Genomic DNA, 57,671 nt, shown 5'->3' on the forward strand with positions numbered 1-57,671 from the left:
CTAGGTGACTATGTGAACTGGCCCGATATCGACATTAAAAATTGGCAAACTAGTTATTATGGCTCTAACTTTCACAGATTACGTAAAGTAAAAACCATGTATGATCCTTATGATGTTTTTCATTTCCAACAAAGTATTCCTCCTTTTCATACGTGAAAAAAGGGGATAACATAAAAAAATCATCCAATATACCGTTACCTCGCAGTATGTTGGATGATTCAAGTTGATTTTCTATATCGTTTCAAATTCTTGCTCCTACTCATAAACTTTTACTTACAGATTAATTGTATTTCGTATCATTTTCATGCAATGAATGTAATTTAATATTTGGTACTTTATCTTTTTCAATACCTCTATTATAAGAAACAGGAACTTGAAATTCAAATTGCTTTGTCTCATGTTTTTGTAAATAGACTGGTTTCGGTACTGGATAGCTTTTTGAATTCTCGTTTGCATTATCATATAAAACAACTTTTAATGCTTGTGCATGATTACGATAATTTTTTAAAGTAACAATGCACTTCGGTTGGATATTCCCTCCATTTTTCTCCATTCTACACTGGCTATCTTCTTTTTTATATTCTATTGCTTCTACCCCTGTTTTTCCTGCATAATACCATGTTTTATTCAATGTCTGGAGGATTGTATTTAAAATAAAAGGCATCATTACAATCAAAATACTAGTACCTACTACTTTTATCTTATTCATTTTTCTAAATGTACTAGACTCCTTTTTTCCTAGCCATTTTAAAAATAATATAAATGCAATTACATGTAGTATGAAAGAAACAATCAATATATTTGAGACTTTATAATCCATATAAACATACGTATGTATCGGAATCTTATAGACATTGAATAGTTTTTCCCCAATTAATTCATTATCATTTGGAATTTTTAATAATAACAAAACCCCTATACTGTAACAAATAGCTACTAATCGATCATACTCAATACGAATCATTCTTTCTCCCCTTCACTTTGTATTTTATTATCGATTTTAGCTATTATTACCATACTATACAATCTTTTTATAGAGGATAACGTAAAAAAGTTCCTTATAAATATATAAAGAACCTTATTAATATACACTATGAATAAAAAAATCAATATACAATTTTCACATAGAGATTTCTTCAAAATATGTTGGATCATGTATTGTAATTTTTTTATCTAAAATTGTAACAATGCTATCATTTTTTAATTGTTTTAATACGCTGCTAACTGTCTCTCGAGATGTTCCAGATATTTTGGATATTTCAATTGTTGTAAGTGGGCATGAAATTACAATCTTTTCTCCACTCTGTTCTCCTAAATCCTGCATTAAATAATTTAACGTTTGGATAACACGATCTTGTGCATTAGGAATTGTAATATTTTGCACTCGATTTTCGTTCAATTTTAATATAGATGATAATTGCTGAACAACGTACATCAATTGCGTTCTGCTGGACTTTACCATATCTTCAAAGATTACCGTTGGAATATAATATACCTCCACATCCGTCATTGCTTCTGCTGTATAGTTATATCCTCTGTCTGTAAACATACCACCATAAGGAAAAATAGAATACCGCTTTACATAGTCATCGTATAATAAGTTCCCATTTTGATTAACCCGCTCTAACTTTACAAAACCATCTAACATGAAGTAAATTCTTTCCCTTGAATCCCCTTCTAAAAATAAAAATTGACCTTTTTTATAAGTTCGCCAATAAACAAACTCTGTTAAGCCTTTCAATTTTTTTTCTGTTAAATGAGCAAATAATTCGAACTGCTTTAAGTCTTTCACTACGTTCCGTCTATTCATAAAATTCCCTCTCTCTTGCTGTATGTTGGAGCGAAAAATCAAGAAAGCGTATTCAATTTGAATTTTATCATAATTAACTTGTATATTCAGATTTCATCATGAAAACTTTATGAACAATGAATACAAAAAATATTAATAAATAAAAAGAATGAAGTTACTAACTCCATTCTTTTTTACTACTAAGTAGCGTACACAATAATTTTAAACACACATGCATACATTCTGTTTTGAAATAATAGTACCGGCTTTTTCTTCTAGTGCTTCATATACTTTTTCTAAAGACGTAATAATTGTTTTTCTTTTTGGATTTGTATTAACAAAATTAATAGCAGCTTCGATTTTTGGAAGCATGCTTCCCGCAGCAAATTGTTGTTCTTCAATATATTCTTCTAATTGATTCACTGTGACATGCTCTAATTTTTTTTGATTCGGTTGATTATAATTTACATACACATAATCAACTGCAGTTAAAATAACGAGCGTATCGGCATCTACTAATTCTGCTAATTTCTGCGCAGCGAAATCTTTATCGATAACCGCTTCAGTTCCTTTTAACCCTTCTTCAGAATCAATTACTGGAATTCCACCTCCGCCCACAGCTATCACTATGTTTCCATCTTCGACCAAAGAATTAATCACTTTATGTTCATGAATACTTACAGGCTTCGGTGATGGAACAACACGTCTCCATCCTCTACCAGCATCTTCTTTAAACACTGCTTTTGTTTCATCCATTAATTTTCTGGCCTCTTCTTCTGTATAAAAAGGACCAATTGGTTTAGTTGGATTTTTAAATGCCTCATCTTTTTTATCCACAACAACACGTGTTATAACCGTTGCTACATCTTTGTTTATATTCCGTTTTTTCAATGCCTTTCCAATTGCATTTTCCATCCAATATCCAATCATCCCTTGGCTCATTGCCCCACAAGTATCTAATGGCATTGCAGGTGTCTTTTCCGTTTCTGCAGCTTTTTGCTGTAATAAAATATTCCCCACTTGTGGGCCATTTCCATGCGCAATTACTATATCCACATCATTTTCCATTATTTTCACAAGTTGTTCTGCCGTTTTTTCCAACGCTTCTTGCTGCGCTCCCGCAGTAGCTTCTCCAGACTGTATCGCATTTCCCCCTAGTGCAACTACAATTTTTCTTCGTGCCATATTCCAGCCCTCCAGTTGATTTCGCTTTCACAGCGCTTTATAAAGTAATACTGCCTGTAATTAATCCATAAATCGCAAAGAATGCTAAAGCACCAATTGCTACGGATGATGCTAATTCCACTCGAGTAAATATTTGCTTCGAACTCTTTTGCTTTTGAACATTGTAAAAAATAAAAATACCTGGCGCATATAAAGTCATTGTTAATAATAAATACTCTAAACCGGCTGCATAAACTAACCACACGCCATAAATACTTGCGATCAAGCCAATTATTATATTTTTATTTCGATCTGCTTCTTCAGACTTTAAGCTATGCTTCAGTTGATAAAATGCTGAAAAAGCATATGGGATTAAAATAGCTGAAGATGCTAAAGAGAATGCAAAGTTATACGCCTGATCAGAAACGACGAATGTTAACAAGAATATTTGTATTAAACCATTTGTTATCCATAATGAATTTACTGGAGCCTTATTTTTATTTTCTTTTGCGAACCATTTTGGAAATACTCCATCTTTAGCCGCTAAATATGGAATTTCAGAAGCGAGCAAAGTCCAACCTAACCAAGCACCTAATACAGAGATGACTAAACCTAAATTAATAAAGATAGCACCCCATTTTCCAACAACACTTTCAAACAAATAAGCCATAGCCGGATTTTTCAAACCTGCAATGTCTGCTTGCTGCATAAGTCCAAGAGACAATAATGTGATTAAAATGTAAATGATGAGTGTACCAATTAAGCCAATAACGGTTGCTTTCCCTACATCACTTCTATTTTTTGCTCGACTGGATAAAACAACAGCCCCTTCTACCCCAATAAATACCCATAAAGTTACAAGCATTGTACTTTTAACTTGGCTGCCAACTGCTCCCCATGAAAAAGAACCAGTTTGCCCCCAAAATCCATCTAAGAACGTATCAATATGAAACGCAAAGATTCCTATGACAATAAATACAAATACAGGTACTAATTTCGCGATTGTAGTTACTAAATTCACAAGGGCTGCTGATTGAACTCCACGTAAAATTAACATGTGAACACACCATAATAATACGCTTGCACCAATAATGGATTCTACATTTTGACCGCCTTCAAAGATCGGGAAGAAATATCCTAATGAAGAAAACAATAATGTACCGTAAGCTACATTCCCAAGCCAAGCAGATAGCCAGTATCCCCACGCACTATTAAACCCCATAAAATTACCAAACCCTGCTTTTGCATAGCTAAAAATACCACCATCTAAATCTGGCCGTTTTACAGTTAGATTTTGAAAAGATAATCCGAGTGCAATCATCCCAATTCCTGTTATAACCCAGCCAATAATAATGGCTCCAGCACCAGCACCTTTTGCCATATCACTCGCTAAATTAAAGGCTCCACCGCCAATCATAGACCCAACTACAAGAGCCGTTAGTGTAAACAACCCTAATTTCTTATCTTCACCCATTCCACTCACCTCTCTTTAATTGCAATAACAATACAAAAGCAATAGTGAATGATCGTGTCTAAAGGAGGAGAAAGAAGAAAGGAAGACTCCCTTTCTTCTTTACTCCATGTTTCCTAAAGTAGCTGCCATAACCGCTTTAATTGTATGCATTCTATTTTCAGCTTGATCAAATACTTTTGAATGTTTACTGCGGAATACTTCGTCAGTTACCTCCATTTCTTTCAACCCATATTTCTCATAAACTTCTTCGCCATACATCGTTTCAACATCATGAAATGCAGGTAAACAATGTAAGAAAATTACGTTTTCATTCCCTGTTGCTTTAATCATTTTCATATTTACTTGATAAGGTTTCAATAACTCGACACGTTCAGCAAATTTTTCTTCTTCCCCCATAGACACCCATACATCTGTATAAATTACATCTGCACTTGCAACAGCTTCTTCCACATTACTTGTTATCATTACTTGTTCATTATATTTTTTTGCTAAATCAATTACTTCTTGTGCAGGCCATAAAGATTCCGGTGTACAAATACGTACATCCATTCCAACGATTGCTCCACCAACTAGTAAGCTATTAGCAACATTATTTCGCCCATCGCCAACGTAAACGAGCTTCACATTTTTCAATTTCCCTATATGTTCTCTAATTGTTAATAAATCTGCTAGTGTTTGTGTTGGATGCCACATATCCGTTAATCCATTCCAAACTGGCACACCAGAATTTTGTGCTAAAGATTCTACAGTTTCATGATTAAATCCACGAAACTCAATTCCGTCAAACATACGCCCTAACACTTTTGCTGTATCCTCTACAGATTCTTTTTTCCCAAGTTGAATATCACCTTTCCCTAAATATTCAGGATTTGCCCCTAAATCTGTACATGCTACTGTAAATGCACAACGCGTACGAGTAGAAGTTTTTTCAAATAAGAGCGCTACATTTTTACCTTCTAAATAATGATGCGGGATACCATTTTTCTTTTTCTCTTTTAATTCTGCTGCCAAATCTAGAAAATATAACAATTCTTCTTGTGTAAAATCTTTTTCTGCTAGAAAGCTTCTTCCTTTTAAATTTGGTCTAGTCATTAACATAATTCATCCCTACTTTCTCCGTTATTTATACTAAATATCTTTACGAACAATTGGCATACTCATGCAACGTGGACCCCCACGACCACGAGATAATTCCGAACTTAGCACCTCAATCACTTCTATACCGTGTTCACGTAATAACGTATTAGATACATAGTTGCGATCATATGTAACAACTACACCTGGCGCAATTGCTAATGTGTTCGAGCCATCATTCCATTGTTCACGAGCAGAAGCAATTACATCTCCTCCTCCACATGGAATAAGAACTAATTCACTTAAGCCTAATACCTCTTTTAATGCTTCCATTAAAGAAGTACGATGTGTAATTTTAAGAGTTTCCTCATCTGATCCTTTTTCTAAAATATAAATATTCATATTCCCTTTTGGCCCTTGAATGGCTGGGTGAATTGTAAACTTGTCATAATCAACCATTGTAAATACTGTATCTAAATGCATAAATGCTCGACATTTTGGAATTTCTATTGCTAACACTTTCTTAATTTTATTTTGTCGGCTAAAGAGATTTTTAGCTAAACGTTCAATTGCTTTAGCTGAAGTACGAGCAGATACTCCAATCGCAATTGTTTCTTCATTTAAAATTAGCTCGTCGCCACCTTCAATTGGAAATTTATAATCACGATCTAACCAGATTGGTACATTATGTTTTGCAAATCTTGGATGATATTTAATGATGTACTCCATGAATAATGATTCACGTCTACGCGCTGGTTCTCTCATCTTATTTATCGTTAAGCCATCGCCCACGCTAGCTGCTGGATCACGAGTAAAATATAAATTAGGCATTGGATCTAAGTAAAACGGATAGTGATCTTCCATTAATTCATATAAATGTGTCTTCTTACTTGTTTCAATTTCGTTTTTCCGTACACCGCCCATAATTTTTTGAATTAATTCTTCATTTGAAAAGGAAAGTAAATATTCTTTTAAAGTTTGATGTGCAACATTTACGTCGGCCTGTCCTTCTTTTAAAATACGATCAACAAATTCTTCTCGAAGTTTTTTATCTACTAACGCCTCAGCGGCTAGTTTTTCTAAATAAAGAACTTCAACACCCCGATTGCGTAACGTTTGTGCAAAATAATCATGCTCTTTTTGAATAATTGGTAAGTATGGAATATCGTCAAATAATAATTGCTGCAAATAATCTGGCGTCAAGTTTTCCACTTCTTTACCCGGCCGTTTTAATAAAACCGTTTGTAATTCCCCAATTTCTGAAGTAACATGTATCGGATGTTTCATTTGTTGTACCTCCTTTTAAATATGTTTGATGTCTTACAAGTACATAATAAATGCTCTGCACTTTCATCTTTGTGAAAGTATCCACATTATCATTGTGAAATATTAAACAAGTTATTTTTTTAAAATCATACGAATATGTATTTTTATAACAAACTATCTCGCTTTCTCAATAAAAAATACATATATTACGCATATATGTTGAATATTTAACTTCCGTATTTAAACAAAAATCCTGTTTTTAATTTTATTAAAAACAGGATTTTTGCATCTAAATAATTAAATTTAATCTTTCTTCTATAATCTCCCTATCTGATTTCGACTGTGAAATTATAAGGCATGTATCATTTCCACATATACATCCTATTTTTTCTTTCCAATCTAACTCATCAAATAAAACACCAATAACATGTGCATTACCAGGTAATGTTTTAATAACCATTAATTGATCTACACAATCAATTTTTACAACCACTTCTCGTAATTTTTTCTTTAACTTTATATCAGTTTGTACATGCTCTTCTGAGAAAACTTTATATATCATTAATCCTTCTTGAGAAGGTACCTTCGTTAAGTTTAACTCACGAATATCGCGAGAAACCGTAGCTTGTGTTACTAATACATCTTTTTTTGCTAACAATTCTACTAATCTTTCTTGCTTATCTATTTCATACTCCTTTACAAATTGTTTAATTAACCGTTGTCTTTTTTCTTTTTTCATAAAAGACACCCCTTTTAATATTATAGCTCGCTATAATTTTCATCCGAAAGGGACAGAAAACAATGTTGCGGAAACGTTCATAGTTTAACTGTAAATATTAAATCAAGCTAAATAAAAAAGAGAAGAACAGCACTCTGTTCTTCCTTTTACATTGAAAATCGTTCAATTGTTTGTTTCAAATCAGTTGCTTGCTTCTCTAAATCCTTTAATAATTGATCGATTACTATCATATTTTTAGACTGTTGTAGCGTCACACGCGCCACTTCTTGCGAACCAGCTGACGTTTCTTCAGCAATTGCTGCTACAGCTTTTGTTTGTGCTCCTGTTTGATGAATGTGGCTCACTTGTTCATTCATATAACTACTAATTTGCTGAGTTGCATCGGCTACTTCCATAACACTTGATGACATTTCTTTTAAAATTAATTCCGTAGCTTCCCCACGTTTCGCCTCTTCTTTAGCTATTTTCACTTGTTCTGTCATTTTCATTGCAACTTGTTGTACTTCATCTTGCATATTCCGTAATAACTGCGATATGTTTCTTGCAGAATGATCACTTTCATCAGCAAGTTTACGTACTTCTTCCGCAACAACCGCAAAGCCTCTTCCATGCTCTCCTGCGCGAGCTGCCTCAATAGAAGCATTTAGTGCTAATAAATTCGTTTGGCTAGCAATCGCACTCACAACAGACACAATATGTTCTACTTGTTTCATTCGTTCTTCTAACTTCTGTACATTTTGCATTGAATCTTCATTTTCTTTTGCCAATGTTTGAATACCTTGAATTAAAGACGTAAAGACACGAGTACTATGCCCTAAAGCTTCAACCATTTCTGAAGACAATGTATCAGACTGCTTCGCTTTTTCTTCTACTTCACTTGCAATAGAAGTCGTTGTATCAACAGCAGAAACAATTGCTTGAATTGATGCCGCTGATTGCTCAGCGCCTGAAGAAATTTCTGCAAGTGTCTCAGATACACCTTGCGCTTGTCTCGTTGCTTCGCCTGTTTGTTTTCTAATCTGCTGTACTTGATTATTTGTATACGAAAATGTTGTATCAATATTTTTTACCATGCCCCTTAAGTTTCCTAACATCATATTAAATGCAACACTTAAAGATTTAATTTCATCATCTGTCTTCGGTAATGGAACATCTTCACGAATATCACCCTCAGCTGCTTTTCTTGCCGCCTCCTCTAACTTGCGAAGCGGTTTAATTAAAAATACGGCTGCTCCATATGCTAAAATTCCAGACCATACTACCCCTAATAACATAACGATAATATTATATACAGTTTGACTTACATAACTTTGAAAATAATCGTATATCACGTAAATAAAAAAGATACTTGTTGAATATGTAATGAAAGCTAAAACTGTAGTGAATAGCATAAGTTGTGTACGTAATCCAAAAGAAAATGTTTTCCTTTCTTTTTCCATCTTCCCTTTCCCCCTTTTTATAAGCAATATAAATACTACCTATATATTATTATCCATATTTTCATTATAGAAGGATATAGAGATTTTAAAAAATATTATTTCTTTGAATATCAAATTGCACGAAAAAAATAAAGGATTCTGACAATTTATGACTAATAACAGAAATAAGGGGCAACATTTGTAAAATATATTTTTAACTGGGGGTTTTGTATGATTCAAGTTCGAAATCTAGTAAAATCATTCGGTACACTTGATGTGTTAAAAGGAATTGATTTAGAAGTAAAAGAAAAAGAAGTTGTTGTTTTAATTGGTGCCAGTGGTTCTGGTAAAAGTACATTACTTCGCTGTCTTAACTTTTTAGAAATGTACGATGAAGGCGAAATTCACTTACAAGGTGAGCGAATTGATCCAAAGCATTCAAATTTAAATAAAGTCCGTGAAAATGTCGGTATGGTTTTTCAGCACTTTAACCTCTTTCCTCATATGACCTCACTAGAAAACATCATAGAAGCACCTATTCACGTAAAAAAATTAGAGAAAGCAAATGCAAAGGATATTGGAACTCAACTTCTCCAAAAAGTCGGCCTTCAAGATAAAGCAGATGTAACTCCTCATCTTCTTTCAGGTGGTCAAAAACAGCGCATTGCCATTGCACGAGCTCTTGCAATGAGCCCTAAGATTATGCTATTTGATGAGCCTACCTCAGCTTTAGACCCTGAACTTGTTGGAGAAGTATTGCAAGTTATGAAAGAACTTGCTGAAGAAGGGATGACAATGGTTATTGTTACTCATGAAATGAATTTCGCAAGAGATGTAGCTGATCGCGTCATCTTTATGGATGATGGAAAGATTGTAGAAGATGCTCCGCCAGCACAATTCTTTTCAGCTCCATCACATGAACGGGCAAAACAATTTTTACGCAACGTTTTATAATGTAACTTTTGTTTCGAACAAAAAAGAATACATTCATACGGTGCACAACTAATCATCCAAATAAAATATTTCAATAACATACTAAAAAACCATCCGTATGATCAATATATAGGAGGGGTTTTATGAAAAGAAAACTATTAACCATTGTTGCTAGCATTACACTATGTACATCTTTCATACTAGGAGCTTGTAGCAAAGAAAGCTCTACTACTTCAACAAATGGTGAAAAAGAATTTCGCTATGCGATGAGTGGATTATACAAACCTTTTAACTATAAAGAAAATGACGGCAAACTTGTCGGTTTTGATGTAGAAATCGGTGAAGCTCTTGCTAAAAAGATGAACATGAAGGCTACGCCAGTTACAAACCCATGGGAAACGCTGATTCAAGGTCTTCAAGCGAAGAAATATGATGTAATACTGGGTAGTATGGCAATTACAGAGGAGCGCTTAAAAGCTGTTAGTTTCTCAAATCCGTACTATCGCTCCGGCGCCCAAATTTTTGTAGCTAAAAAGAATAACGCTATCTCTTCTCCAGAAGATTTAAAAGGTAAGAAAATTGGTGTTGTAAAAGCTAGTACCTTTAAAAATCTTGTTGCAAAATATACGGATCAAATCACAGAATATGACAGCGATATTACTGCTCTTATGGATTTAGAGCCTGGGCGTGTTGACGCAGTAATTACGGATCAAATGGTTGGTCTACGTATGATAAAAGAAGGAAAATCAAATATAAAAGAAGCCGGAAAACCATTAAATCTTGATGAAATGGGAATTGCTATTCGCAAAGATGATAAAGAAATGGTTGAGAAAGTAAATAAAGCGTTAGATGAAATCATTAAAGATGGTACGTATGAAAAGATCAGTAAAAAATGGTTCGGGCGTAATATTCTCGGTGAAGAGGAAAAAACGAAGTAAGTTAGCCATTCAAAAGATTCATAAACAGTGCCCCACTGATTAAATGTTCATTTTATGTGGGGCATTTCATTCTCTACTAAAATCTATACAATATGAGGTGAAACGCATGTTTGAAATTTTTATCTCTTCCTATCCCACACTCTTAAAGGCTACTATTGTCACATTACAATTAACATTAACTTCCCTAGTACTCGGTTCATTAATTGGATTATTATTCGCTTTCTTTCGAATCTCTAACAATAAAGTTTTAAATAGTATCGCTCATGTCTACATTGCTATTATTCGTGGTACACCTTTAATTGTTCAAATTGCCATTCTATATTTTGGAATTACATCCGTTGTTGTTTTCACCCCTTTTTGGGCAGGTGCAATCGCTTTAGCAATTCATAACGGTGCATATATTACGGAAATTTTCCGTGGATCTATTCAATCCGTTGACCGGGGACAATTAGAAGCAGCTCGCTCTTTAGGCATGCCTTATCCTTTAGCTATGCGACGAATTATATTACCACAAGCATTTCGTCTGTCTCTTCCTCCTCTAGGAAACCAATTTATTATCGGATTAAAAGATTCTTCACTTGTTGCTTATGTAGGAATGTCCGAATTATGGGGTTCAGGTTTATCAATTGCAGCAGGTAACTTCCAACAATTAGATACTTACATAATCGTTGGTGCATACTATCTCGTACTTGTTCTTCTATTTACTTATTTTGTTAATCTTTTAGAAAAACGATTACAACGAAAAGAAACTAACTCCGTCCAAGTCCATAAAAGGAACAAAAAGGAAGTTTCTTTATAAGAAAAAGCAAGCCTGAGATGGCTTGCTTTTTCATTGCAAAAATATATTAATTTTTACTGATTTACTTTTTTAATACTCTTTTCTTCTTCTATATGTTCCTCACGATATGAAATATTATGAGGATCTAGTCCATTTCCTAAAGAACCATAGAAATGCTCTCTATGCGGATCCACTAATTCACTTCCTTGATAATACACACGTGGTGTATTCCATAGCGCTGCCAAAGCTTTTGTCATCGGCATCTCATGATAGCGTTCCGGCCACATTTCTTTAATCTTCTCTTTTACTAACGGATAGTATTTAGAACTCATAGCAGGAAACAGATGATGTTCTGTATGATATGAGAAATTGAAATGTAAAACGTCTACCCAACGCGGCACTGTTACTGACAAACAGTTTGCTAACGGATCATTTACTGGAACAATTGGATTTAAGCGGTGATTTGTTGCGATATATGCCATTACAATAAAGTTAGCAATTAACAACGGAATGACATATGCAAATAACCATTTTCCAGGTCCCATAATAAACAATAAACTAATCCAAACTGTCCAAGGCAAAAGAAGTTGAAGCCATACAGATTTTTGATTGGATGACTTGAACTCTTTTATAAAATGAAAGAACATTCGAGTCGAATGCAATGTAAATTGAATTGTTAGTGACAGAAAACTAAAGAATGAACGTACATGTAAAGGCATACGATATACCCAACTCAAAAACTTACTCTTCTTAAGTTTCTCAAGTGTCGGCCATGCATCTGGATCATTCTCTTCATGCTGTGTATGAACATGATGCGTTGCATTATGCCACTTTCTCCAAAGCTTTGGCCCTGTTGATAATGGCATAAATGCAATCGCGCCTAAGAAGTCACGAAGCCATGCCTTTCTTACAACAGTTCCATGTAAAATTTCATGCCCTAAAAATCCTAGTGAAGCAAAACATAATCCAAGAACAATCGCAATTCCTAGATTCGCCCACACATTCAATTCAAATACACCAATCGATATTAACCCCGCCAATGCCACAAGCAAATAAGCCAGTCCACCAAATAAACGAGTAGGCACTGGTTTAAATGCTTTTTTCGGCAAATGTGGTGATACACGTGCTGCATACCACCCAAACGTATGAAGCTCCTTCATCCTTTTGCTCCTTTCTTATGCCGCGCCTTGCGCAACTTACATATATCAATTCTTGCTTCCAGATTGATTTTACTAGATGATCCAAAAAGCATCTATTATAAGGAAAATATACTCACTCTATCGTCACTTATTTTTCGCTTTTATTATCAATGAAAAACATTTCTCTTTTTACTCTCTATCAACCTTTCCACATGATGAATCATAACAATAGAATTTCTATATTGTCAACACCTTTTATGACCTAGTAATAAAAGGTGGTTATATTTTTATAATCATACTTTATTTCACTAAAGAAAATGTATAGATTCCATAAGGATTTACCCACTATATATAGACATTTTCTTAAACGCCATAGACTCTATCTCATTCAATAACTCCCTATGTAATCAACAAACAGAATCCCTTGAATTTAGTTTTATATAAATCCTACCACTTCATAATGCCCCATCTAATTAATTATATTAAAATAATTTATAACCTCTTTTAATAAAAATAGACTACTTCTAAAACAACACACATGAATTTCATATAATATGGAAATATTAAAAGGAAAATTGTTCTAAAATCAGGAGGTTTCCGCAATGACAAGTGATACATTTCCACAACTGCCGCTATCTTATTGGATTGAATCTACTCAGTTTCCTACTTTCCCTCGTTTATCCGAAAATATAAAGACGAAAGTTGCTATTATCGGTGCTGGTATTACAGGTATTACTACCGCCTATTTACTTGCAAAAGAAGGCATCGATGTTGTTTTAATTGATTCTGGTCGTATTTTAAATGGAACAACTGGGCATACAACAGCGAAAGTAACAGCACAACATGATCTTATTTATGATGAATTAATAAATCATTTCGGTGTAGAAAAGGCCGGGCTTTACTATGAATCAAATAATCAGGCTCTACAATTCATAAATGAAACTGTTCAAACATATAAAATCGACTGTAATTTCTCAAATGAAGATTCATATTTATATACAACTACCGATAACGGATTAAGAAATTTAACGAAAGAATATGAAGCTTATCAAAAATTAAATATACCTTGTGACTATGTTCAATCTCTATCGATTCCTATTCCAGTACAATCTGCACTTGTAATGAAAAATCAAGCACAATTCCATCCCCTTCTTTATTTAAAAACACTTTTAGAAAAGTTTGTGGAGATGGGCGGAAAGCTCTACGAACAAACAACAGCTATGGATGTGGAAAAGGGAGATTATCCACAAATAATTACAAAAGAGGGCCATCATATCACTTGTGAATATGTCGTCTCTTGTTCACATTTTCCTTTTTATGATGCGAATAGCTTTTTCTTTACGCGAATGTACGCAGAACGCTCCTACGCTCTTGCAATAAAAGCAAAAACAGATTATCCAGGTGGCATGTATTTAAGTATTGATGATCCAAAGCGCTCCTTACGCTATATAACAAACAATGGAGAAAAATTAATTTTGATTGGCGGAGAGAGTCATAAAACAGGACAAGGAATAAATACGATGCTTCATTATGAAGCACTCTATTCTTTTGCTGAAGCAACTTTTGGAATAGACGAAGTTCCTTATAGATGGTCAGCACAAGATTTAATCACTCTAGATAAGCTTCCTTATATCGGACATATTAACGAAAGAAATCCAAATATATTTGTTGCAACTGGATATCGCAAATGGGGAATGACAACTGGAACTGCTGCCGCTCACCTACTGAAGGACTCCATCCTAAAAGTTCACAGTCCCTATAAAGAACTGTATGCACCATCACGCTTCCATGCAAATCCAGATATAAAAACGTTCCTCTCCCAAAACATTGATGTTGCGAAACATTTAATTGCAGGAAAGATTGAAACCGCATTACGTAAGCCAGAAGATCTCGAAGTTGGTGAAGGATCTGTCGTACATGTTAACGGTAAACGAGCAGGTGCTTATAAGGACAAAGAAGGAAAATTACATATCGTCGATACAACTTGTACACATCTCGGCTGTGAAGTTGAATGGAATAATGGTGATTGTACTTGGGATTGCCCTTGCCATGGTTCTCGTTTTTCAATTGAGGGAGACGTTCTTGAAGGCCCAGCAGATCAACCGTTAAAACGAGTTGATAATGAGTAAACAAATAAAGAAGTTCAACAAAATTACTGTTGAACTTCTTTATTTGTTATAAACCCTTTTCAGATAAAATTCGACACAAGGAGGAAAATATTAACATTAAATAAAATAATATATTCATCTACAAATTAAAAGGGGTGAATATTATGCAACCTTCAGCTCCACCTCATCTAGAATCTACAGAAACTATCTTTCCAAGCTCTATTACAAAACTTGTTGTTTTTATTTGTTGGCTAGCCATTTTAGCTGATGGATATGATTTAGGTATTTACGGTGCCGTTCTACCAAAGCTCCTAGAAGACAAAAGCTGGGCGCTATCACCAGCGCATGCTGGTACAATTGCAAGCTATGCTTTATTTGGGATGTTTATTGGAGCTATTCTAGTTGGAACGATTACAGATCTAATTGGGCGTAAATGGACGCTTATATGCTGTTTAGCACTTTTTTCTATCACAATGGGTTTAGCGGCTATCGCTCCTTCTCCTGAGTTATTTGGATTATCTCGATTTATAGGAGGAATCGGATTAGGCGGTGTTATCCCTACGGCTTCAGCACTCACTGTTGAATATTCACCCAAAAAAAGGCAATCTTTTATTTATGCTCTTATGTTTACTGGCTATCCTTTAGGTATCGTGTTAGGTGCTATTTTGTCCATGCTTATGTTAGAAGATTTCGGATGGAGAATTATGTTTGGTATCGGAATGATTCCACTACTCCTCATTCCTTTCATTATTCGCTATTTACCCGAGTCCATTCAATTTTTATTATCACGTAATCGCCAAGAAGAAGTGAACCAAATTCTTAATCGTTTTCAAATTGAATTTCATATAAAAAATAAAACTCATCAAGCTCCATCTACTATACGAAAGAAAAATGGATTTTTCACTTTATTCTCAAAAGAATATATAAAAGCAACACTACTTTTTTGGATCACTTATATAATGGGAATGTTTTTAATATATGGTTTAAACACTTGGTTACCACAGATGATGCGCCAGGCGGGATATCCTCTTGGATCTAGTCTGTCTTTTCTACTTATGCTAAATATTACCGCAGCTATCGGCGCATTATTTGCTGGAGCAATTGCTGATCGTATAGGCGCAAAAATTGTTATTAGCATCTCTTATCTTATGGCAGCCATATGTATCGGACTATTAACAATCAAACCATCTGTTACAATCATTTATCTTTTAATTGGCCTTGCTGGTATTGGATCAGTCGGTATTACTCAAATATTAAATGCATATGTAACACAATACTTCCCATCACATATCCGAGCTACCTCCTTAGGCTGGGGACTGGGGCTTGGCCGAGTTGGTGCAATTGCTGGCCCAATTCTCGTCGGTATTATTATGACAATGCAATATGACTTAGCATGGAATTTTTACTTATTCTCCTTTGCAGGTCTTATCGCAGCTATATCTGTTTTCTTCATTCCTACAAAATAAAAAGAGCACAAACTTACTTGTGCTCTTTTTCATATGCTTCAAACAACATATCTCGAAACAATGTATTTAAACTCTCAATATCGATTCCTGATCCCTTTTCAATTCCTTTTACATATTGCTGATAGTAATGAATTTGTTCTTCTAAAAATTGATTTAGCACCTTAATTTTCAATCCAACATCTAATTCAGTACCTGCTTTTTTCTTTATTAACAACTTTTCAATTTCATCTAATACGCTACGTTCTAATGATAATTCTGTAATTAATCGGTCAAACTCTACAGGAGGTAAAGTCGTTTTCTCTTCTAGCCACTTACAAGCTAAAATGGGACGTAATACATAAAAGTACTTTTTCAGCTTTACATTCTCACCTTGCAAAAATTCACGATAATTTTTCGACGCCATATGTAAATAATGATATATCGTTGCTTTTGGATCAAAATTCTTCTCACTCATCTGTTGAAGTAGTTCTGGAAAATTAGAGTTTTTCGAATAAAAAATTGGTGATCGAATCCACTCAAGTAAAGCTGGGTTCGACTTCGCGAATAGTTGCAACGCCTTTTTAATATCCCAACCACTTATATCTAAATCATCACTAATTGGATATTCAATTACATCTCGTTTGTCATGAATTGATAAATACCATTCTACCGGATGTATATAAACAAACCTAACATCATAATCGCTATCTTTCGATGGAAACCCCCAAGCACGACTCCCTGATTCCACCGCAAATAAAATTTTTACATCATTCTCTTTTTCAATTCTTTCTAACTCCAACTCGATTTTCTCTCTCATTTCATAACATCTCCATTTTTTGATTATTTCCTTGGAAATTCGACAATACACTATTAATTTTACTACATACTAAAAAAACTGTCAGAAATTACTGACAGCCTAATGAAACGTCTATTGTTGCTTTTCAATTACAGTAGCAGCAATTCGTTCAAACTCTTTTTGAATCTCCTCTTTATATGCATCTACTATTGAAAAATCCATAGCAGCAATATAAATTCGTTCTAATTTATCACGAATCGATTTTGCTTTCGCTAAGAAAGACATCGCCTCATTCATTTTTGCTTTATATTGAATGGAAACATCACGAATTTCCTTCGCATATTTCTCATCCGTCCCTGGCGTAACAATAAGGGCATACATATCAATAATTTCATCACCCTCGCGACTTGGAAAATATTCATGTGGTGCGGTGCTATCAAAAATTGCAAAACCTAATTCTCTTACGATAACCATATCAAGACTATTCGGGTCAAATCCGCAATGATATACTTCAACTTCAAACCCTTTTTCTTCAGCTGCCTTAGCTAACTTTTTGAGCATCGTTGATTTTCCAGAGCCTGGGCGCCCTTTTATAAAATAACGATGTGGTAACCCTTCTGTTAAATTAGGAACAAAATCAACTGCTCCTTTCGGTGTAGCAGCTCCTAAAAAACGATGTTTGACAAGCGATTGTCTCCCGCTTTTATCTGCAAATAATTTCTGGATTAGCTGATCGGTTAGTTCATTTGCTTTATTAAAATCTATATTATCAATATATATCTTCTCCCACTCATCATGTATAACCAATGCCTCTTTAAAACGTGCGTAAGCAGACTGAAAAGCTTTGCTTGCTTCTGAAACAAATCTTTCAATTTCTAACTTCTGCTTTCTTAGTTTATCTGAGTCCCAAGCAATTCCTAAATTTATATACTCTTCAACAACTCCTGGCATTTTTGGCTCAATAACATGCGGTGATGTCCCATCAACAATTCCTGCTTTTAATTGTGGGATAATTACACCATCAACCGATTTATTGTCAGAAGAACAATGTAAAAATTCAATATCATATCCTTTTCCAACCCATTCACGACCTATTGCCTTTATTAAAGAAGATTTTCCCGTTCCTGGGCCACCCTTTAAGATAAATAATCTGTCTAATCCTTTTAAATTCTCTTCGTATAAATTGTGAAATCCCCTAGCTGTATTACCACCAGCATAATAATTCAATACATTTCCTGTCACTGCACTCACTCCTTCGCAGCATTGTATTTACATAAGCTACAATATGCGAGCAGCTTTATTTGGGTGAATACCTATTTTGTATTGCACGCAAAAAGGAAATGAATTACAATTTAACTATCGGAAAATTCCGATTTTAAAACTGAATACTTCTTTATCAAGAGAGGCAGAGGGACCGGCCCTTTGAAGCCCAGCAACCTCAGTTTATACAAACTGAATAGGTGCTAATTCCTGCAAAATGCATTGCATTTTGGAAGATAAAACTCAACTAGCATGTAAAGCTCATCTTTCTTGATACTAAAGGATGAGCTTTTTATTATTTGAAAAACATATATTGGAGGTATGTAAAATGAAAGTAATTGATTTATCACAAACATTTGAAAATAATATGTCTCAATTTCCTGGAACACCTAAAATACAACTAGAAGCTGTTACAAGTGTTGAAGAATCAGGATATCAAGTTACAGATTTTCATTCTGTCGTTCATGTTGGCACGCATTGTGATGCTCCTGCGCATTTTATTTCAGGCGCAACGACCATCGATCAATTACCGCTGGATCAATTTGTAGGTGAAGCTGTTCTTATTGATGTAACTCATGTACAAGAACGAAAACTACCTAAAGAAGTACTGCACGATGCTGATATAAAAGAAGGAGATATTGTTATTTTCCATTCCAATCTATCTACTAAATGGAACACGGAGGCGTATGAGAAAGAAGCTTTTTATCTTTCTGAAGAATTAGCCGAGGAACTAGTACAATTAAAAGTAAAATCTGTCGGTTTAGATTTTATTTCTCCTGATGAGGTAACGACAGAAACATCACCAATTCATCACATACTACTTGGGAATAATATTTATTTAATCGAAAACTTAACAAACTTAGATGCCATTCACACGAAACGTTTCTTCTTCTCAGCAGCACCTTTAAAAATTAAAGATAGCGACGGTGCTTTTGCAAGAGCATTTGCTGTAATTTTTTAAACAAACTATACAAAAAAGCAAAGATCATCATTGACCTTTGCTTCTATTTTTTTTATTTAAATTAAGAAAGAATTGCTCAACATGAGGACGTAACCAAGCTAAATAATCCTTCTCTTTCTTCTTTGTACAAGCTATTTCTTCCCCATCTACCATTTCAACAAGTTCTAGTTCTAACAGTTGCTTCGTGAATGCTAACATATTCACTTCTTCGGATGGATACTCTTCTTTTAATTTCTCCTCAATTTCCCCCAATAAAAAACCGTCACGCATCATTGCCAATGCATCAATCCAAAGTGGCGGCATTTCATATTTTTCTCCTGTAATTGTGTCTTTTACAGTATAATTCTTTTGCTCTTTTCGAAATTGAATCGTGTGTAAACATACAGTCGAATTTAATGTTAATTCCATCATACCACCTCTTTCATAATATCTGCATAGAAAAAAGGATGCGTGTGCACCCCTTCTTATCTTTTCATAACACTACTGAACCGCTACATGAGCAATCAATCTCATGTCGATATTTTCCTCCATTATAAACGAAGTATTTTATAAAAAAAACCCTTCTTGAAACATTTTATAAAATGTTTATATTTACACAACAAGAACACTTTTCTGAAAAATCTTTTCTCCCAATACATTAAAAGGTAGGCAAAAAAATTTCTACTTTCGTTCCTACTCCTACACTACTTTGGATCGTGATACTCCCTTGATGTTCCTTAATAATTTTATATGTAATCATTAATCCAAGTCCTGTACCAGTCTCCTTTGTTGTGTAAAACGCCTTGCCGATTTTTTCTAACTTCTCATTCTCTATACCAAATCCTTGGTCTTCAACAGAAATACACAAATGTCCTTGCGTTTTTTGATATGCACGGATATGAATTTCTCCACCCTCTGGCATTGATTCTATTCCATTTTTAATGATATTTAATAACACTTGTTTTAATTGCTTATCATCACCGTTTATAGCCGGTAAATTCCCATCTACTTGTAAATGACATTTAACTCTATATTGCGTTGCATAACTTTCCATTAGATGCACAACATATAGAAGGATGTCTCGTATATTACACCTTTCATAATTTGTTGGCTTTGGTTTTCCTAACAACATCAATTCACTAACAAATCCATTGACTCTTTCAATTTCTTGTAGCATAATGTCGTAGCTCATCGTATCAGTTGGGTTTCTTTCTTTTTGCATTTGCGTAAACCCTTTTAACGCTGTTAACGGATTTCGAATTTCATGGGCAATTGTTGTAGACATAGTCCCAATCACAGCTAAATTTTCCGTCTCTTTCATATTGTTCATCATTTCAACCACTGTTCTTACATAAGATTGAAATCGTTTTAATAAAGAATGTGAAATAATGAAATAAAATACACATAAAACAAGTGGAATTATCACTTTTAAATCTTGTAATAGCAATGTGAAAAATACGTACTTTCCAATTACACTAAAGGACACTAAATAAAAGTATTTTTTATTCACGAAAACTGGGGCAAATAAAATTAATAACATTTCTACCATACTGCCATGTTCAAAAGGTCTATCCGTTCGCAAATAAATCATTAAATTATTCACAAGATTGATAAACATGTACCCAAATAAAAATAAATATTTTACAGAATATACATACCCTCTTTTTTGAAGATATATAGAAATAGGAAATAATGCTATTACAAATATAGGCACACCTACCCCAAGACCACCTTCTGGCCACCCTACCGCTGTTCCACTAATATTCATAGCAGGATATAAAAAATAATATATAGCGTCATATAAAAAGAATATAATATAAAATAATAATATAAATACCTTTAAGGCTCTTCTTTCTTCATAAATCAAGCTCTTGTATTTATTCATATAAAAACTCCCCTTGATCGATACAAAAAACTTTCATTGTTATCTCCTTAAAGTATAAGTATGAAATTGCTTTCAGGGCAATATTTAACCTTATAATACTGAAAGGAAGGAGATCTCTCCTTCCTTTTGGTAACAACTTACATCCATCTTACCCTGTCATGTAACAATCCATCCGTAAAATTATTATGCCCCATTACAAAATCCTTCATATATAAATTTAAATACTCACCGTACTTACTTTCTGTATTTAATAACAACTCCTCGACGTAATAAGCACCTTGTTCGAATTGATCTAAAAGTAAACTGGACAAGCCCGCATAAATCCCGCACCCTACCTGAAAATACGTTGCATTCGTTTTATATTTACGAAAAACTTGGCTACTATTCATCACATTATACATATATGTCTCACTATTTTCATAAACGAGTAACACACCGACCAAGTCCTCTCCAGCAACCTCTTCTTCCGCTGGATTAAACACTTTACGATTCCAGTTCCATAAATCTTCTACTTGATCTAAGTTCTGTCTAATTATATTTGTTGTATACTCATTAATTCGATAAAGAAAACCAACTTCCATATTGAAGTTTTTCCCTAAAATTAATACTTCCTCATGTGGCATTAAACAACCATAGAATTCTTTTTCTCCTAACTTCACTTTATACTCTGAAGAATATACATCTTCATAAAAGTAAAGAGGACGATGATGACTCATATACATCGGATAGCTCCAGATCGCTTCATCTAAAAATCGCTCTACTGCCCATGAAGCATAAAGTGTATGTGGCTTTATAAGTGCTGTATCATTCAAAAATGATGTGTCATGTTCTACAATATAACATGCTCTTGGCCTTTCATTTGGTCGTTCCTTCATAAGCTCAACAACCATCCATTGAACAACACCTGGATTCATACCTGAACCTATAATCGCTTTTGTATTTGTAAATTTCTCTTTCTCCTTCTCAAACCTTGTATATCTTTCCGTAAGCTGAAAACCGATTAAGCTATCGTCCTGATCTACTGCCTCATTTTCCAAGGCTGAATTAATATAACAAATTCCTAGTTCATTACAGCAGCTTAATACTCTAATTGTATCTGCCCCTGAAACATCAATCACAACACTCGTTCTTTTTTCTTTTAAATGTTTTTTAAATTCCACTACATTTTGAAGGTTTATTTCATATAAATATAATTGATCTTTCAAATTCGAAAACAACTCATCGTAATAATTCCTATCTTTTTGTTTTATATCCACCAAATGAAATTTAGCATTCTTTAATACTTCATAAATTGGATCTTTTTCATTTGCTATCGCTTGATTTAAAATTGCTAAAACTGCTTTTGCTGCTCCACCAGCACTACCAAGCAATGTAATTGATAACGAATTCGGAAACTGCTCCACAAACAAAACCCCTTTAATAAATTAGTTGAGCAGCTCCTCCTCAAAAAATAAATTGAATATATAATAAGATAGCTCGTACATATTTCTTTATAAATTAGTGCAAAATTTCCTCAAAAAAATCACACCATAATATATTTATATTCAATTCATTTTCCCCTCATATTCAAATCGAGCTAAACAAATAGGCTCGACCTTTTCTTCTGCATATAAAAGAAAAAGCCAGCCCTTTCAACTAGCTTACGGACAATGGACAGATTTTACATGTTGAATATTTACATACATTTTCGCATCACGTGCTTTTGATATTTCAATATGACCTTCATCAATTTTCGCCATTTTTCCAATTTTATTGGACTCCTCACCTAAATCGAACACCATAATTTTCCCAGCCATTTTAATAAGCTGTTCTTCAAACGTTCGAGCTAACGTAATATTTAACGGATTCACGGGGAGTTCATTTTTATTGAGGGCATAAGGCACTTGATTTTCTTTATACGGAATTAACCATTTCAAGTGTTTTAAAGATATATATACAGTTTTATAAACTGGACTATAAAAAACAATATAATCGTTCATCACACTTGTAACATAACCATGTATTGGAGCATTTCCGGCTACATAAATTTCCGTAAAAATCCCTTTAGATGTACTTAATACTTTCCTCAAAGAAATTGAAGGAGACTCTCTCTTAATTACAGAATCCACATCTGGTTTTGAGATTTCTTCATCATTTGATCTTAAAAACTTATAATATTGTACATGATATAAAGATATATATACGTAGTCTTGTCCATTGTAAAGAACAACGATATCATTTCCTACATCAATTAATACACCTTTAAATCTTTTTTCACCGATTAATTTAACATATATATTTTCTCCAATACTTTTGTTTAACTCATTCATCTATATCCTCCTTCCTATGAATTTCTTCTTATCTGTCTTCCATTTCTAAAAAAATAATCAGGGCAAAGTTCTGTTTTAATAGTAAGTAATTCCTTTTCATACTATCGAAATAAGAAATTGTTCTTCTCTTTCCCTCATAATGCCCCTCTTATTTATTAAACATTATTCATCTTCATTCTTTTTACATTTAACTACTTGACTCACACTCTTAATATGAGACTTAATTACATAAATAACTTCATCGCCGTTTACTAGTGTAATACAGCCATGGTGTACCTCACTTAATAAACCTTCCACACACTCTGGACCGCCACGATTAATTTTTACCCACTTATACTTCAAGTCTTTTAATATATCTAAAAAAGTATCCTCATCGGAGCAGAAACATGAACTATAGCAATCGCCACATTTACTTTCTTTCACTTTCTTCACTAGACTCTTCACATGTTTCAACTGATAATATACTAATTCACCATGAGGTAACTGTAACGTTAGATAATCTTTTCCTAACGATACGAGCTCACCAACTCGACTTTCTGGTCCACGAAGGTTTACTTTTACAGTCTCACCAACTAAACATTTAATTTGGTCACAGCATAATACATTCTCCAATTTCGTATCCCCCTTTCTTATTATCTTCCTCTACTTGATTGTCTTTGTGCACGAGCACGACCTGAATTATCGCTACTTTCCTTACTATCGTCGCTCTCATCACTCTCTCCGCATGCTAAAGCATTATAGTTAACACTTTTAATATGCTTTATTGCAATTAATATAATTTCTTCTTTTACGATTAATGTTACGAAGTCACAAGAAACATCTTGCAAAATGCCTTCCACTTTCTCTGGACCGCCGCGATTAATTTTCACCCAGCAATATTTGAAACTTTCAAGTAGTGCTTCAAAATCTTCTGCACAGGCGCAATCTTCCCACTCACAATCACTTGATCCACATTCTTTCGCATTTTTTGTAATACTTTTTAGATGTTTAAGTTGATAGTAATAAAGCTCACCTTTTTCATTCTTCAATACGAAGTAGTCCTGACATACTGATATTATTGTTCCTTTTTGAGATTCTGGACCACCCCTGTTTACTCTCACAAAAGATCCAATTAAGTCTTTCAGAAAATCACAATGAAATAAACTCACGAGAAAACCCCTTCCATTAATTTATAAGCTTTTGCACTGATAGTATATGTATCTGTACAGGTTACGTTCTCTATGTTTGTCCTAGCTAGAAAAAAATATGCTTTTAACATGGTAGACTACTACCTATCAAAATTTGAAGAAAGGCTAAGAACTCCTTATGTTTTTGATATCTTCAAACAAAAAATCCCTTATGAAGATACATTTCTGCATATCTTCATAAGGGATTTCCCATAGTTTAATCTTCGTCTTTAACATCCATATCTTCTGGAATTGGTTCGTTCAATATTTCTTCCACTAATTGCTTATATTTCTCCATTTGTTCTAAATGCGTATTGAATTGTTCTTTATTTACTAAATATTGCTCTCCATCGAATAGCGCACGAATTTTCTTTTGCTGAATTAACTCTTCAATATACGATTTTGGTAAATTCAAATACTCCGCAGTCTCTTCTATTGTTATATACAATGCGTTCATTCCTTTATTATTTTTTCATCTATACTGTATCTTACTTTACTTTATTTTTGTAAACAAATAAAAAAGATTTTGTAAATGCAGTTCAAAAAGCAGGTAGATGCATTCCATATATTGTATAGTATTATATAGTAAGAATTTTTTAAATATAGAATGGTATTACCCATTTACACAAAGGAGAGTTAACATATGGCTACTCGTCACATCATTACAATGTTAGAAAAAACACTACAAGTTGAAACAGAAAACACAATTTCTCATTTGAATGTATCTTTATCTGATCGTTTTCTTTCTCAAAGCACAGCAATACATGAAAACAATTGTTATCATATAATTGGTGAATGGTACAAAAATCATTTCTTATTCCAACAAGATGATTTCCTTTGGGCTAAATATGCCTTCTATGACGCATATTGTGAAGCCATCCAAAAACAAGGTCATCTTACAAAACGCGTCCGTCAAATATTAGAATCATTGGCTCGAAAACATGGAAAACAATATATTGCTTCTATACTAAATATGCCATTTCCTAATGAACGCGCTAAAGGGACAGCTTAATTTAGCCATGTTCTGCGTAAGCAAAACATAGCTAAATTGTTTTCTAAGATGCTTTACCAATAAAAATGTTCATATCATATGAACTGATGAAACCGGTGTCATTATAATGATTGAAAATATAGTAAACAGGAAAACCCCCACGTACATCTCTCATCCATTTGAATAGAGAAGTATGTGGGGGTATACTTGTTCCTTATTATTTTATCATCTGCTTAATCAGTTCGCGATTTCTCTTCTTAAATACTTCATTATGAGAAGAAACCATTCCGTACTCACTTGCATCTGGTTGGATAAATTGCTTTGCTTTATTCACAGCATTTCCAGCATCTTGGAATGCACCTGCAATTAAGTGTAGTTTCCCTTCGTGCTTTAAAATATCTCCAGCAGCATATAATCCATCTACTGAAGACTCACTATTTGCATTACCTGCAATATAATAATTATCTATAATTGCAACGTCTAACTCACTATTTTCTAATAATGTAATGTCGCGTTCATATCCATGATTAATAATAACTTCATCAATAGGTAAGTGAGAAACCTCACCTGTTTCATGATTTGTTAATTCTACATATTCGATCGCTTCATGATTATCACCAGCAATTAATTTTGTAATCGATGTATTAAAGAAACACTCCGCTGAGCTGTTCATAAGTTGTTTTACTTGTGCTTCATGACCAGATAATTCTTCTTTTCTATAAGTTACATACACTTTTTTCGCAATTGGTTCCAATTCATTTGCCCAATCAACAGCAGAATTGCCTCCACCGGAAATAATAACTGTTTTACCTTTGAAACGCTTTAAAGATTTAACTGTATAATTTAAATTCGATACTTCAAATCGCTCAGCACCTTCAATAGATAACTTTTGCGGTTTCAATATACCACTTCCTGTTGCGACGATAACTGTTTTTGAAAAGTGTTCTTCGCCAGTACTTGTTTTTAATGTAAAAGTACCATCTTGATTACGAATAATCGATTCTACTTTTGTATCTAATACAACTTCTGGCTTAAATGTTAACCCTTGCTGTACAAGTTGTTCAATTAACTTATCACCTGTAACTGGCAATAGTCCTCCTACATCCCAAATCATCTTTTCCGGATACACATGTATTTTTCCACCTAAATGTGGTTGAAATTCTATTATTTTCGTTTTCATTTCTCTGAGTCCACTATAAAAAGCTGAATAAAGCCCTGCAGGTCCTCCGCCTATCACGGTTACATCAAACAATTCTTCTCGATTCATTCGTGCTCACTCCTCAGCTATTAATCATTGATTATCATTCTCAATAAAATATAACCTGTTTCCGCAAAATTTACAATCAAAATTACTATTGACAATACACCTATATAAAATTATATTATTTAAAGAATCAATAGTGATAATCATTATCATTTTGTTAATAATTAGCAAATTTGAGATTACATCTTCTTTTATTAATATGGTTAATACTATATTATAAAATCTCATATTCAAGATTTTTAATAAATTATTTTGCTTTACCACTACTCTTTCAAAAAGATTGCAGTTAAACAAATTATTGTATACACATATCATCTATGTTAAAGGAGAAAGACGATGAAAAAGTTATTTATTTCACTAACAGTCCTTTTCGTTCTTGTTATGAGCGCTTGTAGCAATGGCTCTACAGACAAAAAGAACGATGCAAAAGGTAGTAAATCAGAAACAATTACATACCAATCTGAAAATGGTAAAGTAGAAGTTCCTGCAAATCCAAAACGCGTTGTTGTATTATCATCATTCGCTGGTAACGTAATGTCATTAGGTGTAAATCTTGTTGGGGTAGATTCATGGTCTAAACAAAACCCACGTTTTGATAGCAAACTTAAAGATGTTGCTGAAGTATCTGATGAAAATGTTGAAAAAATCGCTGAACTAAATCCAGATTTAATCATCGGTTTATCAAATGTTAAAAATGTCGATAAGTTAAAGAAAATCGCGCCTACTGTAACATACACTTACGGAAAAGTTGATTACTTAACACAGCATTTAGAAATCGGTAAGTTATTAAATAAAGAAAAAGAAGCAAAAACTTGGGTTGATGACTTCAAGAAACGTGCACAAGAAGCTGGTAAAGAAATTAAAGCAAAAATCGGTGAAGATGCAACAGTTTCTGTTGTAGAAAACTTCAACAAACAGCTTTATGTATACGGCGAGAACTGGGGCCGTGGAACAGAAATCCTGTACCAAGAAATGAAATTAAAAATGCCTGAAAAAGTAAAAGAAAAAGCATTAAAAGAAGGTTACTACGCATTATCTACTGAGGTATTACCTGAATTTGCTGGTGATTACTTAATCGTAAGTAAAAACAAAGATACTGATAACTCATTCCAAGAGACAGAATCATATAAAAACATCCCAGCAGTAAAAAATAATCGTGTATATGAAGCAAACATGATGGAATTCTATTTCAATGATCCACTTACATTAGATTTCCAACTAGACTTCTTCAAGAAGAGCTTTCTTGGTAAATAATACAAACAAGAGGAATTCTTAATTTAAGAATTCCTCTTCCTTTATTCTATGAACAGAAAAGATGTGAAACGAATGACAAAAGATCATGACAATCCACGTTCTATAGCTTTTACATACAAACTAATTTTAAGCTTAATTGCATTCTTTCTTATTTTTATCGTTGCAATGGTATTAGGTGCTGCAGATACTTCGATAAAAGATGTATGGTTAGCACTCACTTCCTCCGCTAAAGGAGACAAAATATCTATTATTCGAGAAATACGTTTACCACGTGAAGTTGCTGCTATTTTTGTAGGAGCTGGATTAGCCGTTTCTGGGGCAATTATGCAAGGGTTAACACGAAATCCACTTGCGGATCCTGGATTATTAGGGCTATCTGGTGGAGCAAATGCTGCGCTTGCACTGACACTTGCTTTCAACCCTTCCATCAGCTATCTTTACTTAACATTAGCTTGCTTTATCGGTGCGGCAATTGGCGCAATTATGGTATTTGGGATTGGTATGGTGAAAAAAGGCGGCCTTTCTCCTCTTCGAATTGTATTAGCAGGCGCTGCAGTTTCAGCATTTCTACTCGCAATTTCAGAAGGAATCGGCATTTACTTTAAAATTTCACAAGATGTATCACTTTGGACTGCTGGGGGCGTAATTGGAACAACTTGGAGCCAATTAAAAATTATTATTCCAGTCATTTCAATTAGTATCTTTATCGCTATCTTACTAGCAAAAAAATTGACAGTTCTTAGTTTCAGTGAAGAAGTGGCTATTGGACTAGGTCAAAAAATTATTGTTATTAAAACTATTTTATTTATCATTATTATCTTACTTGCAGGTGCATCTGTAGCGCTTGTTGGAAATATGGCATTTATCGGCTTGATGGTACCTCACATGGTACGCCCAATTGTCGGTCCAGATTACCGATTTGTTATACCGATGTCAGCAATTGCTGGAGCTTCCTTTATGCTACTTGCAGATACAATCGGACGTACTATTAACGCTCCATACGAAACACCAGTTGCGGCAATTGTTGCGATTGTAGGGTTACCATTCTTCCTATTCATTGTACGTAAAGGAGGAAAAACATTCTCATGATGCAATCTATTTTAAGAAAACAGCGTCTCATTATACTCGCTTTACTTATAGTAATCATCACAACCATTGTAGTTGGAATGGGACTTGGTTCAGCATCTTTATCTTATGATCGACTACTCCCAACATTAATGGGGCAAGGGACTTTTAAAGAGGAGTTCGTTTTATACTCTTTAAGACTACCTAGAATTGTCATTACATTATTAGCTGGTATGGCTCTCGCTTTATCAGGGGCTATTCTGCAAGGAATTACCCGAAATGATTTAGCTGAACCTGGTATTCTTGGTATTAACTCTGGGGCTGGTGTTGCTGTTGCTATTTTCTTTTTATACTTTCCAATAGACGTAGGTTCATTTCTTTACTTACTACCTGTCGTTGGATTTATTGGGGCATTTCTGACAGCTGTTCTAATTTACGTATTTTCATATAGTAAATCAACTGGACTTCAGCCGGTGCGATTAACATTAACTGGTATCGGTTTTGCATTTGCACTATCTGGAACGATGATTGTCCTTATTTCATCCGCTGATCGTATGAAAGTGGACTTTATCTCAAAATGGATTGCCGGAAACATTTGGGGAGATGATTGGACATTTGTTTTAGCAATGCTTCCATGGCTAATTGTATTAATCCCATTTGTCTTCTATAAAGCAAATCGATTAAACATTCTAGCATTAAACGAACCGGTCGCAATCGGTGTTGGAATTGAAATTGAAAAAGAACGAAGATACTTATTAATCGCAGCCGTGGCACTTGCTGCCGCTGCTGTTTCCGTAACAGGAGGAATTAGCTTTATTGGACTAATGGCTCCTCACATCGCAAAATCTTTAGTAGGTCCAAGGCATCAAATATTCATGCCTATCGCCGTTTTAATTGGCGGATGGTTATTACTACTAGCAGACACAATCGGGCGAAATATCGTTGATCCTAATGGCATTCCAGCAGGTATTGTCGTTGCTTTAATTGGGGCTCCTTACTTTATGTATTTGTTGCTTAAGAAAGCGTAAAAGACACCCTCAAGATCTTTTCTTGAGGGTGTCTTTGTTTCATTCTACTGCTGCCCATACCCTTCAAACTTCTTCGCCAAATTCTCCATCTCATCTTCTGGCAATAGCTTTGGTTCCCCAATGCTTTTCGTTTGATAATAAATTTGAGCACAAAACTCAATCTCTTCTGCAACAGTAAACGCCATTTTTATATTATTTGCACCAGCAATTAAACCGTGATTTGCAAGTAGCACAGCTCGGCGATCAATCATGCCTTCAAAAGCAGCATCCGCTAATTGCTTCGTACCAAATGTTTCATACGGCGCACAGCGGACATTCGGGCCTGCAAAAGCAATTAAATATGACACAGCCGGAAGCTCCCATCCTAATGACGCAATCGTCTTCGCGTAAGGAGAATGTGTATGCACAAGCGCATTTATATCTTCACGCTTCCTATAGTAAATAAGGTGCATATCTAATTCACTTGATGGTTTTCTCTCTCCTTCTACTACTTCACCATCTAGGTTTAATATAACTACATCTTCAGGCTTTGTTTCATAATACTCTAAACCACTTGGGCTAATCGCAACAAGACCTTGTTCACGATTAAAGATACTAATATTACCGCCCGTTCCCTTTGTTAAACCACTAGAAATCATTTTCTTTCCATACGCTACAATTTCTTCTCTTTCTTTTTGTAATAACATATACATCCCCCTAAGTATGAAGCTTATGATGACTGACTTTTACATTTATCTACTTATTGAAATAGCTTTTTTAAATTCTCCGTAAACGGTGCCTTTACAATCCCTTTTTCTGTAATAATCGCTGTTACATTTTCATGTGGAGTAACATCAAATGCTGGATTATATACTTTACTTTCTGTCGGAGCTGAATATTGTCCGAAACGATTAATCACTTCAGAAGCATCTCTTTCTTCAATCGGAATTTCTTTTCCTGTCGATGTCTTTAAATCAATTGTCGGCGTTGGTGCCGCTACATAAAACGGAATGTTGTAGTATTTCGCTAAAATAGATACGCCTAATGTTCCAATTTTATTTGCTATATCACCGTTCGCTGCCACACGGTCGCATCCAACAATTACAGCGTCAATCTTCCCTTGTGACATGACCATAGCCGCCATATTATCCGTAATGACAGTAACATCAATTCCCGCTCGCTGTAGTTCTAATGCCGTTAACGTTGACCCTTGTAATCTTGGACGTGTTTCATCCGAAAAGATTTTTAAGTCCCATCCTTTTTCTTTCGCTAAGTACATTGGAGCCGTCGCAGTACCATACTTAGTCGTCGCTAACGCACCAGCATTACAATGTGTTAATACTCCCATTCCATCATGGAATAATGTTAATGCATGTTCTCCAATTTGACGGTTAATTTCTTCATCTTCTCTATGAATCTCTTTTGCCTCTTCTAGTAATCTATTTTTCAGCTGTGAGATTGATAAATGAATATTATCTGTCGCTACACTTTCCATTCTTTCAAGTGCCCAAAATAAATTTACGGCAGTCGGTCTTGATGTCGCCAAGTATGTACATACCTTTCTTACTTCATCCATAAATCCTTCTTCCGTACTTTCAGCAAATTCCTTTATCCCTAAATACACTCCATAAGCTGCTGAAACACCAATCGCTGGTGCACCTCGTACTTTCATTACTTGAATGGCATCCCACACACTTTCAGCTGTTTTAAAAGATTCATAAACAATTTCATTCGGTAATAACGTTTGATCTAATAAAACTAAAGAATCATCTTTCCACTGAATTGGTATTAATTGCTCTTCCATCATATTCTCCCCTTACTCCGCGTAGTGCATTGACTGTTCTTTTAACGTTTCTACAAAACTTGTACCCGTTCTATATTGATTCGCTCGTAAAATAAAACTCTTCGCTACTTTAAGACAAATTCGCTCCGCTCTAGCACGTGCTTCCTCATTCTCAATACAAGTAATATCTTTTACTTTCGCTAATCCAACAATACGGCGGATTAATTCAAGACCTGTCACTGCAGCTGTATCCTCTAATACAGATTGTAAATAGGCTTCGTTAAAGCCTTCTTCCTTCGCCATAATCTCGGTCACATGAATATCCCAAGCATCTAAAAACTTCTTCTTAAATAAATCAATTATCTCTACCATCGTAGTTTGTAACCAATCCATATACGTATCTTTCTCAGCTCCAGGTAGCATCGTTGCATCTGCATTCACCCAAGCAAACATTAAATTCGCCATTACATTCCCGACGTCATATCCCATAGGTCCATAAAAAGCAAACTCAGGATCAATAACCTTTGTAGAATCATCTCTTACAAAAACAGAACCAGTATGTAAATCACCATGAATAAGCGCCTGTGCATTCGTCATAAAAGAAAATTTACGTTTCGCTACTTCCATACGAAGCTCTTTATCACTATAAATATGCTCCCTAATCCATCCCTCATTTAAAGGAAATAACTCATTACGCTTATTATGATTTGTAAATGGTTCTGAATATACGAGGTCCTCTGTAATCTCACATAATTCAGGATTTATATAATTCTTCACAAGTTCCTTCTTCTCTTTATGATTCATTACAACATCCGATGTTAATAAAAGTGTATTTACCATAAAAGTAGTTAAGTCGTCAGCAAGCCGCGGAAATATTTGATGATTTATAAGTGCTGTACGTAATATTGTGTGATTCGATAAATCTTCCATTACGCAACAGTTCATCACACTATCAAATAAATACACCTTAGGAACAAGTCCAGGTGCTAACTCATCCTCTAACTGCAAAACATCTGATTCTATGCGAATACGATTCGTCGACAACTTAAACTCATCTGAAATGCGAGCTGTATCCCCAGCTTGCTTTACGATGACAGACATGTTCTCTTTTTCATCCCAAATGCGGAACACATAATTTAAATTGCCATCACCTATTTCTTTACACTTTAGCCCCTTTGCATGTTCAAACTTAGATAATTTCTCTTTCACATATGCAATCACATCTTTAGCTTCCATTAAAAAATACTTTGTGAACTTAGACATGGTTTCCCCTCCACACCAATTGTAAGCGTTTTCTAAAAGCTATAAAAAATAATAGGTTGAATTTTTTCATCCTATAAATATGTATTCTTCTTTTTGAAAGGTATATCTAGGTTTTATTATATCTCGTTAGCACTTTGAGTCAATATTTCTAACTATCATCGTAATATACTTCCTAATTATATATTCGAGATGACAAAAATTGTTCAAAAAGATTTCGATTCATTTTATTTTATTTATCGCACAATTCTTTGTAAAATAGAAATAAGCAGTTCCTTTTCAAATACATAACTTCTAAGAAATATTTCCTTCCTAAGAATTTACACTTACACCATATCTCTAACATACACACTACTCTTTCAAACAATCATTGAAAATTTATAAACTTAAAGTTACCTTTCCATTCTCTGTTAGCCTTAATTGAGAATAAATATTAATTAAATCGATATAAAGTTGGTTTATTCTCTTGACAAAATAACCACTTCTATATGATAATTAATATCGAATTAGAATTATTATAGTTAATTAAAAAATATATTTTATGAGCACACTATTTTTTGATGCTCAAAACCAACATTTAGGAGGAATTTTAATATGTTATTAATCGGCACAGAAGTAAAACCGTTTAAAGCTAATGCTTACCATAATGGAGAATTTATCCAAGTTACTGACGAAAGTTTAAAAGGAAAATGGAGTGTAGTTTGTTTCTACCCAGCTGACTTCACATTCGTTTGCCCAACTGAACTTGAAGACTTACAAAACCAATACGCAACTCTAAAAGACTTAGGCGTTGAAGTATACTCTGTATCTACAGACACTCACTTCACTCACAAAGCATGGCATGATAGCTCAGAAACTATCGGCAAAATCGAGTACATCATGATTGGTGACCCAACTCGCACAATCACTACAAACTTCAACGTTTTAATGGAAGAAGAAGGTCTTGCTGCTCGTGGTACATTCATCATCGATCCAGACGGCGTTATCCAATCTATGGAAATCAATGCTGACGGTATCGGCCGTGACGCAAGCATTCTTGTTAACAAAATTAAAGCTGCTCAATACGTACGTAACAACCCAGGTGAAGTTTGCCCAGCTAAATGGCAAGAGGGTTCTGCAACACTTAAACCAAGCCTTGACCTTGTAGGCAAAATCTAAGGAGTTCGATCAAAATGATACTAGATGCAGATATAAAAACACAACTATCCCAATACCTTCAATTAATGGAGAACGATATTTTACTTAAGGTAAGCGCAGGAGACGATAACGTATCTAAAGATATGTTAGCTCTAGTAGACGAATTAGCTACTATGTCATCTAAGATTACAGTAGAAAAAGTTGAATTAGAGAGAACACCAAGCTTTAGCGTAAACCGCCCTGGTGAAGACACTGGTGTCGTATTCGCTGGTATTCCATTAGGACACGAATTTACATCATTAGTGTTAGCTTTACTACAAGTAAGTGGACGCGCTCCAAAAGTTGAACAAAAATTAATCGATCAAATTAAAAACATTCAAGGCGAATATCATTTTGAATCTTATATCAGCCTAAGTTGTCATAACTGTCCTGATGTTGTACAAGCTCTTAACGTAATGAGCGTTCTTAACCCTGGTATTACACATACTATGATTGATGGCGCTGCATTCAAAGAGGAAGTAGAAAGCAAAGACATCATGGCAGTACCAACTGTTTACCTAAACGGCGAATCTTTCGGAAGCGGTCGTATGACACTTGAAGAAATTTTAGCTAAAATGGGTAACGGTCCAGATGCATCAGAGCTTTCTGATAAAGATCCATACGATGTTCTTGTTGTTGGTGGCGGCCCTGCTGGTGCAAGTGCAGCAATTTACGCAGCACGTAAAGGCATCCGCACTGGTATCGTTGCTGAGCGCTTCGGTGGTCAAGTAATGGATACTATGGGCATTGAGAACTTCATCAGCGTGAAAAAGACTGAAGGTCCTAAGCTAGTAGCAAGCCTTGAAGAGCACGTAAAAGAATACGACATCGATGTAATGAATCTACAACGTGCGAAACGTTTAGAGAAAAAAGAACTTATTGAAGTGGAACTTGAAAACGGCGCTATTCTGAAAAGTAAGAGCGTAATCGTTTCTACAGGTGCTCGCTGGCGTAATGTTGGCGTACCAGGTGAAGCTGAGTTCAAAAATAAAGGTGTAGCATATTGCCCACACTGTGACGGTCCATTATTCACTGGAAAAGACGTAGCAGTTATCGGCGGAGGTAACTCTGGTATTGAAGCAGCTATCGACTTAGCAGGTATCGTTAAGCACGTAACTGTTCTTGAATTCATGCCAGAATTAAAAGCTGATGCTGTATTACAAGAGCGTCTTAACAGCTTACCAAACGTAACTGTTCTGAAAAACGTTCAAACGAAAGAAATCACTGGTACTGATAAAGTAAACGGTATTTCTTACATCGATCGTGAAACTGAAGAAGTTCATCACGTTGAATTACAAGGTGTATTCGTACAAATCGGTCTTGTGCCAAACACAGACTGGTTAGGCGAAACAGTTGAACGCGTTCGCGGTGAAATCGTAACAGACAAGCACGGCGCTACAAACGTACCAGGAGTGTTTGCTGCAGGTGACTGTACAAATAATCCGTACAAACAAATCATCATCTCTATGGGTTCAGGTGCAAACGCAGCTTTAGGTGCATTTGATTACTTAATCCGTAACTAATAAAAAAACAGGTGCCTTGGCACCTGTTTTTTTATTACCCTAATGTATAAACTAAAAACCTCTCATTCCCATTCTTCTCATAAGCACCTGACAATCTAACTTCTTTCTTCAGCTCAAACGCAGTCTGATTTTCTAAGAAGAAAATATAGTCCTCAGAAGGATAATATAAAATAATATCTACTTCTCTCCCCGTTTCTTCTACTGAAAGCAAAATGTTATTTACTACATTCATAAACACTTGCACAGAAAACGGATTAAAGAAATAAAACCTATTATCATGTGGATCAATCTCATATTCCTGCGCTAAACAACATTGGAATTGAATTTTCCCCTTACTGTTTCGTGCCTTTCGTGCATAACGATCTCGATTATCCATCGCTTCTTTATAAAACTCTTCATTCATTTCAATTCCAACTGCTGAAGCACCACATTTATGATGCATATAAAAGTTTAATCGCCCTTTTCCGCACCCAAAGTCTACAATTCGGTCGCTACTTCGTATTTCATATTGATTCAATAACTCATCTAACCCGCTATACGGTGTCGGTTCATAGCGATGATAATGCATAGACTTGTTAAACCCTTTTTGCTCACCGACTGTTTTTATATGTAAAACTGCATCGTAATATTGTTCGTTCATTCGTTTTCTCCTATTAAAAAATGATACTTATTATTATACACCATGTACTGGAGGCTCATTTTTCATCAAATTAATAGGTACGTGAAATTATATTAACGATTTTCTCAATATATCTATCGTAACTTCAAATATATCAACGATTTTCTCAATATATCTATCATAACTCAAAATATATCAACGGTTTTTCAAATATATCGATTTGCCGACAATTCACGACAAAAAAACAGGAGCTCTCTAGCCCCTGTCTTCTAACACTTTCAATACAGTTTGTTTCAATATTTCTACCCCATCCATAATACAACTATGATCAAACCTCATATACGGATGGTGTAATCCAGGTTGTAGGTCTGCTCCTAGTCCAAGCATGACAGCTTTTAAATGTGGTCTTTTCACTGTATAGTAATGGAAATCATCGCTTCCTGTCGTATAGAGAGGCCCTGTGCATCTCTCTTCCCCATACACTTCGAGAATACCTTTACGCATAAAGCGCTCTGCTTCTTCGGAAACCTCTGCTCCTGGTGCAAGATCCATCCATTCGTATGAAGTTTTTGATCCCATCGATGCAGCTGATTCTATTACATGCTCAATCTTTTTCTTTAATTCTTCTAATAGTATATTACTCTCTGCTCTTACATCTAAACTGAAATGACCATTTCCCGGAATAATATTTAAATTATCACCACCAGCTTGGCATCTCGTCATTTTTACTGAATAAGAACTTTGCGGTGGCAGCCAGATATTTTTCAAACCGATATTAATCATGGAAATGACATCAATTGCATTCACACCTTGATGTGGTCTTGCCCCGTGTGCATCCTCCCCATGAATCATACCCTCTAAAAATCCTGCTGCTCCATGACGAATAGATGGGGCTGCTTGTTTCAAAGATAGTTCTTCAATTGGTCTCAGATGGACGCCAAATAAGAAATCAGCATCATCTACAGCACCTTTCTCCACCATCTTCAAAGCACCATTACCCTTCTCTTCTGCTGGCTGAAAAATAAATCTAACCGTACCACTTTTCCATCTCATATTTTTCAATTGTAAAATAAGTCCCATTACAATGGTCATATGAGCATCATGGCCACATGAATGGTTCGCTTTAAATTCTCCATTTACTTCTTGCCAAAGTGCATCCATATCAGCACGAATCGCAATAACTGGATTCCCGCCTCCAATCTCAGCAATTACACCTGGACAATCATCAAATGTTCTATATGAAATTCCTTCTTCTTTTAAAAAGTCAGTAATATACGCTGTCGTTTCATATTCTTTCCAACTTACTTCAGGGTTTTCGTGTAAATGCTGAAAAATCTCCGTTAAGCGCTCTTGTAGTTCTAATGTTTTCAACGTTCCAGTCTCCTTCCCACATTACAAACGATTCGGGTTAATTATACTTATGAAAAACAGATGTTTTTATGAACATATTGAATTTTAAGAAAAAAGTCAATTATTTATTTTTAAATACTTAAAAAGCTTACTCTGCACTTATATTACAAACTAAACAAACAACTAGAACATTCCTTATTTTCTGTTTTTTATGTTGACGCTTACATAAACTTTTAGTTATCATAACCTAATAAACGTCTATTTTACGACAATTCTAAAAATACAAACAAACATACGTAACAAGGAGGAACTTTATGAAAAAAGAAATACCTTTTGGAATAGCGATTATCCCTATTATCATTACCGTTGCAGTTATGATGGTTACAATTGTTGTATTAAAACAACCCCCTCACGTTCCACTTATTATTGGTACAACCGTTGCTTCTATTGTCGCTTGGCGTTACGGTTACAAATGGAATGATCTTGAAGAAGCAATGTATAAAGGGATTCGTCTTGCATTACCCGCTATCGTCATTATTATTCTTGTTGGCTTAACAATTGGTGCTTGGATTGGCGGTGGAATCGTCGCAACGATGATTTATTACGGTTTAAAACTTTTAACTCCATCACTATTTTTAGTTTCCATTACCGTCATTTGTTCTATCGTAGCATTAGCAATTGGTAGCTCTTGGTCTACAATGGGCACAATTGGTGTTGCTGGAATGGGAATTGGCCTAAGTATGGGAATCCCAGCTCCAATGGTTGCTGGTGCCATTATTTCAGGCTCTTATTTTGGCGATAAAATGTCACCGCTTTCAGATACAACTAACTTAGCCGCAGGATTAACAAATACAGATTTATTCGCACACATTCGTCACATGTTATTTACTACAGTTCCAGGTTTAATTATTACTCTTATCGTCTACGCGGTCTTAGGAAGAAGCTTCGGCGCTAACAATATTGATGCGAAGAGCATCGATCAAACGTTACAAGTATTGCAACAAAACTTTGTTATCTCACCTTTCCTACTCATTATACCCGTAGTCGTTATGGTATTGGTCGCTAAAAAAGTCCCTGCCATACCAGCGATTCTCGTCGGTATTATTTTAGGATTTTTATCACAAGTCTTTATTCAAGGTGGTTCTGTATCAGCATCTGTCGGTGCACTCCAAGCTGGATTTGTTATAGACACTGGAAACAAACTAGTAGACGAACTATTTAACCGCGGTGGCTTAGATTCGATGATGAATACAGTCTCTATGACAATTGTCGCTATGACTTTCGGAGGAGTATTAGAACATACAGGTATTCTTCGCTCAATTGTAAATCAAATTTTAAAGTTAGCGAAATCAGCAAAAGGGCTTATCGCTTCTACTATCGCATCTTGTTTTGCAACAAACCTTACTTGCTCTGAACAATATATTTCAATTGTTGTCCCTTCAAGAATGTACGCAAATGCATACACAGAAAAAGGACTACATTCAAAAAACTTATCCAGAGCATTAGAAGATGGCGGAACATTAACTTCTGTCTTCGTTCCTTGGAATACGTGCGGTGTATTTATTCTCGCTACACTTGGCGTAGGTGCATTTGAATATGCCCCTTATGCTATTTTGAATTTCATCGTACCTATTATCTCAATCATTTATGGTATAACAGGCTTCACAATTGTAAAACTATCAGACATTGAAAAAGCAGAACTACTAAAGAAACAAAAAGCTCAACTAGAAGCTTAAAAATAGCGGTAAATTCAGTTCATATAGTGCGCGAGGTCGCCCTTGTTGATAGGGCATTTCCTCGCCGCAAATATGAGCATACCCGTAATCAACTAATTTCTTTAACAACCTTTCTGTCGATCTTCGAGTCACTTGTAAGTACTCAGAAAGATCAGCTGCTGTAAACTTCAATGACGGGTGCGATTGACTAAATTGAATGATTTTTGACAAGTTGGCCGGACTAAGCTTTGTTTCCTTCGCTATTTTCATTAGTTCCGGATTATCATTTTTCAAACTTTGTACTCTCTGTTCTTTCGGGAACGGACCAAACAAATCTTTATCACTTGTTAGTATATAAAAACAACGATCTATTGGATTGTTCTTTGCAAAACTTTGAGCAATTTTTGCATTTTGCTCCGCTTCTTTCACGGTTTTCCCATAACCAAATCCAATAGCTATCGTGCCTTCTACGCTCGCAAACAAGTTATCTATCGCATTTGTTTTAATAATTGATTCGATATCACCACGAGTTGTATACAAAATGCATGTCATTTCATCCACTTGTTTAAATGAACCACGTAGTTCTTTTGAAATGACATCTAGTTTTTCAAGCAAACTCGTTCGTAATTCTAAGGAAGAAATAATACAAGCACCAACAGTAGCTGAATAGCTTTTTGCTAACTCAGCTTTTATTTTTGCATCTTTTAGCCCATGTATAATGGATTGTGTTGGATCAATCATACGCTCTGAAGGAACACCTATTTTTTGAAGCTCGTCGTAAACAGCGTGAATACTAGTTAAAGCTAAATGAGCCTCTCCAGATTGATATTTAGCTACATGAAAATCGATAACTCTATTTATCTCATCTTTACTCCACAGCATATTTTCATAATCCAACACTTGCGGGCTTTCTTTTATACCGATATCATGGAACACATTTGTAATAAACGAGCGGTCTACTAAATCGATGGAAATGTTATGTGGTTGAATACTTTGATGATACATGATAGAAAGAATTGAAGATGCGACAGTTGTCTCGTCTTGCTGTAAGTATGTACTTGGAATTCGTAATTGTTCTCTTATTTCTTTTGCCATATAATAAGGTAAAGCACCTGAGAAAAAGATGACATCACAAGGCTTTAAACACTTTAATAGTTCAGAAGATTCCGCCGGATGAAGGTAAATATATGGATCAATTTCTATTCCTTCTAATTTTTGAGCAATAGGAAAAAGGTTCTCCATAAACTCCTTTGAACCGACAACTGCAATTTTTATCATCATTTTCTCTAACTCCTTATCATTAATTAACGACTATTTAACGTCAACTATATCAAATGTATAAAACTATTGTAAACAGGAAGGGGTTTCTATTCAATGAAAATTACAGCTATTCATCTTTACGCAATTCGTTTACCGCTTCGCAATCCGTTTGTTATTAGTTATGGCTCTTATTCTGATATGCCCTCTATTATCGTCAAAATGGAAACGGATGAAGGTATTATCGGTTACGGTGAAGGCGTTGCTGATGATCACGTCACAGGTGAATCATGGGAAAGTACTTTCCATACTTTAAAACATACGCTAACCCCTGCTCTAATCGGGCAAAATCCAATGAATATCGAAAAAATACACGACATGATGGACAATACAATTTACGGTGTTCCAACAGCGAAAGCCGCAATTGATATTGCTTGTTTTGATATAATGGGCAAAAAACTAAATCAACCTGTATATCAATTAATTGGCGGGCGCTACCATGAAGAATTCCCTGTCACTCACGTTTTAAGTATTGCCGATCCAGAAAACATGGCTGAAGAAGCTGCTTCTATGATTCAAAAAGGTTACCAATCTTTCAAAATGAAAGTTGGTACAAATGTAAAAGAAGATGTAAAACGTATTGAAGCTGTACGAGAACGTGTAGGAAATGACATCGCTATTCGCGTTGATGTAAACCAAGGCTGGAAAAATAGCGCAAACACATTAACAGCACTACGTTCATTAGGACATTTAAACATTGACTGGATTGAACAACCTGTTATCGCGGACGATATTGATGCCATGGCTCATATTCGTTCTAAAACAGACCTCCCGCTTATGATTGATGAAGGATTAAAAAGTTCTCGTGAAATGCGCCAAATTATTAAATTAGAAGCTGCTGATAAAGTAAATATAAAACTAATGAAATGCGGCGGCATATATCCAGCTGTAAAGCTCGCTCATCAAGCAGAAATGGCAGGCATTGAATGCCAAGTGGGATCAATGGTCGAATCATCTGTTGCCTCTTCCGCAGGATTCCATGTCGCTTTCTCAAAGAAAATCATTACGAGCGTAGAGCTAACAGGACCATTAAAATTCACAAAAGACATTGGAAACTTACATTACGATGTACCATTCATTCGCTTAAACGAAAAGCCGGGACTCGGCATTGAAATAAACGAAGATACACTACAAGAACTAACCGTCTTTCAAGACGTTGTACGCTAAAGGAGGACTATCATATGACGGTTCTATACGAAGGAACATTAAAACAAAATAACGAATCATTTCACGTTACATTACTATCACTAGAGCACATCGAACAAATTTTATCACTACAAAACATCGTAGTTGAAGCACTAGAAGATAAAAGTCGTTTACAACCACTCTCACAAGAAGAATTTCAATACATTCTAGAAGGAAACGGCATGATGATCGGTGCTTTTATCGAAAACGAACTCATCGCATTTCGCGCTCTACTCGTCCCTCCTATCGACGATGAACATTTAGGGCTTGATATTGGTCTATCAGAAAGTGAACTGCACCGCGTCATCTATCAAGAAATCTCAAACGTTCATCCGAACTGCCGAGGAAATGGTATGCAAAAAATATTAGCAAACGTCATCATGGACGAATTGCAAAAAGAAGACAGCAAATATGATTATGTATGCTGCACCGTTGCTCCTTTTAACATCCCGAGTTTGAAGGATAAGTTTGCGCAAGGGATGGCGATTGCTGCGCTGAAGGAGAAGTATGGTGGTAATCTGCGGTATGTTTTTGTGAAGGAATTGCGCGGAGATAAAGAAAGCGATTGGACGGATATTCAAAGTATTCTAATGAGTGATGCTAGTGGACAGCAGGCTTTGCTTTCGGAGGGGTATCGTGGGTATGAGATGGAGAAAACAGCAGATACTTTCATTGTGAAGTTTGGGCGATAATCTATATACTCGAAAAGAGGAGATGTCTGCTGTGACCTCTTCTCTTTTCGATTTGTTGAACAATCCTGTGGTAAATGAAATTATATCAACGATTTTTCGAATATATCTATCATAACTTACAATATATCAACGATTTTTAAAATATATCTATCAAAACTCACAATATATCAACGATTCGACAAGAAATATCGATTTACAGACAAAAATCGATATCCCTTCCTAAACCGTCATCTTCCAACTAGATAACGCTAACCAATTCTCCATTTCTTTATAATCAGGCATTATCTTCCCGACAAGACGCCAAAAAGATCGATCATGATTTAAATGAACCATATGACACATTTCATGAACAACTACATAGTCAATTACTCGCTGTGGTGCCATTGCTAGCTTCCAATTGAATGTTAGTTGTAAATTCGAATCGCAAGTACCCCAAGTACGACTACTATCTGTAATACGAATAGAACGTGGTTTTGTTTTGAAATTACTTTGATGCGCTTTAATACTCTTCTCTACTAAAGATTTACACTGCTTATAGTAAAATCGTTTTAAAGCTTGTTGTATTTTCTCATCCTTAAGCTCTTTCACATAAATATGTAACTTATCCCCTTCAAAAATCGCATTGTCTTGCTCAATGCTTGCATCTTGGGAAATCTGTATCGGATACGTACTTCCTAAATATAGAAAGCCCTCTCCTTGATCATAGTCCTTTTCCTGTGGTCCAAGCGCTCTCTCCTGCATTTCCTTACGTGTTGCCTGAATCCAATCCCACTTCTCCTCTAGCAACTGGACTAAGTATTCAACAGGTGTTCCTTTCGGAGCTTGCACTTCCACATTTCCATACGAATCCACAAAAAGACGCACGGACTTTTTCTTCTTATAAGTTATATGAAAATTAATTGTCTCACCTAAATATGTATGTACCATTTCATCACCTAGCATAGTATTTTTACAAATAAAAAAGAGTAGGATACGAACGTCCTACTCTACCTATTATATCATTTACTGCTTTAGCAAGCTTATTATCCTCTATACTTTACACCTAATCCCTTAATGAAATTCCTTGCGTATCTATCGCCGCACTCTTTGTAATTTTTATGGCCTTTCTTTCTTAATAGAGCGCCTAACTCTCCTTTTGTTACCGTAACGCCTACGCTATCTAATATATCAAGTACATCCTCACTCGTTAAAGATAGTGCGATTTTCATTTTCTTTAGAAGAAGGTTATTGGCACTCTCCTTGCTCTGTACAGGTGCAGGCTGCCCTGGTTTCGGATCTTGCTTTCCTCTTTTTAAAGTAATAAATCCATTTAAAAATGCCTCTAACATCATCATATCGCATGTTTTTACGTACTCATCTTCAGCTACCTCATCATTTTCAGCTTCATGCTGAGGAGCTCTCTTTATTTTTGTAAGCATATCAACTACGTCTTCTTTCGTTACTTCCATCCCGCCAAGTTTAAAGATTTCTACCATATCTATGTCTTTTATATCTAAAGCGTATCGTACTCTTTTTAATATATCGTTGTTGCTCATTGCCATTGGGTTTCCCTCCTGAAATGTTGATTATTTATTCAGCGGTTAAAGTTTATGCTATAACCTACTTTAAATTATCATGTTTAATCTAACCTTTTAATTATTGTCCGCTAAATTAATACTTTAACATTTTAAAGATATGTTTTATAGTCTTACCCGAACTTTTCTCTATCATTGTATCTACAGCGCTCTTACATGTTTTTTATATGCCTATAAAAGGATTTCTCTCTTAACATTAACTAAAAGAAAAAAAACAGTGTTTTGATTTCTCAAATACACTGTTCTTTTCCAGCTCTGCACTTATTTTCAACTCACTCATGTCATGCACTACATATGAAATGATTTAACTGCTTAAAAGTTAAACCGTCTCACCATTCTGTGCCTCACCAACACTAGCCTCAAACTTATCAAGCAATCCACGCACCTCATCAGTCGATTTCGTACTCATCAATTGATTTCTCAATTCAGCAGCTCCAGGGAAGCCTTTTACATAAATTTTGAAGAAGCGGTGAAGCCCTGTGATTGAGCGTGGCAGTACTTCTGCATATTGATCTTGAAGATCAAGTTGTAGTCTTAAAAGATCTAGGTGCTCTTTACTGCTATGCTCTCTTGGCTCTTTTTCAAAAGCAAATGGATTTTTGAAGATGCCTCGTCCGATCATTACGCCATCAATGCCGTATTTTTCAGCAAGTTCCAGCCCCATTTTACGATCAAGGATGTCTCCATTGATTGTTATTAACGTATTTGGTGCGATACGGTCACGTAATTTTTTAATTTCCGGAATTAGTTCCCAATGCGCATCTACTTGGCTCATTTCTTCTCTTGTACGTAAGTGAATAGAAAGGTTTGCAATATCTTGTTTGAAAATGTGCGTTAACCAATCTTCCCACTCGCTTAACTCTTTAAAGCCAAGTCGTGTTTTTACGCTGACAGGTAGTCCGCCCGCTTTTGCTGCTTGGATAAGTTCTGCCGCAACGTCTGGACGTAGAATAAGGCCACTACCTTTTCCTCTTGATGCAACGTTCGGTACTGGGCAACCCATGTTAATATCGATGCCTTTAAATCCTAGTTCTGCCATACCAATACTCATTTGACGGAAGTATTCGGGATTGTCTCCCCAAATATGTGCCACCATCGGCTGTTCGTCTTCTGTAAAAATTAAACGGCCACGTACACTTTTCATACCTTCTGGATGACAATAGCTATCCGAGTTTGTAAACTCTGTGAAGAATACGTCCGGACGACCTGCTTCACTTACTACGTGACGGAAAACAACGTCTGTCACATCTTCCATTGGTGCAAGTACGAAAAATGGTCGTGGTAATTCACGCCAAAAATTATCTATCATTTCAAATTCAAATCCTCTCACTATGAATACAATTTCAAAATCTCAATTTATAATTTGTGAAAATCAGCAATATTTATTTTAACTAAAATCGCTTATGAATGGTATTTTTGTAAACCAAAAAGCAGGTGGTATAGATTTCCCCTATATCAACTGCTTTCCTATTATACCAACTTAAGCCAAGCCACACACTCCACATGCGTCGTATGCGGGAACATATCAACAGGTTGTACTTCCTGTGTTTTATATCCGCCTTCTTCTAGTACTTTTAAATCACGTGCTAATGTTGCTGGGTTACACGATACGTATACGACGCGGTTTGGCTTCATGTCGATGATTGTATTTAGTAATGCTTCGTCACAGCCTTTACGCGGTGGGTCTACGACCATTGTGTCGGCGATTACGCCTTCTTTGTACCATTTTGGAATGACTACTTCTGCTTCTCCTACGCCAAATTCAGCGTTTGTCATGTTGTTTAGTGCTGCGTTTCGGTTTGCGTCTTCAATTGCTTCTGGGACGATTTCAACGCCGTACACTTTTTTCGCTTTTTGCGCTAGGAATAACGAGATTGATCCGATTCCGCAATAGGCATCGATTACTGTTTCGTTACCATTTAATTTTGCGTATTCTAACGTTTTATCGTATAGCACTTTCGTTTGTTCTGGATTTACTTGATAGAATGAACGTGCTGAAATCGCAAATTTAATGTCACCGATAAAGTCATAAATATATTCTGATCCGTATAATACTGTCGTTTTGTCTCCGAAAATTACGTTTGTACGCTTCGTATTTACGTTTTGAACGATTGATCTTACTTCTGGGAATTTCGCTGCAATTTCTTCAATGATTGCCTTTTTGTTCGGCAATTCTGCTGTACGTGTAATGAAGACAAGCATAATTTCCCCTGTTACTTGTCCGTAACGAGCCATTACGTGACGAAGTGTTCCTTTGTTACGCTCTTCGTTGTACGCAGTGATACCGTGCTTTTCACAAATACGTTTTACTTCTTGGATTAATGTATCGTTTTCTTCTGCCTGAATTAAGCATGATTCCATATTAATGATGTCATGCGTTCCTTGGCGATAAAAACCAGCTACAAGTCCGCCTTCACGTTCTCCGATTGGTACTTGTGCTTTATTACGGTATACCCACGGATTCTTCATGCCAAGTACAGGATGAACAGGAACATCAGCTAGTCCTCCGATACGCTGCATAACGTCACGTACTTGTTTTTCTTTCGCTTGTAATTGTCCTTCATAAGTTAAGTGCTGAAGCTGACAACCGCCGCACTGATTATATACTGGGCATTCAGCATCTTTACGATATGGACTTTCTGTATGAAGCTTCATTAAACGGCCAAATGCGAAGTTTTTCTTCACTTTAATAATTTTAATTTGCGCTTCTTCACCTGGTAATCCGTTTTTAACGAAAATAGGATAGCCCTTTACTTTCGCAACACCGGCACCATCATGTGTTAAATCTTCAAATACTACATCTATAAACTCGTTTTTCTCAACTGGTGGCGTCATTTTAGTACTCATTTTCCGACCTCTCTTTTTCATAACACTGCGTTACATTTTATCATACTTATATGGTCTTTTTCTATTGGAAGAAAAAAAGCTATTGACGATACTTCTCTGTTAATGTTACGCTACTACTAATTTAATACGGACGATGTTACCTCATATATACTTGATAATATGGATCGAGAGTTTCTACCCGGCAACCTTAAATTGCTGGACTATGGGGAAAACTAATGAATATTAGCCTATGCGCAAAAAAGGACTCATATTGATTAGCTTTCTCTCATAGATGAAAGTGAATCCATATGAGTCTTTTTTTATTTTTATTTTTCTAAAAGGTCAGACATCTTACGTATGACATAAAACCTCGTTCTTTTATTTTTAGTAATATAACGAGCGTTTTATGTACAAACTTTATACGAACTTCTGAAAGGGGCAACTACATGCAATATGTAATGAGCATTATCGGTATTCTTGCCGTGTTAGGTTTATGTTTTGCTTTGTCAAACAACAAAAGTAAAATCAACTTCCGTGCAATTGCAATTATGATTGGTTTCCAAATTTTAATCGGTTGGTTTATGTTTGCTACAAAGATTGGTCAACAAATCATTATTTTCATTAGTAAAGTTTTCAACAAACTAATTAAACTTGGTACGACAGGTGTCGATTTTCTCTTTAATGGAATTCACAGAGATTTTGTCTTTTTCTTAAACGTATTATTAATTATCGTATTTTTCTCAGCACTACTTTCAATCTTTAGTTATTTAGGTGTTTTACCATTCATCGTTCGCGTTGTCGGCGGTGCTATTTCAAAAATCACTGGTTTACCACGTGTTGAGTCATTCCACGCAGTAAACTCTGTATTCTTCGGTTCAAGTGAAGCGTTAATCGTTATTAAAAACGATTTACAGCATTTCAATAAAAATCGTATGTTTATCATTTGTTGTTCTGCGATGAGCTCCGTTTCTGCTTCTGTTACAGCATCATACGTAATGATGTTAGATGCAAAATACGTACTGGCAGCTCTTCCGCTAAACTTATTCTCAAGCTTAATCGTTTGTTCGTTATTAACACCAGTTGATACGAAGAAAGAAGATGAAGTGATTCAAAAATTTGATAGAACTCTATTCGGAGACAGCTTTATCGGCGCAATGATTAACGGTGCGCTTGATGGTTTAAAAGTAGCTGGTATCGTTGCCGCATTAATGATCGCCTTTATCGGTGTGATGGAAGTTGTAAACTACGTAATTAGTGCAGCTTCAGGCGCAATGGGACATGCTGTTACTTTACAACAAATCTTCGGTTATATACTTTCTCCATTCGCATTCTTAATGGGTATTCCAACTCAAGATATTATCCCAGCCGGTGGTATTATGGGTACAAAGATTGTTTTAAATGAGTTTGTAGCAATCCTTGATTTAAAAGACACAGCTACAACATTAGCTCCACGTACAGTTGGAATCGTTACAGTATTCTTAATTAGCTTCGCAAGTATTAGCCAAATTGGTGCAATCGTTGGTACAATCCGTGCCCTTTCTGAAAAACAAGGAAGCGTTGTTTCTAAATTTGGTTGGAAAATGCTATTTGCATCAACACTTGCTTCTATTTTATCTGCGACAATCGCTGGATTGTTTATTTAATAAAAAATCACCTTACTTTAACGAGTAAGGTGATTTTTTTGATTCTTTATGAAATCGAGTGAAATTCAACTGCTTCTTCTGTATTGATAATCCTATCTTTATATATACCTTTTATTGAAATGTAAATGATAGATTTGTTTATGTTTTTTAACTTTCCTAATGAAAAATGATAAAGTAATCCATCGCTTTTTAAAGTCCACATCTTCCCACTCCATGGACCAGTAGCTTTTTGTTCATCCGACGCCTTTATTTCACCTTCATATTCGCATTCTCCTAAAGGAGTTTTAATTATATTCTTCTCTGTATCAATTCGAATATTTTTAATTAGCTTCAAATTTTCATCAGAGAGAATTTGAATTTCATGATCTTTCTGTTTAAAAAAGAGTTTTCCGTCTTTGGTATTTACATATTCTGTATTATTCATTTTATCTATCATAAAATCATATTCTTCTTTTGTAATACCTAAGTTTTGATGATAAGGAAACGTTTTTTTCGGTATAATTTCTTCTTCGGCATACTTCAAATACCAATCTAAATTATTTGTAATACTATTGCTCATTTTATTTCCGATTTTCTCTAATTTCTCTTTTATCTCATAAGGAAATTCTAGTGTCATAATATCCGCCGTCACTTCCGCATTCATAAGATGCGATGGAATATACTCTTCCACGCTATTCGCTTTACTCACTTCACTTTGACAACCAACTATAAATAGCGATATGAAAAAGATATATATTATTTTTTTATATTTCATTTCTATTCTCCACTCCATACATTATTCTTACTTAGTTTTATAGCGGTTTTCATTATAGTATAAAATCTTTATATTTTAATTAAATACATATCCTTATGCAAAATTGCATATTAATATGTCTTCTTCTTACTTTAAAATTAGCTTAAATAACTTTCCAAATTATACAAATAATAAGCGTTAAATGTTATAATTTGTAAAAAACATTGGAGGACCTTATGAAAATTCACGCCCTTTTCGATTTCTTACATTTACTAGTCTTAACGCTGAAAAGCTATTATGTATGGGGAATGCCTATCTATGTCTTCATTATTCCTCTTATCTTTGTAGTCGGTTATATTATTATTAATTCTAATAAGAAACAAAAAAATACATCTATTCAAAGTCACTAATCTATTACCTTAATAGCCTCCTAAAAATCATATTTCCCTCATTTTCTTCAAATGATATGATGAACAAGGGTATATCCCCACCACTCTTATAGCGGTGGGGATTTTAATGTCAATATGCAACATACTACACAATAGAAGGTGATTTTTATGAGAAAATACGCAGCAATTGCTTTATGTACGTCTGCCATTCTAGCAGGCTGCAATACTAGCAATGTAAGCCAAGAACCTAAAAAAGAGAAAAAGGTTCAAGAAGTAGCTATACAAAAAGAGACTCTACAAGAACAAGGTAAAATTTCTTATACTCCCATCACACACGAATCTACAAACACAAGTATTCATATTACAGACTTAAAAGATTCTTTAAATGAAGTGCAATATAAAATTTGGCGCACAGCTGATGGAAAGGAACGTGCTAAATCTTTTTCTTCTAAAGAAAAGGAGAAACAATTTACAATTCCTTTTGACATAAAAGAATTTGAAGGAAAACGCGGTGAGTTCCAAATTGAAGCAACAGGAATGAAAGAATATGGGAAAACAATCCCGCTTACGAAATCTACTATTACTTTCGAACAAAAGGTTCCTGTTCTTATGTATCACGCAATCGATGATTATCATGGTCAAGGTATTAAAGACTTATTCGTATCACCAGCTAACTTTGAAGCACAAATGAAACATTTAAAAGACAATGGTTATACGCTTTTAACGTTTGAACGCTGGGGCGATATAAATAAAGTAAATAAGCCGATTTTCGTTACATTTGATGACGGTATGAAAAATAATATGAATGCATTTCGCGTTTTACAAAAGCTAAAAGATGATACTTTTAAACCGGCAGCAACAGAATATATGATTGTTGATAACGTTGATGTAGAAGGAGCATTGTCTACTTCTGAAATAAAAGAAATGGTTGATTCCGGCATTTTCTCGGTGCAATCTCATACTGCAACACATGCAGACTTACCAAAAATTACAAACTATGAGGAAGAGTTAAAAGGTTCAAAAGAAAAACTAGAAAAAATAACAGGTAAGCCTGTTATCGCGATTGCTTATCCATTCGGTCATGTAGATGATAAGGTTGTTACAGAAACGAAGAAGTATTATCAATTTGCGACGACGACAAAGCCTGGGCAATTCATTACGAAGGGTGAACCTGATGAATTGTTAAAGATGAAGCGCGTTCGTATACACCATACAACGACTGTAGAGCAGTTTGCTTCTTCAATTAAGTAAATATAAGGGCTCAATACATTTTGAGCTCTCTTTTTACTTTATATTTATATATATTTTTAGAATTTTCTTGTATTATATATAGTAAGAAATCTTTCAAATTAAAGGAGATTATACATATGTCATTTGAACAAACGTTAGAGAAATATGCTGCTCTTGCAGTTAATGTTGGTGTTAATATTCAACCTGGACAAACTTTATCAATTAGTGCACCTCTTGAAGCTGTACAATTTGTACGCCTCGTTACAGAAAAAGCATATAAATCTGGTGCAAAACACGTATATGTAGATTGGAATGATGAGACGTTAACACGCTTAAAGTTCGATCTAGCTCCTGAAGAAGCTTTCGCTGAATTTCCATCTTGGAAAGCACATGCTCGTGAAGAATTAGCAAAAGAAGGCGCTGCATTTATGTCTATCTATGCAGAAAACCCTGATTTATTAAAAGGTGTAGAAGCATCGCGTATTGCAACAGCTCATAAAGTAGCTGGAGAAGCGATGAAAGTATACCGTGATTACGTACAAGCCGATAAAGTAAGTTGGTGTGTCATTTCTGTTCCTACGAAAGAATGGGCTGCGAAAGTATTCCCTGACGTAGCGCCAGAAGAACAAGAAGCAAAGTTATGGGATGCTATTTTCAAAGCTACTCGTGCTGATTTAGAAAATCCTGTAGAAGCATGGAAAGAACATGATGAAACATTACATACAAAAGTAGATTACTTAAACGAAAAGCATTATAAAGCTCTTCACTATACAGGTCCTGGAACAGATTTAACAATCGAACTTCCAGAAAAACATGTATGGGCTGGTGCTGGTAGCTTAAATGAAAAGAACGTACCATTTATGGCTAATATTCCAACTGAAGAAGTATTTACAATGCCACTTAAAACAGGTGTAAACGGCCAAGTTTCTAGTACAAAACCGTTAGTATTTGCAGGTAATATTATCGATAATTTCACGTTAACATTTGAAAACGGGCGTATCGTAGACTATAAAGCTGAAGCTGGTGAAGAAGCTTTAAAACATTTAGTAGAAACAGATGAAGGTTCTCACTTCTTAGGAGAAGTAGCTTTAGTGCCTCATGACTCACCAATTTCAAACACAAATGTTTTATTCTACAATACACTATTTGACGAAAATGCATCTTGCCACCTTGCAATCGGAAATGCTTATGCATTTAACTTAGTTGGCGGAAAAACAATGTCTAAAGAAGAACTTGCTGAAAACGGCGCAAACGCTAGTATCACACACAACGACTTCATGATTGGATCAGCTGAGCTTGATATTGACGGTATTACTGCTGATGGCAGACATGAGCCTATCTTCCGTAAAGGTAACTGGGCGTTTTAAATTTATTACCATAAAGAAACACATTGGATAATCCAATGTGTTTCTTTATTTATTTGGTTTCAATTCAAATTTTATCGTTCTATTTTCATGCGTAAACTCCGGTCTATACGTAGCGATATACGTATTTTCTTTCGCTACGTCAAATAGCATGATATCTTGAATTTTTTCATCTGGTGCTAACTTTTTACTAATAAAGCTATCAGGGTTATTATATTCTTTAAATCTTGTACCTTTCTTATCGGTAATCTCAAATTCATAAAATGCAAAAGGTATTTCCTTTTTACTATTATTTTCTACTTTGAAAATAATCCCCAAAATCTCCTCTTTCTTTTTATTCTCATCATAATCCGGATATCCTAATTTAACTGAATCGATAGTTACTTGCAAACCATCTACGTCTACTGTCTCCCCTATTTTATACACTTTATCTTGAACATCTTCTTGTTTACTTTCATTACTATCTTTAGTCTCAGTGCAAGCACTTAAACTAAAAGCTATGCCAAAAATTAAAACAATTTGACTTACCTTTTTTAACATACTCTTTCCTCCACATAAGACAATATTTCATATGTATCATAACAAAACGCTTTACTCTTTCTTGTCATATTTTGTCGTATTAATTGCTAACTGCACAAATAGAAAAAAGCTATCTTCTACAAAAGATAGCTTTCATGATGCCGATGAAACCTTAAGCCCAATGACACCCAAAACAATAAAAAGAATACAAAATGCTTGAAATAAACTAATATGCTCTTTAAAAAAGTACACACTAATGATTGTAATAAGTAATGTTCCAACGCCAGACCAAATAGCATAAGCAATACTTAAATGAATCTTTTTCACAACGATGGCAAACACGCTGAAACAAATTCCATAAAACACGAAAATCAGTACACTTGGAACGAGCTTTGTTAAACCATTTGATAGTTTCATCGCAATTGTTCCAGCTACTTCAAAAATAATTGTAACAAGTAATAATAGCCAATATACCATACTAGAATCTCCTTCTCTGTTACCTTATAGAGATTCTAGTATACTACTTATAGTCCCAATGAAATATATTTAATTTCTAAATATTCCTCGATGCCGAAATGGCCTCCTTCACGACCGATACCACTTTCTTTAAATCCACCAAATGGTGCTTGTGCAACTGATGGAAGACCATCGTTTAGACCGATAATACCGTACTCTAACGCTTCACTAATTTGGAATGCTTGGCTAATGTCTTTCGTGAAAATATACGCAGCTAAACCGTATGGTGTATTGTTTGCACGTTCGATTACTTCATCAACTGTTTTAAATTTCGCAACTGGTGCCACTGGCCCAAATGTTTCTTCATTCATACAAAGCATCGTATCATTTGCCAACCCAATTACAGTCGGTTGAATGAAATGTCCCTCTAACTCTACGACCTTTTGACCACCATATAAAACTGTTCCACCTTTTTGAATAGCATCTTCAATATGTTCTTGTACTTTTGAAACTGCATTCTCATCAATAAGTGGCCCGACAGTCGTTCCGTCACCGAAACCGTCTCCTACTTTCAACTGCCCTACTGCCTTTTGGAACTTCTCTACAAATACTTCGTATACTTCTTCTTGAACGAATACTCGGTTTGTACATATACACGTTTGTCCTGCATTACGGAATTTCGAACCAATCACCGCTTCTACTGCTTTATCTAAATCTGCATCATTCATTACGATAAACGGAGCGTGTCCCCCTAACTCAAGCGAAACTTTTTTCATCGTTTGCGCCGCACTAGCCATTAACTCTTTCCCGATTTCCGTTGACCCTGTAAAGGACACTTTTCGAACGCGACCATCTTCCATCCATGTATCAGCAATTGCTTTTGCACTACCTGTTACGATATTGATTACGCCCTTTGGAATATCTGCTTCATGGGCTAATTCAGCTAATTTCAATGCAGTTAATGGCGTTTGACTTGCCGGTTTCACAACGGCTGTACAGCCTGCTGCAAGCGCTGGGGCTACCTTTCTCGTAATCATCGCTGCCGGGAAGTTCCAAGGTGTAATAGCTGCCATAACGCCAACTGGTTGCTTCATAACTAAAATGCGCTTATTCGGATGAGAAGCAGGAATCATTTCACCATATACACGTTTCCCTTCTTCTGCATACCATTCAACAAAACTATTTGCATAATTTACTTCACCAAGCGCTTCTGCAAACGGCTTTCCTTGTTCCTTCGTCATAATCGTTGCGATCTCTTCTTTATTTTCATCAATAAGCATGAACCACTTTTTTAACTTCGTGGCACGATCTGCTGCCGTTAACTTAGACCACGTTTTAAAAGCTTCATGTGCAGCATCAACAGCTTGCTTTGCCTCTGTTACTCCGCCTTTTGGTACAGTTGCAAATATTTCCTTCGTCGCAGGATTATTTACTTCAATTTGTTCTTGTAGTGTAATCCACTCACCATTTATATACATCGCCTTTTTATCTATACTTACGAAAGTCGCCTTTTTATCCAATGTTTTCTTCCTCCTCTATGAACTTCTTAATTTTTCTAGTAGCAGCAGATTGACTAATTTGCAAAAACTCAGCCACTTTATAACTTGATCCATACGTTTTATACGCTTTAAGAATTATATTTCTCTCTACCTCTTCCAGCATTTTATAAAGGCTTTGTCCCGATTGTTCAACTGCAGCCTCTTGCATAGAGAGTGGCAAATCCTCTACCGTTACAACATCATCAACAGTAATAACAATTCTCTCAATTACATTCTCTATTTCTCTATTGTTCCCTTCCCACGGATATCCAACAAACATTTGTAACGTACTCGGCGCTAGTTTCACATCACGTCCGTACTTTTTATTAAAGTGCTGCAAGTAATGATAAATAAGCGGCAAAATATCTTCTGTTCTTTCCCTAAGCGGGGGAATTGCAATTGGAATGACATTCAAACGATAGTATAAATCTTTCCGAAATGTTCCTTGTTTCACCATCTCGCTTAAATCTCTATTTGTTGCCGCCACAATTCGAACATCCACTTTTTTTAATTCTCTTCCGCCTATAGGACGAAATGTTTTTTCTTGCAATACTTGCAAAAGCTTCGCTTGAATTTCAAGCGGCATTTCACCGATTTCATCTAAAAAAAGAGTTCCTTTATGCGCGGATTCTAATAGTCCCTTTTTCCCTTCACGATTCGCACCTGTAAAAGATCCACCTGAATATCCAAAAAGCTCCGATTCAATTAAATTAGTTGGCAATGCCGCACAATTAATTTCATAGAAACTTTTATACTTACGGTGACTCACTTCATGTAAATGGCGTACTAATCGACTTTTTCCTACTCCAGTCTCGCCTAAAACGAGAACAGTACTATCCACTACAGATACTTTTTTGATTGTATCGACTATTTTTTGCATAGCTAGACTTTTAAAAATAAGTCCTTCATGCTCATATGTTTCTCTTAATTCTTTTTTATATGTTTTTAGCTGATTATCCATTTCCTCTACCTTTTGACGTAATTGATAGAGTTCAGTAAGGTCGCGAGAATAACTAATCACTCTTCTTAAATTTCCCTCATCATCAAAAACAGGCCTTGTACGAACGTGTAAATACTCTCCTGATTTTGTAGTTTGAACGAGTTCAATTGGCCTCTTTTTTTCAATCACTTCTAATGTCGCTGATGGATAAAAGATTCCATCCTTTTGTAGTTCTTTTACATGCTTACCAACTAACTCTTCTGCAGCTAGTTGGTAGTGCCTTTCACATGTACTATTTACACGTACAACGATCCCTTGCTCATCTGTAACAAAAATTTCGTCAAACGCATATTCAAATACATCTTTTAAATCCATTAACACTCGTTCCTTTTCTGCAACCATCCTAGCCACCCCTAACTTCAAATCCATCGATCCACTTCACTACCTTTATTATAAAGTGAATTTTCTGCATTTAACATAGAGTCAGCTAGAATGTTTGCTATTTATACTTCAGTTTTTAAACGCGAGCGATGTTTGTTTGCTCATAACAAGCTTGCAATGATTCTTCAATTATTGTTAAACCTTCTTCAAGTTGCTCATCTGTAATAACTAAAGGCATTAACACACGGATAACATTTCCATATGTCCCTGCTGATAATAACAGTAACCCACGCTTATTTGCTTCTGCACATAGATTAGCCGTTAACGTTTTGTCAGGTGCTTTCGTCTTACGATCTTGAACGACCTCAAATGCACACATTGCGCCTAACCCACGCACATCACCGATGCAATGATATTTATTTTTCATCTCTTCGAATCGGTTCATTACGACTTTTCCTAATTCTATCGCTCTATCATTTAATTTCTCATTTTCTATTACATCGAGAACAGCTAATGCAGCCGCACATCCTAATGGACTTCCTGCATACGTTCCACCAAGTTCACCTGGTGCAGACTCATTCATAATTTCTTTACGTCCAATGACACCACTTATCGGTACACCAGCACCTAATGATTTAGACACTGTAATTAAATCTGGAACGACATCATAGTGATCAATTGCAAAATATTTTCCTGTACGACTAAAGCCTGTTTGTATTTCATCCGCTACAAATAAGATGCCGTTCTCTGAACAAATGCGGCGTACTTCTTGAACAAATTTCTTACTTGGGACGATAAATCCACCTTCCCCTTGAACAGGTTCCATTACAACAGCTGCAATTGTTTCTGGTGCTACTTCCGATATGAAGAAGTTCTTAAACTCTTCAATAATAAAATCATCATACTGCTCTTCCGTTAATCCCTCTGGGCGACGGTATTCGTATGGAAATGGCGCTTTATATACTTCTGGAGCAAAGGGACCAAACCCAAATTTATATGGCTTCACTTTACTTGTCATCGTCATTGTCATTAATGTACGCCCGTGGAAACCTTTAGAAAATGCGATAATACCAGGTCTCTTCGTATATTTACGAGCGATTTTCACCGCGTTCTCAACTGCTTCTGCACCACTATTTAAAAACAGGACTTGCTTATCGAAACTTCCTGGTGCCAATGCCGCAACCTTTTCTGCTAATTCAATATATGGCTCATACATCATGACGTTAAATCCAGTATGAATGTATTGATCGACTTGT

At 35.3% G+C, this 57,671-nt stretch carries 53 protein-coding genes, 2 pseudogenes and 2 riboswitches (2 of these 57 running past the window's edge); of the genes and pseudogenes, 19 read left to right on the forward strand and 36 right to left on the reverse strand.

The genetic code is table 11. The features are described from left to right. Positions 1–156, forward strand: partial view of an FAD-dependent oxidoreductase gene (locus ACTFRU_RS24555; protein WP_440037941.1) — the end only. It extends 1,179 nt beyond the left edge of the window; 156 of the gene's 1,335 nt are visible here — the last part of the coding sequence; the start codon falls outside the window, past its left edge; it ends in the stop codon at positions 154–156. Between the two features lie 124 nt (positions 157–280). On the opposite strand, the gene ACTFRU_RS24560 is transcribed toward ACTFRU_RS24555, so the two are convergent. From ACTFRU_RS24560 to ACTFRU_RS24600, 9 genes and pseudogenes are all read right to left on the reverse strand, one after another. Continuing rightward, positions 281–964, reverse strand: coding sequence for a hypothetical protein (locus ACTFRU_RS24560; protein WP_025710037.1), 684 nt, complete (start codon positions 962–964; stop codon positions 281–283). Positions 965–1,120: 156 nt separating this feature from the next. After that, on the reverse strand, positions 1,121–1,810 hold the full coding sequence (locus ACTFRU_RS24565; RefSeq protein WP_001081905.1) for a Crp/Fnr family transcriptional regulator: 690 nt from the start codon (positions 1,808–1,810) through the stop codon (positions 1,121–1,123). 201 nt (positions 1,811–2,011) lie between these two features. Then, positions 2,012–2,974 (reverse strand): carbamate kinase, encoded by a 963-nt coding sequence (gene arcC, locus ACTFRU_RS24570; RefSeq protein ID WP_016121523.1) that lies wholly within the window; start codon positions 2,972–2,974, stop codon positions 2,012–2,014. Positions 2,975–3,011: 37 nt separating this feature from the next. After that, entirely contained in the window at positions 3,012–4,427 is a 1,416-nt protein-coding gene (arcD, locus tag ACTFRU_RS24575) for an arginine-ornithine antiporter (protein WP_000503412.1), read from the reverse strand. Positions 4,428–4,526: 99 nt separating this feature from the next. Beyond that, the gene (gene argF, locus ACTFRU_RS24580; RefSeq protein ID WP_000930291.1) at positions 4,527–5,525 is read right to left on the reverse strand and encodes an ornithine carbamoyltransferase; all 999 of its coding nucleotides are present in this window, start codon (positions 5,523–5,525) and stop codon (positions 4,527–4,529) included. A 30-nt stretch (positions 5,526–5,555) separates the two neighbouring features. Next, positions 5,556–6,788: an arginine deiminase gene (gene arcA / locus ACTFRU_RS24585; RefSeq protein ID WP_000682331.1), complete on the reverse strand. Its 1,233-nt coding sequence runs from the start codon at positions 6,786–6,788 to the stop codon at positions 5,556–5,558. Positions 6,789–7,056: 268 nt separating this feature from the next. After that, on the reverse strand, positions 7,057–7,506 hold the full coding sequence (gene argR, locus ACTFRU_RS24590; RefSeq protein WP_000711827.1) for an arginine repressor: 450 nt from the start codon (positions 7,504–7,506) through the stop codon (positions 7,057–7,059). Between the two features lie 146 nt (positions 7,507–7,652). Next, a pseudogene (locus tag ACTFRU_RS24595) lies at positions 7,653–8,225 on the reverse strand (methyl-accepting chemotaxis protein); the annotation flags it as partial. 369 nt (positions 8,226–8,594) lie between these two features. Beyond that, a pseudogene (locus tag ACTFRU_RS24600) lies at positions 8,595–8,945 on the reverse strand (HAMP domain-containing protein); the annotation flags it as partial. A 210-nt stretch (positions 8,946–9,155) separates the two neighbouring features. On the opposite strand from ACTFRU_RS24600, the gene ACTFRU_RS24605 reads away from it, so the two are divergent. The 3 genes from ACTFRU_RS24605 to ACTFRU_RS24615 all read left to right on the forward strand — a co-directional run bounded on the left by ACTFRU_RS24605 (position 9,156) and on the right by ACTFRU_RS24615 (position 11,594). Continuing rightward, positions 9,156–9,878 (forward strand): amino acid ABC transporter ATP-binding protein, encoded by a 723-nt coding sequence (locus ACTFRU_RS24605; protein WP_006926159.1) that lies wholly within the window; start codon positions 9,156–9,158, stop codon positions 9,876–9,878. A 122-nt stretch (positions 9,879–10,000) separates the two neighbouring features. Further along, on the forward strand, positions 10,001–10,795 hold the full coding sequence (locus tag ACTFRU_RS24610; RefSeq protein ID WP_000823768.1) for an ABC transporter substrate-binding protein: 795 nt from the start codon (positions 10,001–10,003) through the stop codon (positions 10,793–10,795). A gap of 43 nt (positions 10,796–10,838) precedes the next feature. Further along, positions 10,839–11,594, forward strand: coding sequence for an amino acid ABC transporter permease (locus ACTFRU_RS24615; RefSeq protein ID WP_116269189.1), 756 nt, complete (start codon positions 10,839–10,841; stop codon positions 11,592–11,594). Positions 11,595–11,647: 53 nt separating this feature from the next. Here the strand turns inward: ACTFRU_RS24615 and ACTFRU_RS24620 are convergent, their stop codons facing one another. After that, complete coding sequence (locus ACTFRU_RS24620; protein ID WP_000661226.1) at positions 11,648–12,733, reverse strand: fatty acid desaturase family protein; 1,086 nt, start codon at positions 12,731–12,733, stop codon at positions 11,648–11,650. 581 nt (positions 12,734–13,314) lie between these two features. On the opposite strand from ACTFRU_RS24620, the gene ACTFRU_RS24625 reads away from it, so the two are divergent. Continuing rightward, entirely contained in the window at positions 13,315–14,841 is a 1,527-nt protein-coding gene (locus ACTFRU_RS24625) for an FAD-dependent oxidoreductase (RefSeq protein WP_000199978.1), read from the forward strand. A gap of 143 nt (positions 14,842–14,984) precedes the next feature. Continuing rightward, positions 14,985–16,286, forward strand: a complete 1,302-nt coding sequence (locus tag ACTFRU_RS24630) for an MFS transporter (RefSeq protein ID WP_025710042.1) — start codon at positions 14,985–14,987, stop codon at positions 16,284–16,286. Between the two features lie 13 nt (positions 16,287–16,299). Here ACTFRU_RS24630 and ACTFRU_RS24635 read toward each other — a convergent pair whose 3' ends face one another. Further along, a complete protein-coding gene (locus tag ACTFRU_RS24635; RefSeq protein WP_001208237.1) occupies positions 16,300–17,082 on the reverse strand; it encodes a nucleotidyltransferase domain-containing protein in 783 nt (260 codons plus the stop codon). Between the two features lie 111 nt (positions 17,083–17,193). Further along, on the reverse strand, positions 17,194–18,303 hold the full coding sequence (locus tag ACTFRU_RS24640; RefSeq protein WP_046392321.1) for a PRK06851 family protein: 1,110 nt from the start codon (positions 18,301–18,303) through the stop codon (positions 17,194–17,196). Positions 18,304–18,451: 148 nt separating this feature from the next. Beyond that, positions 18,452–18,564, forward strand: a riboswitch (SAM riboswitch). Between the two features lie 85 nt (positions 18,565–18,649). Here ACTFRU_RS24640 and ACTFRU_RS24645 point away from each other — a divergent pair. Next, a complete protein-coding gene (locus ACTFRU_RS24645) occupies positions 18,650–19,282 on the forward strand; it encodes a cyclase family protein (RefSeq protein WP_000862983.1) in 633 nt (210 codons plus the stop codon). Between the two features lie 27 nt (positions 19,283–19,309). Here ACTFRU_RS24645 and ACTFRU_RS24650 read toward each other — a convergent pair whose 3' ends face one another. From ACTFRU_RS24650 to ACTFRU_RS24680, 7 genes are all read right to left on the reverse strand, one after another. Then, positions 19,310–19,690, reverse strand: coding sequence for a hypothetical protein (locus ACTFRU_RS24650; protein WP_000424119.1), 381 nt, complete (start codon positions 19,688–19,690; stop codon positions 19,310–19,312). Positions 19,691–19,919: 229 nt separating this feature from the next. Then, positions 19,920–21,146, reverse strand: coding sequence for an ATP-binding protein (locus tag ACTFRU_RS24655; RefSeq protein ID WP_046392320.1), 1,227 nt, complete (start codon positions 21,144–21,146; stop codon positions 19,920–19,922). Between the two features lie 137 nt (positions 21,147–21,283). Beyond that, the gene (locus tag ACTFRU_RS24660; RefSeq protein WP_000434716.1) at positions 21,284–22,549 is read right to left on the reverse strand and encodes a hypothetical protein; all 1,266 of its coding nucleotides are present in this window, start codon (positions 22,547–22,549) and stop codon (positions 21,284–21,286) included. Positions 22,550–22,786: 237 nt separating this feature from the next. Beyond that, positions 22,787–23,455, reverse strand: coding sequence for a hypothetical protein (locus tag ACTFRU_RS24665; RefSeq protein ID WP_001004284.1), 669 nt, complete (start codon positions 23,453–23,455; stop codon positions 22,787–22,789). Positions 23,456–23,617: 162 nt separating this feature from the next. Next, positions 23,618–24,067 carry a spore coat protein B gene (locus ACTFRU_RS24670; RefSeq protein WP_000432509.1) on the reverse strand — a complete coding sequence of 150 codons (450 nt, stop codon included), beginning with the start codon at positions 24,065–24,067 and terminating at the stop codon, positions 23,618–23,620. A gap of 20 nt (positions 24,068–24,087) precedes the next feature. After that, positions 24,088–24,603: a spore coat protein B gene (locus ACTFRU_RS24675; RefSeq protein WP_000051525.1), complete on the reverse strand. Its 516-nt coding sequence runs from the start codon at positions 24,601–24,603 to the stop codon at positions 24,088–24,090. Between the two features lie 235 nt (positions 24,604–24,838). Further along, entirely contained in the window at positions 24,839–25,078 is a 240-nt protein-coding gene (locus tag ACTFRU_RS24680) for a helix-turn-helix domain-containing protein (protein ID WP_002025240.1), read from the reverse strand. A gap of 186 nt (positions 25,079–25,264) precedes the next feature. On the opposite strand from ACTFRU_RS24680, the gene ACTFRU_RS24685 reads away from it, so the two are divergent. Further along, a complete protein-coding gene (locus ACTFRU_RS24685; protein WP_440037942.1) occupies positions 25,265–25,633 on the forward strand; it encodes a hypothetical protein in 369 nt (122 codons plus the stop codon). Between the two features lie 196 nt (positions 25,634–25,829). On the opposite strand, the gene ACTFRU_RS24690 is transcribed toward ACTFRU_RS24685, so the two are convergent. Continuing rightward, on the reverse strand, positions 25,830–26,879 hold the full coding sequence (locus tag ACTFRU_RS24690; protein WP_001078267.1) for an NAD(P)/FAD-dependent oxidoreductase: 1,050 nt from the start codon (positions 26,877–26,879) through the stop codon (positions 25,830–25,832). Positions 26,880–27,212: 333 nt separating this feature from the next. Here ACTFRU_RS24690 and ACTFRU_RS24695 point away from each other — a divergent pair, with 333 nt between their 5' ends. Genes ACTFRU_RS24695 through ACTFRU_RS24705 form a run of 3 tightly spaced genes read left to right on the forward strand, consistent with a single transcriptional unit; the run spans position 27,213 to position 30,223 of the window. Then, positions 27,213–28,130 (forward strand): iron-hydroxamate ABC transporter substrate-binding protein, encoded by a 918-nt coding sequence (locus ACTFRU_RS24695; RefSeq protein WP_000732579.1) that lies wholly within the window; start codon positions 27,213–27,215, stop codon positions 28,128–28,130. A 48-nt stretch (positions 28,131–28,178) separates the two neighbouring features. After that, on the forward strand, positions 28,179–29,219 hold the full coding sequence (locus tag ACTFRU_RS24700) for a FecCD family ABC transporter permease (protein WP_141557703.1): 1,041 nt from the start codon (positions 28,179–28,181) through the stop codon (positions 29,217–29,219). After that, a complete protein-coding gene (locus tag ACTFRU_RS24705; protein WP_157418385.1) occupies positions 29,216–30,223 on the forward strand; it encodes a FecCD family ABC transporter permease in 1,008 nt (335 codons plus the stop codon). Before ACTFRU_RS24700 ends, ACTFRU_RS24705 begins: the two co-directional genes overlap by 4 nt. Before the next feature lie 44 nt (positions 30,224–30,267). Here the strand turns inward: ACTFRU_RS24705 and ACTFRU_RS24710 are convergent, their stop codons facing one another. The 3 genes from ACTFRU_RS24710 to mtnK are packed head-to-tail and all read right to left on the reverse strand — an operon-like array spanning position 30,268 to position 33,248. Continuing rightward, complete coding sequence (locus ACTFRU_RS24710) at positions 30,268–30,909, reverse strand: L-fuculose-phosphate aldolase (protein ID WP_000926554.1); 642 nt, start codon at positions 30,907–30,909, stop codon at positions 30,268–30,270. A gap of 53 nt (positions 30,910–30,962) precedes the next feature. After that, on the reverse strand, positions 30,963–32,009 hold the full coding sequence (mtnA, locus tag ACTFRU_RS24715; RefSeq protein WP_012593139.1) for an S-methyl-5-thioribose-1-phosphate isomerase: 1,047 nt from the start codon (positions 32,007–32,009) through the stop codon (positions 30,963–30,965). Positions 32,010–32,018: 9 nt separating this feature from the next. Next, positions 32,019–33,248, reverse strand: coding sequence for an S-methyl-5-thioribose kinase (gene mtnK, locus ACTFRU_RS24720; protein WP_440037943.1), 1,230 nt, complete (start codon positions 33,246–33,248; stop codon positions 32,019–32,021). 591 nt (positions 33,249–33,839) lie between these two features. Here mtnK and ahpC point away from each other — a divergent pair. Together ahpC and ahpF are read left to right on the forward strand one after the other, a co-directional pair. Continuing rightward, positions 33,840–34,403, forward strand: a complete 564-nt coding sequence (ahpC, locus tag ACTFRU_RS24725; RefSeq protein WP_000924420.1) for an alkyl hydroperoxide reductase subunit C — start codon at positions 33,840–33,842, stop codon at positions 34,401–34,403. Between the two features lie 14 nt (positions 34,404–34,417). Beyond that, a complete protein-coding gene (gene ahpF, locus ACTFRU_RS24730) occupies positions 34,418–35,944 on the forward strand; it encodes an alkyl hydroperoxide reductase subunit F (protein WP_000599501.1) in 1,527 nt (508 codons plus the stop codon). Positions 35,945–35,978: 34 nt separating this feature from the next. On the opposite strand, the gene ACTFRU_RS24735 is transcribed toward ahpF, so the two are convergent. Next, complete coding sequence (locus tag ACTFRU_RS24735; protein ID WP_001005627.1) at positions 35,979–36,584, reverse strand: SAM-dependent methyltransferase; 606 nt, start codon at positions 36,582–36,584, stop codon at positions 35,979–35,981. Between the two features lie 234 nt (positions 36,585–36,818). Next, positions 36,819–37,934, reverse strand: a complete 1,116-nt coding sequence (locus ACTFRU_RS24740; protein WP_000853516.1) for a M20 peptidase aminoacylase family protein — start codon at positions 37,932–37,934, stop codon at positions 36,819–36,821. Positions 37,935–38,227: 293 nt separating this feature from the next. Here ACTFRU_RS24740 and nhaC point away from each other — a divergent pair, with 293 nt between their 5' ends. Further along, entirely contained in the window at positions 38,228–39,649 is a 1,422-nt protein-coding gene (nhaC, locus tag ACTFRU_RS24745; RefSeq protein WP_086410814.1) for a Na+/H+ antiporter NhaC, read from the forward strand. Here the strand turns inward: nhaC and ACTFRU_RS24750 are convergent. Beyond that, a complete protein-coding gene (locus ACTFRU_RS24750; RefSeq protein ID WP_000972811.1) occupies positions 39,638–40,909 on the reverse strand; it encodes a hypothetical protein in 1,272 nt (423 codons plus the stop codon). The two genes, nhaC and ACTFRU_RS24750, sit on opposite strands and share 12 nt — an antisense overlap. 93 nt (positions 40,910–41,002) lie before the next feature. Between ACTFRU_RS24750 and ACTFRU_RS24755 the strand changes: the two genes are divergently transcribed. After that, a complete protein-coding gene (locus ACTFRU_RS24755) occupies positions 41,003–42,112 on the forward strand; it encodes a mandelate racemase/muconate lactonizing enzyme family protein (RefSeq protein WP_000704493.1) in 1,110 nt (369 codons plus the stop codon). Positions 42,113–42,126: 14 nt separating this feature from the next. After that, the gene (locus tag ACTFRU_RS24760) at positions 42,127–42,822 is read left to right on the forward strand and encodes a GNAT family N-acetyltransferase (protein ID WP_290102095.1); all 696 of its coding nucleotides are present in this window, start codon (positions 42,127–42,129) and stop codon (positions 42,820–42,822) included. A 219-nt stretch (positions 42,823–43,041) separates the two neighbouring features. Here the strand turns inward: ACTFRU_RS24760 and ACTFRU_RS24765 are convergent, their stop codons facing one another. The 4 genes from ACTFRU_RS24765 to rlmD form a co-directional block, all read right to left on the reverse strand. Next, positions 43,042–43,749: a M48 family metallopeptidase gene (locus tag ACTFRU_RS24765; RefSeq protein ID WP_000233742.1), complete on the reverse strand. Its 708-nt coding sequence runs from the start codon at positions 43,747–43,749 to the stop codon at positions 43,042–43,044. Positions 43,750–43,844: 95 nt separating this feature from the next. Beyond that, on the reverse strand, positions 43,845–44,363 hold the full coding sequence (locus ACTFRU_RS24770; RefSeq protein WP_001251702.1) for a DUF1456 family protein: 519 nt from the start codon (positions 44,361–44,363) through the stop codon (positions 43,845–43,847). A 352-nt stretch (positions 44,364–44,715) separates the two neighbouring features. Beyond that, a complete protein-coding gene (locus ACTFRU_RS24775; RefSeq protein WP_000566710.1) occupies positions 44,716–45,705 on the reverse strand; it encodes a tRNA dihydrouridine synthase in 990 nt (329 codons plus the stop codon). Positions 45,706–45,866: 161 nt separating this feature from the next. Then, positions 45,867–47,243 (reverse strand): 23S rRNA (uracil(1939)-C(5))-methyltransferase RlmD, encoded by a 1,377-nt coding sequence (gene rlmD, locus ACTFRU_RS24780; protein WP_440037944.1) that lies wholly within the window; start codon positions 47,241–47,243, stop codon positions 45,867–45,869. Positions 47,244–47,364: 121 nt separating this feature from the next. Beyond that, positions 47,365–47,466, forward strand: a riboswitch (purine riboswitch). Between the two features lie 202 nt (positions 47,467–47,668). Here rlmD and ACTFRU_RS24785 point away from each other — a divergent pair. Further along, positions 47,669–48,865: a NupC/NupG family nucleoside CNT transporter gene (locus tag ACTFRU_RS24785; protein WP_001200490.1), complete on the forward strand. Its 1,197-nt coding sequence runs from the start codon at positions 47,669–47,671 to the stop codon at positions 48,863–48,865. Positions 48,866–48,911: 46 nt separating this feature from the next. Here the strand turns inward: ACTFRU_RS24785 and ACTFRU_RS24790 are convergent, their stop codons facing one another. Further along, positions 48,912–49,619, reverse strand: coding sequence for a hypothetical protein (locus ACTFRU_RS24790; protein ID WP_336456648.1), 708 nt, complete (start codon positions 49,617–49,619; stop codon positions 48,912–48,914). A 536-nt stretch (positions 49,620–50,155) separates the two neighbouring features. Between ACTFRU_RS24790 and ACTFRU_RS24795 the strand changes: the two genes are divergently transcribed. Further along, positions 50,156–51,238: a polysaccharide deacetylase family protein gene (locus ACTFRU_RS24795; RefSeq protein WP_440037945.1), complete on the forward strand. Its 1,083-nt coding sequence runs from the start codon at positions 50,156–50,158 to the stop codon at positions 51,236–51,238. Positions 51,239–51,354: 116 nt separating this feature from the next. Continuing rightward, on the forward strand, positions 51,355–52,584 hold the full coding sequence (locus ACTFRU_RS24800) for an aminopeptidase (protein ID WP_000007349.1): 1,230 nt from the start codon (positions 51,355–51,357) through the stop codon (positions 52,582–52,584). A gap of 45 nt (positions 52,585–52,629) precedes the next feature. Here ACTFRU_RS24800 and ACTFRU_RS24805 read toward each other — a convergent pair whose 3' ends face one another. From ACTFRU_RS24805 to gabT, 5 genes are all read right to left on the reverse strand, one after another. Further along, positions 52,630–53,121 (reverse strand): DUF4352 domain-containing protein, encoded by a 492-nt coding sequence (locus tag ACTFRU_RS24805; protein WP_000915109.1) that lies wholly within the window; start codon positions 53,119–53,121, stop codon positions 52,630–52,632. Between the two features lie 132 nt (positions 53,122–53,253). Beyond that, a complete protein-coding gene (locus ACTFRU_RS24810) occupies positions 53,254–53,577 on the reverse strand; it encodes a DMT family transporter (protein WP_000263262.1) in 324 nt (107 codons plus the stop codon). Between the two features lie 47 nt (positions 53,578–53,624). Beyond that, positions 53,625–55,076: an NADP-dependent succinate-semialdehyde dehydrogenase gene (gene gabD, locus ACTFRU_RS24815; protein WP_088859352.1), complete on the reverse strand. Its 1,452-nt coding sequence runs from the start codon at positions 55,074–55,076 to the stop codon at positions 53,625–53,627. After that, on the reverse strand, positions 55,069–56,436 hold the full coding sequence (locus ACTFRU_RS24820; protein ID WP_440037946.1) for a sigma-54 interaction domain-containing protein: 1,368 nt from the start codon (positions 56,434–56,436) through the stop codon (positions 55,069–55,071). The genes gabD and ACTFRU_RS24820 overlap by 8 nt, the downstream gene beginning before the upstream one ends. A gap of 115 nt (positions 56,437–56,551) precedes the next feature. Beyond that, positions 56,552–57,671 carry the 3' portion of a 4-aminobutyrate--2-oxoglutarate transaminase gene (gene gabT, locus ACTFRU_RS24825; RefSeq protein ID WP_088859351.1) on the reverse strand. The gene runs 245 nt beyond the window's last position, so only the last 1,120 of its 1,365 coding nucleotides appear in the window; its start codon lies off the right edge, out of view; the stop codon is at positions 56,552–56,554.

It is taken from the genome of Bacillus cereus group sp. MYBK220-1, from assembly GCF_051916445.1.
GTDB classification, from domain to species: Bacteria; Bacillota; Bacilli; order Bacillales; family Bacillaceae_G; genus Bacillus_A; species Bacillus_A cereus.

Coding starts and splice junctions, on each gene's coding strand:
- ACTFRU_RS24560 (WP_025710037.1), bottom strand. CDS start 964: ATGATTCGTATTGAGTATGATCGATTAGTAGCTATTTGTTACAGTATA.
- ACTFRU_RS24565 (WP_001081905.1), bottom strand. CDS start 1,810: ATGAATAGACGGAACGTAGTGAAAGACTTAAAGCAGTTCGAATTATTT.
- arcC (WP_016121523.1), bottom strand. CDS start 2,974: ATGGCACGAAGAAAAATTGTAGTTGCACTAGGGGGAAATGCGATACAG.
- arcD (WP_000503412.1), bottom strand. CDS start 4,427: ATGGGTGAAGATAAGAAATTAGGGTTGTTTACACTAACGGCTCTTGTA.
- argF (WP_000930291.1), bottom strand. CDS start 5,525: ATGTTAATGACTAGACCAAATTTAAAAGGAAGAAGCTTTCTAGCAGAA.
- arcA (WP_000682331.1), bottom strand. CDS start 6,788: ATGAAACATCCGATACATGTTACTTCAGAAATTGGGGAATTACAAACG.
- argR (WP_000711827.1), bottom strand. CDS start 7,506: ATGAAAAAAGAAAAAAGACAACGGTTAATTAAACAATTTGTAAAGGAG.
- ACTFRU_RS24605 (WP_006926159.1), top strand. CDS start 9,156: ATGATTCAAGTTCGAAATCTAGTAAAATCATTCGGTACACTTGATGTG.
- ACTFRU_RS24610 (WP_000823768.1), top strand. CDS start 10,001: ATGAAAAGAAAACTATTAACCATTGTTGCTAGCATTACACTATGTACA.
- ACTFRU_RS24615 (WP_116269189.1), top strand. CDS start 10,839: ATGTTCATTTTATGTGGGGCATTTCATTCTCTACTAAAATCTATACAA.
- ACTFRU_RS24620 (WP_000661226.1), bottom strand. CDS start 12,733: ATGAAGGAGCTTCATACGTTTGGGTGGTATGCAGCACGTGTATCACCA.
- ACTFRU_RS24625 (WP_000199978.1), top strand. CDS start 13,315: ATGACAAGTGATACATTTCCACAACTGCCGCTATCTTATTGGATTGAA.
- ACTFRU_RS24630 (WP_025710042.1), top strand. CDS start 14,985: ATGCAACCTTCAGCTCCACCTCATCTAGAATCTACAGAAACTATCTTT.
- ACTFRU_RS24635 (WP_001208237.1), bottom strand. CDS start 17,082: ATGAGAGAGAAAATCGAGTTGGAGTTAGAAAGAATTGAAAAAGAGAAT.
- ACTFRU_RS24645 (WP_000862983.1), top strand. CDS start 18,650: ATGAAAGTAATTGATTTATCACAAACATTTGAAAATAATATGTCTCAA.
- ACTFRU_RS24650 (WP_000424119.1), bottom strand. CDS start 19,690: ATGGAATTAACATTAAATTCGACTGTATGTTTACACACGATTCAATTT.
- ACTFRU_RS24655 (WP_046392320.1), bottom strand. CDS start 21,146: ATGAATAAATACAAGAGCTTGATTTATGAAGAAAGAAGAGCCTTAAAG.
- ACTFRU_RS24665 (WP_001004284.1), bottom strand. CDS start 23,455: ATGAATGAGTTAAACAAAAGTATTGGAGAAAATATATATGTTAAATTA.
- ACTFRU_RS24680 (WP_002025240.1), bottom strand. CDS start 25,078: ATGAACGCATTGTATATAACAATAGAAGAGACTGCGGAGTATTTGAAT.
- ACTFRU_RS24685 (WP_440037942.1), top strand. CDS start 25,265: ATGGCTACTCGTCACATCATTACAATGTTAGAAAAAACACTACAAGTT.
- ACTFRU_RS24690 (WP_001078267.1), bottom strand. CDS start 26,879: ATGAATCGAGAAGAATTGTTTGATGTAACCGTGATAGGCGGAGGACCT.
- ACTFRU_RS24695 (WP_000732579.1), top strand. CDS start 27,213: ATGAAAAAGTTATTTATTTCACTAACAGTCCTTTTCGTTCTTGTTATG.
- ACTFRU_RS24700 (WP_141557703.1), top strand. CDS start 28,179: ATGAACAGAAAAGATGTGAAACGAATGACAAAAGATCATGACAATCCA.
- ACTFRU_RS24705 (WP_157418385.1), top strand. CDS start 29,216: ATGATGCAATCTATTTTAAGAAAACAGCGTCTCATTATACTCGCTTTA.
- ACTFRU_RS24710 (WP_000926554.1), bottom strand. CDS start 30,909: ATGTTATTACAAAAAGAAAGAGAAGAAATTGTAGCGTATGGAAAGAAA.
- mtnA (WP_012593139.1), bottom strand. CDS start 32,009: ATGATGGAAGAGCAATTAATACCAATTCAGTGGAAAGATGATTCTTTA.
- mtnK (WP_440037943.1), bottom strand. CDS start 33,248: ATGTCTAAGTTCACAAAGTATTTTTTAATGGAAGCTAAAGATGTGATT.
- ahpC (WP_000924420.1), top strand. CDS start 33,840: ATGTTATTAATCGGCACAGAAGTAAAACCGTTTAAAGCTAATGCTTAC.
- ahpF (WP_000599501.1), top strand. CDS start 34,418: ATGATACTAGATGCAGATATAAAAACACAACTATCCCAATACCTTCAA.
- ACTFRU_RS24735 (WP_001005627.1), bottom strand. CDS start 36,584: ATGAACGAACAATATTACGATGCAGTTTTACATATAAAAACAGTCGGT.
- nhaC (WP_086410814.1), top strand. CDS start 38,228: ATGAAAAAAGAAATACCTTTTGGAATAGCGATTATCCCTATTATCATT.
- ACTFRU_RS24750 (WP_000972811.1), bottom strand. CDS start 40,909: ATGATGATAAAAATTGCAGTTGTCGGTTCAAAGGAGTTTATGGAGAAC.
- ACTFRU_RS24755 (WP_000704493.1), top strand. CDS start 41,003: ATGAAAATTACAGCTATTCATCTTTACGCAATTCGTTTACCGCTTCGC.
- ACTFRU_RS24760 (WP_290102095.1), top strand. CDS start 42,127: ATGACGGTTCTATACGAAGGAACATTAAAACAAAATAACGAATCATTT.
- ACTFRU_RS24765 (WP_000233742.1), bottom strand. CDS start 43,749: ATGGTACATACATATTTAGGTGAGACAATTAATTTTCATATAACTTAT.
- ACTFRU_RS24770 (WP_001251702.1), bottom strand. CDS start 44,363: ATGGCAATGAGCAACAACGATATATTAAAAAGAGTACGATACGCTTTA.
- ACTFRU_RS24775 (WP_000566710.1), bottom strand. CDS start 45,705: ATGATAGATAATTTTTGGCGTGAATTACCACGACCATTTTTCGTACTT.
- rlmD (WP_440037944.1), bottom strand. CDS start 47,243: ATGAGTACTAAAATGACGCCACCAGTTGAGAAAAACGAGTTTATAGAT.
- ACTFRU_RS24785 (WP_001200490.1), top strand. CDS start 47,669: ATGCAATATGTAATGAGCATTATCGGTATTCTTGCCGTGTTAGGTTTA.
- ACTFRU_RS24790 (WP_336456648.1), bottom strand. CDS start 49,619: ATGAAATATAAAAAAATAATATATATCTTTTTCATATCGCTATTTATA.
- ACTFRU_RS24795 (WP_440037945.1), top strand. CDS start 50,156: ATGAGAAAATACGCAGCAATTGCTTTATGTACGTCTGCCATTCTAGCA.
- ACTFRU_RS24800 (WP_000007349.1), top strand. CDS start 51,355: ATGTCATTTGAACAAACGTTAGAGAAATATGCTGCTCTTGCAGTTAAT.
- ACTFRU_RS24805 (WP_000915109.1), bottom strand. CDS start 53,121: ATGTTAAAAAAGGTAAGTCAAATTGTTTTAATTTTTGGCATAGCTTTT.
- ACTFRU_RS24810 (WP_000263262.1), bottom strand. CDS start 53,577: ATGGTATATTGGCTATTATTACTTGTTACAATTATTTTTGAAGTAGCT.
- ACTFRU_RS24820 (WP_440037946.1), bottom strand. CDS start 56,436: ATGGTTGCAGAAAAGGAACGAGTGTTAATGGATTTAAAAGATGTATTT.